Source organism: Cyanobacteria bacterium FACHB-DQ100 (assembly GCA_014695195.1).
Classification (GTDB): domain Bacteria; phylum Cyanobacteriota; class Cyanobacteriia; order Leptolyngbyales; family Leptolyngbyaceae; genus Leptolyngbya.
This window is the reverse complement of record JACJNW010000034.1, coordinates 170,864-228,534: the sequence shown is the minus strand read 5'-3', so window position 1 is coordinate 228,534 and position 57,671 is coordinate 170,864. Positions and strand designations below refer to the sequence as shown.

Sequence of the window (57,671 nt, the reverse complement as noted above, 5' to 3'; positions counted from 1 at the left end):
CAGGATATAGCGTGGTACGCGAGGTTCTCCATCTAGTTCGTTAAGCCTCTCAGTTTGTCAAAATCTTTAATATCCAAATTACAATCATGCAATCAACATCAATCTCTACAAGCGCACCAACTTCTCCGATTCGTTATGGTGCTTTAGGTCTAGGTCTGTTCTTCCTGCTGCTCGGTTTAGCTGGATTTGTGCCTGCTTTTGTGGCTCCCCCTGAACACTTTATTCCCAATCTGGGCTTCGGTTACCTCTTTGGATTGTTCCCGACCAACTATTTCCATAACGCAATTGGCATTCTGGTTGGAGTTTGGGGACTTGCTGCATTTACCAGCTTGACTGGCTCGATCGTATTCACTCGTCTCTTCGCGATCGTGTATGCAGCAGGTGCAATCTTAGGACTGCTTCCGTTTACCAACACTCTATTTGGTCTGACTCCTCTATTTGGTGCAAATGTCTTGCTGAATGCGATCGTTGCAGGAATTGCGTTCTACTATGGCTTCGTGAAATCCTCTGAAGTTAAAGCTGCAGCGATCAAGTAACATTCAGAATCTAAAACTTTAAGAAAGTAGCCCAGAAAAGGCTACTTTTTTTCGTTAAAATAAAGCTGCCCCTCAACTAAAAAGACTCAGCCGATGATCGAAGTGCTGCAAAACTGGCAGGAAGTTCAAACCGCAACACAAGCTTTGCAACAAGCAAGTTTACCCACTCACATTACAATTGAGAAGAATTGGGATCAGTGGTTACTCGCTCAACTTCTACAATCATCAGAAATTAATCAACAGTTTAAGATCATCGATCTGGGATGCGGTGATTGTTGCACCCTTGAGTTTCTCTCTACTCTTGGTTTTGAAGATTTGCATGGCATCGATTTCACCATCAAACCGAGTCAATCGAACTACAAGCTTTACCAAGGAGATTTGACAGACACCTCATTTCCAGACTGTTCCTATGATGTTGCTGTCAGTATTTCTGTGATTGAACATGGAGTCAATCTCGATGCGTTTTTCCAAGAAGCTTATCGATTGCTCAAGCCCAATGGGTTGTTATTCGTAACTGCGGACTATTGGCAAAGTAAAATTCCAGTTGATTCATCGATTCAACCTTTCGGACTGTCTTGGACAATCTTTTCAAAGACAGAAATTGAGCAAGCGATCGCACTTGCCCAATCTCACGGCTTTCTTCTCGAACAAAATCAAGAAATTCCAGCGTGTACTGAAACAACCGTCTTTTGGTACGAAAAGAACTATACGTTTATCGCACTCACATTCCGAAGACCTTAGTAGATCATTAACTCGCGAATGTCTTGCTGCTTAAACACCTGTTCAGCCTGACGAATCTCTTCTTCACTTCCCTCAACCGTGATCAGATAGTCGCCGCGTTGCAGGTGATCACCGTATCGTCCCGCCATCCCGCTCGGAACACCGTAATCAATCAAGGCTTTCTCCAAGTTATTCGCCGCAACTACAGCAACACCACTCGCCGCAACACTCGCCGCCAGCGCTGCTCCTAAACTTCCGGCTGTCAAAACAACACCGAGTCCTGGAAGTGCAAGTGCGGTCAATCCTAGGATAGAAAATCCTGTGGCACTCGCTGCCAGCGTATTTCCAACTACACCGGCTGAATTGACCACTTTTGTATCTCCCACGTGATCGCTGACTTCAACCCCGCTCACTTGCTCTGCGGGTTCCGCTTCTTTCGCAATCAAAGAGATTTTGTCGATCGCAAATCCAGATTCCTGCAAGGTGTGAATTGCTTTTTCTGCACTTTCCCGCTCTAGAAATACACCGATCGCTCGTTTTTGCTGTTGGCTAACCACCATTTTCTTTATTCCTACAAATAACAACGATAATCACACTGAAATTGTTTGTGATTCACACTTTGATCTTGGCAACCTTGATCTCGTGAGCCATCGTTCTAGGGGGGTAGCTACCAAGTGGACAGAATTTTGACGAAAATCATTCACTCGATCGAGGGCATTGCAGAGCCGTACTACATAAGAGACAACAATATAAGGGACGACAATCAGGCATTTTCAGAGGCGCGGGGCAAGCATCGCCTCTCGTGCTTTTAATTGGATCAATCTTGCACGATCGCGAATGTAACTAAGATTAGATTTAGTTTTAAGAAAGATTACTGTCAATCCACCGATTGATAGAGAAGCGGAGTAAGAGCTATCTCTTGAATTAAGTTTTATTTGAATACCATAAGTTAGATTACTTTTTAACTTGATCCTGAGAGAGACTGATACTGTTAAGACACTCATAAAGATAAAAGGACAGTTATATGCAGGCCTCTAAAAAGCACTTAGGTGAATCATTCGGGTTGGTTTTGTTACTGGCGATGTCCTGCGTTGGCATGATTACACTGATGTCCCAGATGCAGTAGTAAAACGCTCTGCCACTCAATCAACCTGTAAGATTGCACAGTTTTAATTCACTTAATCTAATATTTAGGAATTGGGTAGGAGCATTTTCGAGTTGCTCCTACCCTTCGCTTTTTGAGAATTCAAGCTTGAGTTCAACTCAGGATCTCTATATCTCTATAATGAGATGAACAGAGAATGATGTTGACTGACACATGGATAAACCACTCGATGCCGAGCAATCGATCGAAGTTGCGACCCGCATCAAAAGTAAAGCAAAAGCCAGTTTTGAGAACGCAGCGAAAGCAATTTCTACTGTTGAAGGAGCGCTGTACGTTCAAGGATTCATTGTGTTTGCCGGAGCGCCTCACAAGCCCGTTGAACATAGCTGGCTAGAGTTAGACGATCGTATCCTCGATCCAACCTTCCCGCACTTCAACCGCAAACCCGAACAACTCCACTACTACGCCGCCCAAAAACTCACTCCCAAGCGGCTTAGACAAGCGATCGAAGAAGCCAAAGAAGACTATCCCGAAGATGATCCCTTGCCCATCTACGGATCAACGCCTTATGAATACTATGGCGATGTCATGCTAGGTGGTAAAGAATATACACAAGCTTATGAAACTGCGAAGGCAAAGTGTAATGAATTAAATCCACCGAAGAGTCGCAATCAGCAAAACTAAAGTGAATCCATTTGCAACACTAGATCCAACCTTACGCAGCGCGATCGCGATTAGTTTGGGTGCGATTCCAGGTGCATTGAGCCGTTACTATCTCACGCTGCTGTTTGCGCGATGGTTTGGCATACAGTTCCCCTATGGCACCTTTTTTATCAATATCACAGGTGCAATGGTGATGGGCTTCTTTGTCACCTTCTTTCTAGAACGCAGCATCGGCACCCCAGAACTTCGCTTATTCTTTGCGGTTGGGTTTCTCGGCTCCTACACAACTTTTTCAACTTACGCGCTTGAAACTTCGGTCTTAGTGAAATCTGGAAATCCCAGTCTTGCGCTTTTGTACGGGTTAGGAAGTGCCGCGATCGGATGTTTAGGCTTAGAACTCGGCAGCTTCCTCGCTCGAAAATTAAGTTAAATCTGGATGGAAATCTCGCAGCATTTTCTTCAGTTCCATCCCGTGCAGTTCTTCCTGCCCGATCATACCGCGTACAAATTCTTCAAGATAAATGCTGGCATCTTCCACAACATCTAACAACTGTTTGTAGAGATTCAATGCTGCCGTTTCGTGGTTGAGGCTCTCAAGCAGAATGTCGTAAATCGAGTGCTTGTCCGTTTCTTCGATCGGCGCAATTTTCAAGCTTGGATGTCCTTCGAGTCCCGTGAGAATTTCTCCAACTTGTTGAGCGTGGAGCAGGGATTCACTCGCCTGTCCCTTGAGAAACTGCACGATCGGGATACGATTAGGCCCTGTAACCATGAGTGAATAGTGCGTGTATCGTACTACGCCTGCTAACTCAGCTTCCATGATGGAATTGAGCAAATGGGTTGTTTTTTCTAAATTGAGATCGCGCATGATTGGTTCGCTGATGACAGAAGACTAGGTTCTCATAAACTTCGATCAGTTTAACTGTCGATAATTACTCTCAATGATGCAACTTCGCAGTTCAAGACCGAGCCAAAGCAAACCTAGCCTCTGTAGGATAACGGCTCTACTACAAATAGGCAATTATTCTCATTAATATGCCTCCGATCGCCGAAACCCACACCCCAAGCTCTAAATCTCCTACTATTGTTTTGCGATCGCTTCAAAGGGTTCCGCCCCCAATGGGCTAGGTGTCCATCCGGTAATCGTTTTACGCTGTACGAGCAATGGATCAGAATGCACGATCGACAATCGCACTGCTTCACGATGAATGATCTCATCTACTTCTGCATAAAGCTTTGCTCTAGCTGAACGATCGCTAGTCGCTCTGGCTTGATTCAGAAGTTGGGTGACGCGATCGTTTTTCCATCCGCCCAAATCTGTCGTGCTACCCGGCCCAAAATGCGGATAGTAAAAGGTATCCGGATCACCATAATCGCCCGTCCAGCCCAACATAAACATCGGATAACCTGGATTTTTATTGCGATCGGCAAGATACGCCGCCCAATCTTTTGTTTTCAAATTGGCACGAATTCCAACCGCCTGCAGATCTGCGGCGAATGCTTCGGAGATCGGTTTTGGGGTCGGAAAGTAAGGACGCGCCACAGGCATATACCATAAATCAATTTCAAACCCATTCGGAAAGCCTGCTTGCTTCAGTAAATCTCTAGCTTTCTGAGGATTGTAATCATAGTCTTGCAGCTTCGGCGAAGTTGACCAGTCGAGCGCAGGTGGAACAAAGTGCGGGGTGGTTTGCGCTGACCCTTTCCAGAAAGCTTGCACGATCGCTGGCTTGTTAATCGCATGAGCGATCGCCTGTCTCACTCTCACATCCGACAATGGCTTAAAGCTTGGATTTAATGCCAGATAGCCCACATTAAACGAAGGACGATTCGCCACAGTTAAATTCTGATCTTGCTCAATTTCTGTCTTTTGATCGGGAGCCAGTTCGACCGTAAAGTCAATTTGTCCGGCTCTCACTTGCGCCAACCGCGCACCGGAATCTCCCACAAACCGCATCACCAGTTGATTCGATTTCGGTAACTCTGGCTTCCAATAGTTCGGATTTTTTTCTAAGGTAATGCGATCGCCACTCTGCCACCCTTTGAACACAAATGCCCCGGTTCCCACGGCTCCGCCTGCGGGAGTGCCATAATTTGCGCCTGCTTTTTGAATCGCGCTGGGACTAGCAATGCCGAAGTATGCCGCTGCGATCGCCGTTGGAAATGCGGCAAAGGGTTGCTTCAGCACAAACTGGAGGGTCGAATCATCCACAACCCGAACATCCTGTATCAGCGAATCCGGTTCGCCCTTGTAGCCCCCGAAAATCTGTCCCCAAATTTCGTAGCTCTTGCCGGCATTGCGAAACCCATTCGGATTGTTTTTATCCCACCAGCGATCGACATTAAATTTCACCGCATTGGCATTAAAGTCTGTCCCATCATGAAACTTTACGCCCTGACGCAGCTTGAATGTCCAGGTCTTGCCATCTTTGGAAGCACTCCAAGCGATGGCTAAACTGGGTTCTAGCTCAGTCGTTCCAGGCTTGAACTGAATCAATCGATTGTAAATTTGGTTATGAACAATCAAAGAATTCCCATCAGTCACATTGCCGGGTTCTAAGTTCGTTGGTTGTCCACTCGCAGCATAGACCAACACACCCGAATTAGCAGGAGTCGAATTTTGCGGGCTGCAATTCGTGACGACAACAGCCAAAGCAGACAACAACGCGATCAAGCCTGATCGCCAGATTTGAGGATTTACCATTGCATCTGAATCCATACAAGCTTCTGGATTTTATCAAGTGCAGCGATTAAAGCAAATTGACAAGCTTGTATTATGAATGTAGTATAAAAGTAATCTTAGAGGAATACGATACGAAATGAAATCGTCAAACTCGTTCAAACCTTTGAGCATCGCGCCTTAGAACGGTTGCAGTGGAAGCATTCCGCTCATTTCACCGTAGCATTGTGCTCTCTAATCCCCGATCCGTTAACCGTCATTGATCAAATTCGCTACGGAATCCAGCGTTATAATCAGGCTCATGGTATTGAATCAACTCCAACGCTAGCTATCACGAAACCATTACGCAATTTTGGATTTACCTGATTCAGATTTATCTTAATCGCATTAATGTTCATGATTCTTTACCGAAAGCGAATCAGTTAATGAATCTTTATCCCGACTGGTTCTGTTGTTTGCATCCTACAGCCGCGACCTGATCTTTTCGCCGGAAGCCCGTTCTCTCTGGATTGAACCCAACCTGAGATTTTTGAACTATGCAAGACTTTGACTTTAACTTTAATCAGTTCAATCAATTCAACCAAAATAAACAGAAAGGACAAAGTTTACTGGCGGCAGGTTGGCGACCGTTGAATCGCGATTTTGACTGGAGCTATTTTCTACAGCTAGCCCAAGAGGACTCAGAAGAATTAAACCGCCGAATGATGGGAGCCGTCAGCACGATCGCAGATGCTTTAGGACGCAGTCATCAAGCCTGGTGGTCAAACGCGATCAATTTATTTTCGTCCTACACTCGCGGCGAGATTGATCAAGTTTGGAACTATCTCACGCCTGATCCGCCTTATCCCGACTATCGCTATCGAGACACGCTCAGCGTAGAAACCCCGATTCGTCAGATTGTCAGCCGCAACAACATTCCGATCGACTACGTTCTCACGCGCTTACAAGAAACCACAATCCGCCAAACCCTCGCAATTCTGGGGCGACCGGATTTAATCATGCAAAGCTATCTGGATCGATCGTTTTATTTTCCTGTAGAGCGGTTTGAAAATTGGGATCGACTGGATATCGTCAGTAGCGCTTATGCTTACTGGTCAGCGCATGAAGTGTGGTTACAAATTGATTATGTCGATCGCGGACGACGCTACTGGACGCTGATGGCAAAAAACATGGCTCCGCTCATCCAAAAGTCTACTTATGGATTAGCCGTCATGCTGAGTGGCTATCAAAGCCGCGTCGGGCAAATTCACGCCCAGTTTGCAGTCCGGGACTTTCCGCCAGAGATTCAAGCCTTTGCGGACACCGTACAGCAAACGGTGATGAATCAACATCGATTAGCTGTATTGGTGCATGGTGATCCAGGAACCGGTAAAACTGCTTGGACGCAAGCGATCGCCAAAGAGGTTCTAGTTCCACTGGGTTATGTGATCTTCATTCTGGATCATGATGCGGTTGAAAACTTTGTGCCACCAAGCTATTTGGAACGGATTTGTCTGATCATCAATGAGGCAGATAACTTAGCACAGGATCGATCGACTGAGATTGCTCAATCGAACAATAAGACAGAACACATTCTCAGCTTGCTCGATGGAACGCTGTATCAGAGCGTCGTGAGTGTTGGCAACTTTGAGCTAGAGCAGAAGTTAGTCGTGCTAATGACTTGTAACACCACTGAGCGACTTGATCCGGCAATGTTACGAAAAGGTCGAGTTGATCTCATGTGCGAGTTTAATCACCGTTTCGTGTAAATCCAATGAATTAGCTTACCAGATTGATTTGTGGATGCGACAGATTCTCGCCCCCTAAATCCCCCAGAATGGGGGACTTTGAGTATGATCTGTCGCATTCTATGTTTAATTCGGTAGCTGTCTGATCTCTAACTGGAGAAGACAGCTTTTTTCAATTGCAGCACTTTAAAGCAATTTGCCTCATTGTTTACCGACGCAGAAACAGTTGTGTGATGTAGTAAGTATTGTTCTTTTTCCAAACTCCTACTCCAGTCTCAGCATAAATCGGACGCAGAATGTTCTCTCGATGCCCTGGACTATCCAGCCACCCCTCGACTGCTGCGGGTGCGGGCTGAGCCACATTTGTGCCTTTGAACAAATTCTCACCGACAGCAATATAAAAAATGCGATCGGCACGAACACGATCGGCGGGGGTCGTCCCGTCAGGACTGGTATGGCTGAAAAAATTCTTCTCTGCCATTTGCTTGCTGTATCGTCGAGCCACTGCTGCGAGTTGATCGTTGTTTTTCAATCCCGATAATCCATCTTGCTGCCGGACTTGATTAATTTGCTGATGGACTGCCGCCTCAATTCGTGCTGTGGTGGTCGATTGTGCTGGCGTTGGAGGAGTTGACGGCTGAGAGGAAGGAGGCTCAAGAATTGGAAAATCAGGAAATCGCTCTCTAATCTGTTTGCATCCCGTTGTCGCCAATATCAGCGCGGTACACCCGATGCCCATAAGCCAAGATACTCGACAATGCCGCGTTTTTCTTGTGGTGTATGTTAATTTGCAGGAGTTCGTCTTAAATTCGCTAGGTTGCATGATAGGTAAGAGGCGGTGCGATCTGCTTTTCTCTAATCTAGCAATCCGAATCCTGGAGCTTCCTGATTCTATCCATACACTAGGAGATGTCTATGCTGAAACGTACTGCCCTATTGGTCTTAATTGCATCCTTGTGTTGGTTTGGAGTGAGTGCAAGTGCAATGGCACTTCCGTTAAATCCTCCGATCGCAACTCTGTTTTCATTTTCAGGAACTCGTCCGACAACTTTAGGACTAAACAACGATCGCTTGGCAGAATGTCCAAGTACACCAAACTGTGTCAATAGCTTTAGCACCGATTCAACCCACGCGATCGCACCGATTTCCTATGCCGTTTCGCCTGAAGCAGCGATCGCTAAGTTGAAACAAACCATTGAATCCCTACCTCGTACAAAAATCATCAAAGCCACAGATAACTATATCTACGCAGAATTTACCTCTAAGATCATGGGCTTTGTGGATGATGTGGAATTTTACCTAGACAACCCTGCAAATGTGATTCAGGTGCGATCAGCTTCTCGCCTCGGAGAATCAGACCTCGGAGTGAATCGCCAGCGGATCGAGGCGATTCGCGCTCAGCTTAAAGCCATTGATTGATTAAGTCTGGCGCTTTCCAAAGCAAGTAAACGATAACAGCACAAATGGCAGTAATCAAGGCAGTCAGCCCATAAGCCACACACATCAACAATCCATCAGATTCGAGCATTGCCACCACTAAAAGCAATATCCCGATCGTTGGAAATGGATTGGTAAATGGAATCGGTGCAATGAGCAAAATGGCTAACCAAGTAATGCACAATCCATTGAACTGCCAGATATGCGGATTCGATGCAATTCGTCTGAGACGAGGACGCGTAATTTTTTCTAAGATACGCGTCACTCGTCGAATATTTTTTAGCAACTCCCGTGCAAAAAAAGTCGGGAATCGAAACTGCGCCAATTTCTTTGGCAACCAAGGCGATCGCTTCCCTAGTGCCATCTGCATCCCTAATAAAATGCACCCCGTTCCTGGAACTCCCGTCAATCCAGGCGGAACCGGAAACAAAAACGGAATCACCAAAAGCGCGATCACCAAGCAAAAACCACGTTCTGAAGTTTCAGCTAGAATCGCCGCGATCGTTAATGGCTCCTCAGACAGTCGCTTTAACAAAGATTCAATGTCTTGAGAAAAACGAAGGTGCATAGCGCAATCACTGATTCGATACAAAAATTCTGACGCAAATTTTTCGGATCGGGATCAGTGATGCCCCAAAATTATTGAATTTGCTGAACCGGAAGAGGTACTACACCAACGCTGGAACCGCTTTGAGAATGCTTTCAAACAGCGCTAATCCATCCACACAACCGAGAGCGCGATCGGAAGCGCGTTCCGGGTGCGGCATCATGCCCAACACATTGCCCTGACGATTACAAATGCCAGCGATGTGATTGAGTGAGCCATTAGAATTGCTTTCGGGTGTGAGATTGCCCGCCGGATCACAGTAGCGGAAGAGAATTTGATCGTGATCTTCGAGCGATTTCAACGTCTCCGCATCGGCGTAATAACTGCCTTCCCCGTGCGCGATCGGGAACTCGACGACTTGACCTTTCTGGTAATTCTGCGTCCACACCACATCATTCCGCTCCACCCGCAGAGGAACACGATCACAAATAAAATGCAAATCCCGATTTCGTACCAATGCACCCGGCAGCAATCCCGCTTCGGTTAGCACTTGAAACCCGTTACAAATGCCAAGAACTAACTTTCCAGCGTTAGCATGATCGATCGTCGATCGCATCACCGGAGAAAACCGAGCGATCGCTCCACAGCGGAGATAATCCCCATAGCTAAATCCACCCGGAACCACGACGACATCAATATCAGACAAATCACTTTCTTCATGCCAAATCATTCGAGTCGGCTGACCGAGTATCCCTTCTGTCACCCAGACAATATCGCGATCGCAGTTCGATCCCGGAAACACTAAAACCCCAAATTTCATCGCGATCCTCCTTAACTTTTAAAGTCCCCCACTCGTGGGGGATTTAGGGGGCACAAATCACTCAAAACGAAGCCAACCAACTTAAACCGCCGCCAGTGCTTGAAGCTCAATCCGATAATTCTCAATTACCGGATTCGCCAACAACTGATCACAAATCACATCCAACTGCTCTCGTGCTGCCGTTTCACTCTCGGCTGTCAGCGACAATTCCACATACTTCCCGATTCTGACTTGCTCCACGTTAGAGTAGCCCATGTGCGCCAATCCTGACTGCACCGCCGTCCCTGCGGGATCTAAGACCGAAGGACGAAGAGTAACATAGATCTGAGCTTGAAATTTTTGAGTCACAATCGCTGTCCTAATGGTGAAACGTTCTGAAAACCTATCTATTCTAAGACTGCGTTGATTCAAAACGGCATTGATCTCTACAATTTATCAACATGAAAACCCAGCGCACCCGTAGCCAAGACCGCATTCTCAATATTCTCAAGAGTCTCAACCGATCGATTTCTGCTCAAGATCTCTATGTCGAATTGCGGAGTCGCGATCAGGGAATGGGATTGGCAACGGTGTACCGAGCGTTAGAGGCTTTGAAGCTAGAAGGCATGGTGCAAGTGCGAACGCTCTCAAATGGTGAATCGCTTTATGGCTTAATCCAGGAAGATCGACATCATTTAACTTGTTTGCAGTGCGGTGAATCCGTGGCGATCGATGAATGTCCCGTTCATGCGTTAGAACAACAGTTGAATCAATCGCACCGCTTCAAAATTTACTATCACATGCTGGAATTTTTTGGCATGTGCGATCGTTGCCAAGCAAAAACCGAGGGACTTTGATCGAATTGTCACAGTCTACCTATTGTCACAGTCTAGGGATCTTTAAAGTTTAGAGGCGCGATCGCGAGTCCCCGAATTGTTCGCGTACCCCATTCAATAGCATGCGCTGTTCTGCACGTGCGATCGCTCGATGCGCCATATCTACAACCGATAAATTGACTGAGATCGCATCAACTCCCCACTCAATCCAGCGATCGATCAGCTCAGACGTGATCGGCGCTTGGGTTGAAATCGAGCAGGGGATCTGTAAGCGATGCGCCGATTGAATCAATTGAGCGATCGCATTCATTACCGCAGGATGAGTTTCATCAAATGCCTGTACCATCGCACTTTGGTCGCGATCGACTCCAAGAATTAGCTGAGTTAAATCGCTCGTCCCGATGCAAATTCCCTGAACACCTGCCTCGACATACTCCGGCAGCAGAAACAATACGGAAGGCACTTCTGCCATAATCCAAAGCTGAAATTGAGCATAACCCAACAATCCCGCTTGCTCGACTCGGCGACGACAAAAGACAAATTCTTCGACTGTTCGCACAAACGGCAGAATCAATCTCAAATTAGAGCAGCCTGCTTGTAACGCTTGTTCAAGCGCAGCAAGCTCAAGATCAAAGCGCTCCGGATGCCGAACATAACTCAGTGTCCCGCGCATTCCCAGCATGGGATTCGCTTCCGGTGGCGTAACTTGAAACTCGTGCGATCGCAAATCTAAACTGCGATAAAACACCGGACGAGGCGCAAACGATCGCGCAAATTGCTGAATCTGTTCAGCTAATCGGTCTTGATCAAGCGCCTCTAGCATTCCTCCTAGCATTAGCTCTGATCTTAATAATCCTATTCCATCAATATTGATGTTCTCTGCATCTGCGATTGAATCGACTTGACTGAGATTAATCATCAATTTTGTGGCAGTTGTATTCCAAGTCTGCTCTATTCGCGTTGATTTTGGTGAAGCTTGAACCGTTGGGTGAGTGAGTGTAACTGATCCAGTATTTCCATTAACGACGATCGTATCTCCCGTGTGAATTCGTTTTGTGGCTTCTTGCGCTCCTACGATCGCGGGAATCCCCATTTCTCGCGCCAAAATTGCCCCATGGCTAGTCATTCCACCCTGCTCCGAGACGATCGCAGCGGCGTATTTGAGCAAGGGAATCCAACTGGGCAAAATCATTGGAGTGACCAGCACAGAACCTGCTGGAACCGGGGTGTCTGGTAATTCTAGACCGCTCAGCACGAAGGCAGGGGCGATCGCTTGTCCGGGAGCCGCCCCCAGTCCGAAAACGATCGCCTGATCTGAATGCGACGGAATCGGATCTGGATAGACCGTCGGGGCAGGGTTTCGCGCCGTGGTGATGTAGAGGTGTGAGTCAAACAACTGCCACTCTAAAGCAATAGGGAATTGCAAGGTTTGAGCGAGAGTGCAGAGGGCTTCTTGCTGAGGGGGCTGCAAAACTGGCGCGACTTCGCTGAGGTGCGATCGTGCGAGTGGTTCCGTTCCAGCTTGAATGTGATAGGCGATCGTTTGTCGTCCTGCTTGCTTTAGTTGAATCTGATCTTCGGAGATCTGATAGAGTTCTGGCTGCACTTCGCCCCGTGCGATCGCAAAATTTAATCCGCGAGCTGCCGCAATTTCCCACTGGGGCGGCTGACCTTGCAGCGAACCGGATGCCGTGACGCTGGCGATCGGTTGAATTAGCACTGCGAAGTGGATTTGCTGGAGTTCAAGCTTTGCGCCTTGCCAATAAACCAGATTTTGCGCCCGAAATAGTTCTGCCCACAGTTGCTTGAGCGCGATCGCCAAGTCGTTCATCTCTAGAGTGCAAATTTGCGGCTCGATTAAATCACAGAGTTCTTGGCTAGAAAGTGGCGCATCGAGCGCGATCGACGGACGCAGAATCACAGCCGAGGGTGCGCCTAAATCGGGCAACTGTACAATTACCTGTGCAATTACCTGTGCAATTGCGCTCTCGATTTCTAACATCCAGTCTTCTGGAAGTTCGGCATGTTGAATCGTTGGGCGAATTTGCCGAGCGATCGTTTGAAGCTGCTGTGAGTCTTCGAGATTCAGACGCAAAGAGGAGTAAGGCAAATCGGCAAACAAGGGCTGCAACCAGTGAATTGTTTCGAGAAAGTGACGAAACCGGGTTGCCGCTAACACGACGCTCGGAAGCACTGGAAATCCTTTCTGAGCGATCGCACTCAGCTGTAGTGCTTGTTCGCCTACCTGTGTCTGATGTTGCGATTCAATGTGATCGAGCGAGAACAAAGTTTCCACAGCCAGCGATTTTTCCATTGATTCTTGATTGTATGAGACTTGCTTCGACAGTCCCGAATTGATCAGAATAAATGAATGTTTGCTGGAGGGCACTTTTAAAAGGATGGTTTTGGTCGCCTGCAATGCTCGATCGATTGTTGAATTTTGTTCTGCAAAGCCCTTGTCCTTTATGCGATCGCGCGACTTCTGAGCCACTTTGTCTCGATTGCCAGCGCTGCTTAGAGGGCGATCGTCTCACCCATCCTGCACAATTTTGGCAGCAGCAACCCCGATTATTCGCTTGGGGCAACTATAGCGATGCGCTCAAACGCACGATCGCGACATTGAAATACGATCAGCACCCTGAATTAGCCGCGCTGCTGGGTGAAAGGTTAGCGCGATCGTGGCTAGAAGCCTCGCTGAGCCGGGATAAATTAGCAATCGTTCCCATCCCGCTTCATGAGAAAAAACAGCAGCAGCGCGGATACAACCAGGCGGAATTAATCTCACGCGCTTTTTGCAGAGTCACCGGGAATTTGCACCAACCGTTGGGACTGCGGCGCATTCGAGCAACCGAAGCCCTCTTTAACTTATCGCCCAGAGAGCGAGAACGAATGCTAACCCAGGTGTTTGAAATTGGGAAGATCCAGCCCGATCGACCTGTATTACTCATTGACGATATTTATACCACTGGCGCAACTGCCCGCGCTGCAATTCAGGTGTTGCACCGCAATGGCATTCAAGTATTAGGCATTGCGGTTGTGGCAACACCAATCTCAGATTTACGATCGTTGCGGTAATTATTCACCAAATTTTCTGCTCGACTCGACTTCGCTCAGATGAAATCGACTTCCCCATTCCGCGAAGATCTTCGTGTAGTTGGTTTGCTGGCAGCAGCGGCAACCGGACTGTGAACGTTGCGCCTTTTTCCAGACCGGGACTGGTTGCCTCGATCGTTCCCTCATGTAATTCCACCAGATGCCGCACGATTGCCAATCCCAGCCCTAAGCCATTGTGCGATCGCGTCGTCGTACTGTCCGCTTGTCGGAAGCGATCAAAGACGTGGGGCAGAAATTCTGCATCGATCCCAATGCCCGTATCCGTCACAGTGATTCGCACCATGTTGGATTCTTCTGCTTGGGCTTGAATCGTAATTTTTCCTTCTTCGGGCGTAAACTTGACTGCATTGGTAAGCAAATTCCAAACGATCTGCTGGAGTCGGGTGGAATCTCCCCAAACGTTGCCAATATTGGGCGCAAATTCCGTAATCAGTTGGATCGATTTGGCTTCAACTTGAGGACGAACCCCATCGATCGCCGCTTGAATCACAGCCACAGGCTGGATCGATCGATGATTCAAGCGGAGCTTACCGCGAATAATCGTTGAGACATCCAAAATGTCTTCGATCAGTTGTGCTTGGGTTTCAGCATTGCGCTCGATCGTTTCGAGGGCGCGATCAACCATTTTTTGGTCGTATTGCTTGGTTCGCAGCAGTCGCACCCAGCCCAGCATCGAATTTAACGGGGTTCTGAGTTCGTGGGAAAGGACGGCGAGAAATTCATCTTTCATCCGGTTTGTGGCTTCCGCTTCTTGACGGGCAAGCTGTTCTCGCATCACCTGAGCGCGAGTCACCTCGGCTTCCTTACGTTCGGTAATGTCTTCGATCGTGCCCACATGACCGAGCGCTTCCCCGGATTGTGCCAGCATCGGGCAGGAGCGCACATGCACCCACTGAACGCGCTCACCGATTGTTTGAAAGCGCAACTCTTCAGAAAATTCCCCGCCATGCTCTAGGTAAACATTCCATTGCGACACGGCCCGATCGCGATCGTCGGGATGAATGCACTGTTGCCAACTCCGCTCCGCAACTCGATCGGAGGCAATCCCGCAAATGGCTTGAAATCGAGGATTGGTGTAAGTACAGCGTCCCGCTGAATCAATCACAAAAATTCCAGAGGGCGAGGAGGCAGACAGCGATCGAAACCGCTCTTCGCTGCGGCGCAGTTCGCGATTGATTGCGGTCAATTGGGCGGCTTGGTGCTGAATTGCGGCGGTCTTCTTGAACAAATCGACAAAGACCCCAACCTTAGAAACCAGAATCTCAGAGTTAATCGGTTTAATCAGGTAATCTACTGCACCGAGAGAATAGCCCTTGAATACACCTTGTTCGCTCGCATCAAAGGCGGTCAGGAAGATAATTGGGGTGTGCTGCGATCGTGCCCGACTGCGAACCAGATTTGCTGTCTCAAAGCCATCCATTCCCGGCATCTGAATATCCAGCAGAATCACGGCAAAATCCTGATTGAGCAAGCATCTTAGCGCTTCTTCTCCCGACGATGCCCTCACTAAGTTTTCTCCGAGCCTACCTAAAACCGCTTCTAACGCCAGCAGATTTTCAGGCTGATCATCGACGATTAGGATGTTGACGGAAGTATGCATGGGCATGAACGCGATTCTTACAAGGGTTAAAAAGCTGATTCAACAGGGGGAACACAAAGTAGTTAACAAGGGAGGAATCCGCTCCAACGGCAAAATACGATCGACCGCGCTCTTGGCGATCGCAGCTTCGGGCATAGAGGGACACTCAGCGCTGCGGGGGTCTTGCACGATCGTAAAGCCGCCTCGCGCTTTGATTTTTGCCAGTCCTTTTGCTCCATCTTGATTGGCTCCAGTTAAGACGACTCCGATCGTGTTGGATTGGTAGATTTCGGCTGCCGATTCAAATAAAACGTCGATCGAGGGTTTCGCGAAGGCAACAGGGGGATCAACAGAGAGTGAGAATCGCTCAGGATCGACCAGCAAATGATAGTCCGCGGGGGCAAGATAGATGCACCCAGCACGAATTGGTTCTTTGTCTTCGACTTCCAGAATCGGCAAGCGGCTCTCCTGCTGTAGCGTTCGACTCAGGCTGCTCCCAGAGCAGCGATCGCGATGCTGCGCGATTGCAATAGCTGCTGAGAATTCCCCTGGTAATGCTTTTAACATATTTCTTAAGGCAGATAATCCTCCCAAAGATGTACCTATGACGACGAGGGTGAACGCCACTAGCTCATCCTCCGATAGAGTTTTTCGGCTTTTGAGAGTTCTATGTAGCGATCGCACAGTGAAGTAAATCGCAGCGTTTCTTGTCGTCCGAGTGCCAGAATTCCAAACGAACAAAGACTTTGATAAAACAATTCGTGAACGCGATCTTGGAGCGTTCGATCGAAATAAATTAATACGTTTCGGCAGACAATAACGTTAAACTCGTTAAACGAACCGTCGGTGACAAGATTGTGCTGCGAAAATACAATGTTGTCTCGTAGAGATGAGCGAAAGATCGCGTTCTCGTAAGCGGCTGTATAGTATTCAGAAAATGATTTTTTTCCGCCTGCTTTGTGATATTGCTGCGTGTAGTCTTTCATCGCAGAAATTGGAAATATTCCGCTTCTTGCGGTTTGTAAAACTTTGTCGTTTGTATCGGTCGCATAAAGACGACAACGATGATAAATGCCTTCTTCTTGCAGCAAAATCGCCATCGAATAAACTTCTTCTCCGGTTGAACATCCAGCGTGCCAAATCCGAATAAACGGATAAGTTCTTAATGTTGGCAGCACTAGATTTCTAAAGGTGAGATAGAAGCTTGGATCGCGAAACATGGAGGTGACATTTACTGTTAAACTGAGGAGCAATCGATCGAGAGATGGGCGATCGTGTAACACTTGGTTTTGTAGTTCTGAGATCGTTTTAATACCTTCTGCCTGCATAAAATTTTGCACTCGGCGACTGCGCGAAGACGGCGCATAGTTACGAAAGTCGTAACCGTAATAGCGGTAAATTCCTTCAAACAGCAATTGAATTTCAATTGTTTCGAGCGTCGGTTGCACAGCCAGCATAATAAAAGGAATCAAACGTATTTCTGTTATGCCACGATCGCGTTTGCGTTGTAATCCTCCTAGCGCGTCAGTCTTAGGGCTTAAAATAAGCGCATTTGCGAAGATGGCGGTTCAATCTGATTCCAAGGTAGGGCTGGAACTGAAACCGAATGTTGTTCTAATAATTTCTGAAAAGAACGGGCATTTTGAGGCGATCGTTCTTCAATCGGGCAATGGACAAAGAAGTAGATTTCAGTTCCTTGCTGCAGCGCGCGATCGACCAACTTCACCCATTCTTCCAAGTACACTTGATTGATACTCGGATGGCTAATGTACCGAATTAAACTAAACGGTGCAGTGATATCGGGCTGTAGTGGAACCTGTGGCTTTTTGCGTTCACTTTGCAGTTGTGGATCATCTTCGCATTCATAAATTGGACGAGTATCCAACAGAACTCGACCGATATTTAGCTCTGTTAAAAGCTCATTTAACTGGGTGCGATACGGTTCTCTAAACCATTGTGCATGTCGCACTTCAAGCGCTAAGTTTGCACCTGTCCAACCCCGTAAAAAGGCTTCTAGATCCTTGAAGTTTGCCGGACTATAACTTGGAGGTAACTGAGCAAACAATACGCCTAAACGATCGTCCAATCTCTGCATCAATTCTAGAAATTGCAATGCTTCAGGTAATGACGGCGCGAGTTTTCCGCTATGCGTCAAAGTTTTCGGCAATTTTGGGCAGAACTTAAATCCGTTGGGTGTTTCCGATTTCCAACGATCGACCGTAGTGCGATCGGGAATCGAATAAAACGTGGTATTGCCTTCAACACAAGTAAACCGCCGACTATAAAGATTCAGAAAATCAGAGGGTTTACTTTTAGGTGGAAACAGATCCCCGACCCATTGTTTATACGCCCAAATCGCACAGCCCAAGCGAAACGTCATCGCAAACCATCCTTTAGAAAAACACTGTTTCATTCATCTGATAGAGTCCAAGTCCAACCAGGAATCTGATACTTAAATCGCACATTAGAAAAATTTCTAGGTTAAAAGATGTTTGGCGGAAATCAGATCAGAACAGCGGCGCTGCTCGGACTCTTGAGCGGACTTTTTGTTTTAGCCGGCTACTATCTTGTTGGGAACGAACAAGGTCTTATTCTAGGGCTAATCTTCGCTGCATTCAGCAGTTTAGGTTCATGGTACTACTCCGATCGCGTTGCCTTAGCTTCGTATGCAGCCCAACCAATCGAACGCGCTCAAGCTCCAGAACTGTTTGATATGGTGCAAAGACTCTGCGATCGAGCAGAAATTCCGCTGCCGCGCATCTATCTGGTTCCGACTCAATCCCCAAATGCGTTTGCAACCGGACGCGATCCGAATCATGCAGCCGTTGCCGTGACGCAAGGAATTATCGAACTGTTGACCCCGGAAGAGTTAGAAGGGGTACTCGCTCACGAATTAACCCACGTGAAGAACCGCGATACCTTGACTCAAGCGGTTGCAGGCACGATCGCGGGTGCAATTACCTTTCTCGGTCGGATACTGACTTTTGGGGCGCTGTATGGCCCGGTTTATCGCGACACTCGGCGTGGCACAAACCCGATCGGCTTATTATTCTTGATCGTTCTTGCACCGTTGTCGGCTGCTTTGATTCAGATGGCAATTTCTCGGACTCGTGAATTTGCTGCCGATGAAGGTTCTGCCCAACTGACCCAAAATCCGTCAGCACTGGCGAGTGCCTTAGAAAAACTGGAAACGATCGGTCATCAAATCCCGATGCACGGGAATCCGGCAATGTCGCCGCTGTTGATTGTGAATCCGCTCTCAACCGAAGGATTACAATCGCTATTTCGGACGCATCCCCCAACCGAAGAACGAATTCGCCGCTTGATGCACTACGCTCAAGAAGCAAAATCCCCCGCGATTGCATCCTAGTCCGCAGAGCGTTGAGGACTCTGTGCTAAAACAAGATTACCCTCAACGAAAAACAGTCATGACCCGACGCGATCCAAACGACCCCAATGGTATTGGAGATGAAATCAAAAGCCACATTCTCATCCTGGGCACACTCGTTGGGATTATGTGGATTGTCGAAGTAGTCGATATTGCTCTTGCTGGCAAACTCAACTATCTAGGAATTTATCCTCGCAATGCGATCGGCTTGCGAGGTATTTTATTAGCGCCGTTTCTGCATCGGGATTTCCGACATCTCATCAGCAATACGATTCCGCTTGTGGTGATGGGTTGGTTTGTGATGCTGCGCGGCGTTTCTGAATTCTTTAAGGTCAGCGCGATCGTCATGCTAGCGAGCGGGCTGGGAGTCTGGCTACTGGGCGCACCTGGATTACATATTGGAGCAAGCGGCGTAATCTTTGGCTACTTTGGATTTTTGCTGTCGCGGGCTTATTTTGAGCGGAGTGCTTTGTCGATCGCCATGTCCCTTGCCGTGGGATTACTGTACGGTGGCATTATTTGGGGTGTGCTGCCGGGGCAGTTGGGCATTTCCTGGGAAGGGCATCTATTTGGTTTTCTGAGTGGAATATTTGCTGCAAGGCAGATTTCTCTGCGTCGCTGGTAAGCGCGTGCGATCGCGCTTAGCTCGACAAATTTTATTCAGAAGAGCTGAGGGTGATTTCTGTGCTCATTCACGTAGCGTCTTACAACTTGCAAAAATTCGCGGAGAACCGACGAAGTATGATCGGGTCGCCATACTATTGCCGTCTCAACTAAAGGTGCCGTCTCAGCTAAAGGCATTGCTGACTCCAGAGGTTTGTAAACCACCCCAACTCGTTTCAGGCTTTGTAGTGAGGCTGGAACTAAGGCAATCCCCATCTCGGCTGAGATTAAGCCAATAATCGTCTGCATCTGAATGGCTTCCTGCATCACGTTCGGGCGAAAATTCGCTTGTTCGCAAAAACTGACAATTTGATCGTAAAGACCAGGACCAAGATGGCGTGGAAACAAAATAAACGACTCATCCGCAAGGGAGTGTAACGAAATGGCGGGTTCGGTTGCGAGTGGATGAGATTCTGGCAACGCGACAACCAGCGGCTCTTGCAAAATGTATTCCAGGCTCAAGTGATTATCTTTTAGCGGTGGATGACAAAACCCCACTTCAATTCGATGATTTTGCAAGGCTTCTTCTTGTTGCGTCGTCGTCAACTCCTGTAAGACCAGATTGACTTGGGGAAAACGCTGCCGAAACTGAAACAGAATCGCGGGCAGAATGTCGTACACTACAGAGCTGGTGAATCCGATCGTGAGTGTTCCGGTTTCGCCCCTGCCTGCTCGTTGTGTGTCGCAGACGGCTTGTTCTAGTTGAGCCAGAATCTGATACGTTGCCTGCAATAAAACTTGTCCTGCTTCGGTTAACTGAACTTGTCGCTTCGTGCGGCGGTGAAACAGTTCTACGCCTAATTCTGTTTCCAAGTGCTTGATCTGCTGACTCAAGGGAGGTTGAGCGATGTTTAATCGATCGGCGGCGCGATTGAAGTGGAGTTCTTCCGCAACCGCCACAAAGTAACGAAGGTGACGTAGTTCCATTGATTTGATATGTTTTTCGTCTTAAATCAATCAAAACATATATTGGACAGACACAAAGCGGCTCCCTATACTCCAAGATGAATGAGTTCCGCATATCGAAAAAGAGCGAGAATACTATGCCCGAAAACCTAAGAAGTCAAGCCATTACTCAAGGCGTTCAGCGATCGCCCAATCGCGCCATGCTGCGTGCGGTCGGATTCGGCGACAATGATTTTACGAAACCGATCGTTGGGGTTGCGAGCGCCCACAGTACGATTACGCCCTGCAACATGGGAATTGCACCGCTCGCCTCGGAAGCTGAAACCGGAATTCGTGCGGCAGGCGGAATGCCGCAAGTGTTTGGAACGATTACCGTGAGCGACGGGATTTCGATGGGTACGGAGGGAATGAAATATTCGCTCGTCTCGCGGGATGTGATCGCAGATTCGATCGAGACTGCCTGCAATGCTCAAAGCATGGATGGCGTGTTAGCGATCGGCGGCTGCGACAAAAACATGCCGGGAGCCATGATCGCAATGGCACGGATGAACATTCCAGCGATCTTTGTGTACGGTGGCACGATCAAACCCGGACATTTAGATGGACAAGATTTAACGGTTGTCAGCTCGTTTGAAGCGGTTGGACAATACAGCGCCGGTCGGATTGAAGAATCGATGCTGTATGCGGTCGAGCGCAGCGCTTGTCCGGGTGCAGGGTCTTGCGGCGGGATGTACACGGCGAATACGATGTCCTCTGCATTTGAAGCGATGGGCATGAGCTTGATGTATTCCTCCACAATGTCAGCCGTTGATCCTGAGAAAGCAGAAAATACGGCGCTGGCTGGCAAGGTGTTAGTCGAAGCGATCCGCAATCAAATTCTGCCGCGTGACATTATCACTCGTAAGTCGATCGAGAATGCAATCTCCGTGATTATGGCAGTCGGTGGATCGACGAATGCAGTGCTGCACTTTTTAGCGATCGCGCATTCGGCTGGCGTTCCCCTCACGATTGATGATTTTGAAGTGATTCGTGAGCGCGTTCCAGTTCTGTGCGATCTCAAACCTTCGGGTCGCTATGTGGCAACAGACTTGCACCGAGCAGGCGGAATTCCGCAGGTAATGAAGATGCTGTTAGCGCATGGATTACTTCACGGCGATTGCTTGACGATTACGGGGGAGACGATCGAGGAGCGATTGAGAGATATTCCCGAAGAACCCCGCGCCGATCAAGATGTGATTCGTCCGTGGAACAATCCGATGTATTCGACCGGGCACCTGGCAATCTTGAAGGGCAATCTGGCAACCGAAGGATCAGTCGCGAAAATTACCGGAGTCAAGAATCCGAAGATTACTGGGCCTGCGCGAGTGTTTGAATCCGAGGAAGCTTGTTTAGAAGCAATCTTGGCAAACAAGATCAATGCAGGCGATGTACTTGTGATTCGCTATGAAGGACCCAAAGGCGGGCCTGGAATGCGAGAAATGCTGGCTCCAACTTCAGCCATCATTGGAGCAGGACTCGGAGATTCCGTTGGACTGATCACCGATGGGCGCTTCTCTGGTGGAACCTACGGCATGGTTGTGGGTCACGTTGCACCGGAAGCTTTTGTCGGAGGGACGATCGCGCTTGTTCAAGAAGGCGATGAGATTACGATCGATGCCCACGCCCGATTGCTGCAACTGAATGTGCCTGAAGCCGAGTTGGAGAAACGTCGCGCCGCATGGCAACCCCCCGCACCGAGATATACCAGAGGCGTGTTAGCAAAATACGCTCGATTGGTGTCATCAAGCAGTTTAGGAGCCGTAACCGACTTGGGATTAGAGTAAGTTGACGTGAGTTCGACACAAGTGCTTAGCTGCGTTTGGATCTGCGGATAGCCCCCTAAATCCCCCACGAGTGGGGGACTTTGAACGGGTAGGAAACCTCTTAAACTTGGGGAACCAGCTCCTTTCTAAGTCCCCCAGAATGGGGGATTTAGGGGGCGAAGTAGCTCACATCGAAGCGAAAAAAAACTCATCGAACTGACGTTAAAGAAAGAATGGGCTCAATTCTTTCGATTCCAGTCCACGGTAATCGAGATTTACCTAAGGGAACATTGAAAAGTATTTTGAAAGATGCTGATCTAACGGAAGAAGATCTAGAGTAAGTCACATCTTTATGCAGCCGAATTCAGAATTTCTCACACCCGAAGAATGTATCGAAGTCGATAAAGCGCTGTTAACCTCAAAAGATAAGTTCTCAGCGCGAGTCGCAATTTATTCGTTACGATCGCTCAAAAAAATCGCTCAAGCGTCAGGACAAGCGATCGCAGATTTGCAACCTACACAGATCGAAGATTGGATCTATCAAGATGAAAGCTTACAGGGCGGGATTGATAACGAGTTTAAGAAGTTCTTCTCGAAGCTTGTCGTTGCTTCGATCAATCCCTTAATGCAGATTGCACAGACGAATGGAACACCGATCGAATCGCTGACGGTTCCGCAAGTGGTCGCTTGGTTTGAGGCAAAAGCCAAAGAAGCCCTGAAATCTCAACCTTAGAGAATTTCGATCGTTCCCTGCTGCCCATTAATCCGAACGCGCTGCCCGTCTTGCAGAATTTCGGTCGCGTTCGGAACATCCATCACTGCCGGGATACGATATTCTCGCGCCACGATCGCGCCATGTGAAAGCCGTCCCCCAACTTCGGCAATCAGTCCGCCGACTCTCGCTAGAACGGGCATCCAGCCTGAGTCCGTATAAGGAACGACGAGAATGGTTTCACGATCGACATTAATCGAACCATTGAGCGATCGCAGCACTCGGATTGTTCCCTCGACTTGTCCCGCGCTGGCTCCGATGCCTTGTAATTGGTCTGAGGCTTGCCAAGTGGGGAGTTGGGGAGCGGGGGGATCGTCGCCATAAACGAGTTGGGGAATTGGGGAGAGTTGGCGATCGTGCTCGAATTGCGATCGACGCTGCTCGATCAGTTGGGAAAATTGAGCTTGGAAGTCTGGGTTTGAACCCGTGGATTGCTGGATTTCCGCATAGGTCAGAAAGAAGATGTCACCTGATTCGGAGAGAATGCCGGACTTGAGCCAAAGTTGTTCGATCTCCACAAATCGCCAGCGCAGTTCTGCGAGTAAACGACTGTAAATTTCAGTGACTTTTCCCTTTAGGGCAATGCGTCGCTGAACGCCCTTGTTTTTAATCTGCGGGGTTGCAGGGGCGGGAGCCGGACTTAAGCAAAATTGTTGGAAGAGTTCGCGCACAGGTTGCGGTTGTTCACGCCAAGTTGGGACAGCGATATCGGTTCCGACTTCGCTTAAGTAACCGTATTGGTCGAGGAGTTGATCAAACTGCTTCAGAATGGCTTGTCCCTGATCCGTTTGAGCAAGTTGAACGAACAGATCTTCTTGACTCTCGGAATTTTCTAACACGGATCGCGCAGAAGCCGCCAAATCAGAGAGCGATCGTAGTGCTGCAACTTCCGGAGTGTCTCGGTTATCTAGGTCTTCATCGCGGACTCGAAAGACTGCTTTTCTGAGTGCCGCACTCAAAGGAGCAAGAATGCTGTAATAGGTCGCTCGCTCTAATAGTTCAAGAATTTGCTGAATTTCTTGAGTAATCTGCTGGATCTCTTGAGTGTCAAGCTCAATGTTTTGTGTTCCGGACTGAAATTCTTGTGTTCCAGATCGAAATTCTTGTGTTCCAGATCGAAATTCTTGTGTTCCAGACCGAAATCCTTGTGTTCCGATCGCAAACGTTTCTGCCGAGAACGAGAAATTTCTCAGTTTAAGCAGCATCGGTCTAAAGTAAAGCTGCTCGTCTCGTGCAAAATCCTGCTCCAATCGCATTTCACGCTGAAGCAATCGCAGCAATCCGGGCAAATTTGCGATCGTCGATCGCGTCGGCGGCTTGCTGAACTTCGCCCCTCTGGTTAAAAACTCCAAACTCTCAGCAGGCAATCCCATCCGCCGGAAAATCTGCCCTAACAATGTGGCATTGAAGTAGGCGTGTGAATAGTGTAAGGTTGCCGTTTCAGTAAAATCCAAGCCTGAAGCACGATCGCCAAGCACGATCGTAAAAATCTTTCCCCAAACGCCACAAGTCAGCGGACGATTAATCGACCAGGTTAAGGGACGAATTGCACCGGGAATCACTTCTGCGGCAATTTTGCGTGTCCAGATTGGGGCAAGGGTTGTAATCGATCTCGATTGCAGCACCCACAACGTTTCCCCGTCAAAACTCCACTCAATATCCTGCGGCACTCCATGAAAATGCTCTTCTAAATGCCGCGCTAGGTATGCCACTTGCTGAATTAATCGCCCTGGAACCGTTCCTTTTCCTTCGATTTCGAGCGTCGCATCCTCTGGTAGTCTCCAATCCGCCCCGACTTCTCGCACATTCACCTGATAACTTTCGGGTGTCTCTTGTCCTGAAACCACACGATCGGCAGTCCCCGGTAACGCTTCAATCAATACGCTGTCACCCTGCCGCGTAATCGGATCACGACTAAACGCCACCCCCGAAAACACCCCCCGGACTTGCTGCTGCACCAGCACCACCATCGACGCATCCGAAATTTCTCGATCGCGCCGATACTTCACCGCAGATTCCTGCTCATACGATTCCAAACACCGCAAAATCGCTGGTAAAAGCAAGTCTCGATGCGTAATGTTTGCGATCGATTCATACTGCCCTGCGGCGGAAGCTGATTCAGAATCTTCTCCAATTGCCGACGATCGCACAATCAACGGATTCTCCCGCGAGGGTTGCAATGCTTGAATCAATGGTTTCGGATCATCTCCGGGCAACAAGATGCAAGCATCCGGAACCGGATAGCCCGATCGCTTCAATTCCGAAAGCGTTGCCGCCTTTTGTCCAACTTTCTCCGCTTTCAAGATTTGATCGAGTGTCAGGAGCGATCGATCCTCCCTTAGAAATTGAAACATCGCCTGTGATCCTCTCTGCGCTTGGTCTGGTTTAAGGTTTAAGTCGTCTGGAATCTGGTTATAAATCCACCACAAAAAAGCTGCAAGTGAGATCGCGCTTCCAATCAACGGAGTCTCCGACGGATGCCGCAAGGCTGTGATCAACGGAAACAAAATCAGAACGCCAAACTTGCCCGATCGCCGTTCTCGCAGAATCGTAAACCCAATTCCCCCGATCAAAAATACAAGAAACGAGGTGATCGGATCATGCACCGCATAGCCCCACACCACATTCGTTGTGCCTGCTCCTTTGCCGATAAAATACCGTCCGTAAACCAGCGCAATCAGCGAAATCACTTCCCACTCTGGACGATCGGGAAAAAACGATCGGGCTAACAATACCGCTGCAATTCCCTTAAACGCCTCAGACAATACGGCTAAAATCCCGACAATCTTCCCCCCGTGATAAAACGCGGCTGAAACACTGAGATTTCCTGTCCCCAATTCGGACAGTCGTTTCCGAGCCAGAGCGCGGGTGATCCAACTAATCAGCGGCAACCCTCCCAGAATCGGACACAGAACAAAAATCAGCAGCGAACCCCAAACAGGCATCAACGTCATAGCGCGTTACTTCGAGTCGATCGTTTCCTTGATGTTCGCCCAAAACTTCCAAACTTCCTGCATTACCGCAGAATGAATTCGCAAATCGGGATGAGACACACCAGACAGACAGACAAATTCTGCACCGTGAATGACCGCCGATTCAACGGTAACAACGCCATCGTGTCCGTCACCACAATCGCTTGCCACCACTAAAGTTGGAATTTCTGCGGCAATCCTCTGTGCGATCGCGCTTCGATTAATCCCTAAATCTCTCGCAATTCCAATCCCCCAACCAAACGGATCGACCTTGCGGGCAATATGCGATCCTCCAATCGGCGCACCCAGCAGCACCAACGAATGCACCCGCGGCCACCATTCGGGATGTCGATCGAGCAATTCCACCCATAACACCCCTCCCATCGAAGTGGCAATAATCCGAATCGGCACATCAGGATATTTACTTAACGTATCGCTCACCACCGCTTGAACACTCTGAATCAGCGGTTCTAAATAAAACAAAGTCCTAACCCAGTGCAGTTCGGGTGCAACGATCAGAGTATCTTTCAGATCCAGTGCGTGAGCCAATCGAGCGATCGTCTGACTCCCTGAGAGATCCGTCATGCCATGTTGAGCAAACAGGATGGTTTGGGGCTGAACAGTCATGTTTTCAGACCAACAAGAACTTTCTTCACCTTAGTAGATAAACGGGCGTTGCTGCTATAAACACGGATGCTGGATTTGGACGGATGCAAGGCAACAAAAATTTCCTAAGCAGCTATCAGCAGAAATTTATCGATGTCTAAGCTAGATAGCTTAAGCCAGATCAGTATGCTGTCAGTGATCCAACGGAACTTTTCCGGACTGTGCTGATAACTACAAGCAGCATGGGCACATTTCAATTGTAGATCTGTTCCCTTTGATAGATGTATTACAGCCTTCTGCTGAGTCTAGCAACTTAGAAATTTTGAGCCTGTGCAGTTTTAGATGATTGCGATCGTGCTGAACTTTCGCGGCTGATCCTCTGACTCACTCTCTACTAGCTTCTTCGCTCGATCGCGCCCTCACAAATTCATGGTCGGGTCAAGCTTCATGCGCTCTCTTCAGTTCTTCTCCTGCCGCCCCGTATGAAAACAACCCCTTACCAGCTTTTAGCAGCAACGCTTCTAATCGGCAGTAGCCTTTCTGGGATCAAAGTCGCCCTCGCGCAGACTGTTGCTGACACCGAAATCAGTAACACTGCCACGGCAACCTATTCGGATGGCACAACCACCTACAACGCAACGTCTAACACTGTAACTGTCAGGGTTGCTGAAGTCCCAGGAATCATCATCTCAGCCGACACTCCGAGCAATCTCACTCCGAATGCAGGAGATACGCTCTATGTGGATTTCACCATCACAAACGTTGGGAACGATCCCACGCAGTTTTTCATACCGGGCACAGCTACTCTTTCCGATAGCACTAACTTCTCACTGAATGGGTCTTTGCAAATTGTTGCAGTCAACGGTTCAGATATCACGCCGGTCGCTGTCCCTGCAGGCGGTGGTGCAACTGGAACCTTACTAAGCGCAATCTCAGGAGGAGGCTCGATTCCACCCAACGGGGGCAGTGGTGCAACTGGAACCGTCACCGTTCGCGTTCCGATTCAAGTGAATGGAACGGCTCCCGCAAGCGCAACGACAACGGTTTCTCTAGGTAACACCGCAACGCCAAATGCTCAAAACGTCGATCACACGGGCAATGTAAACAATACGCTTGATGTCTACACCGTAGATAATCCAGACAGCGTCTCTGGTGAGACCGAGGGCGCTCTGACTCAAGTCAACGAAGCGATGGCAACCAGTATTTCGATCACTGTCAATGCTCGCTTGCAAGCCTTCGCCACCCTGCTCAAAGCGGCTTCAAGCTACAGCAACAACAACACACCCTCAGACCTCACAGACGATGCATTAACCTATTCACTAGCGCTCCGGGTGGAAAATCCCACTTCTCCGCCTACGGGTCTAGTTGCTTCGGATCTCCATCCCACAGCGATTAACTTAGATGGCGGAACTGCAAATCAAAACCGCATCTTAGTATCGGATGCAATTCCAACCGCAACCGCGCTGAGTACAGCCACGCCCACCACACCCGACAATACCTGGCAAGTCGTCTACACAACTAGCGCCCTTTCAATTCCCGCCCACCAAGCCAACTGGGTCACAATTCGTCCAAGCTCCGGCACGATTACACGGGTTGGCTTTATCCGATCAACCGCGATCGCCAAAGGTACAACCGTTACAAGCTTCTCATTCTCGGTCAATCCGATCTCTGGCTTTACGGGTGGACGCATTACCAACATTGCTCAAGTGTTTGGTCAATCACAGCCCGGAACTATCGCACCCGGAACTTCCACTCAACTGGTGTACGACGAATCCGGTGATCAATCCCCCAACAACCAGCTAGAAGGCGGCAACCCCGATCCAAACACCGGTGGCGCGACTGCAACCGGACGGGGAATTGGGGATGGAGTCGCAAATCCGGCAAATGATGGCATTGATCCAGGTACCGGAACCACTCCAACCGATACTGCAACCACTAACCAAGGAGATCTCAACGATACAGACGGAGGTGAAGTTACGCTCTATACGATCGCAGTCGCGCCGCTCAATGGCCCGAACGGTCGCCCTGATGCCATCAATACCACCAACAACGACGACTTTACCAACCGATCGATTGTGTTACCTGCGGGTCTCCCTCCAGGATTACCGCTAAACGATAGTCAAACGCCAGCGACAACATTTACCAACACCGTTCGGAACACAAGCGGCAGTCCAGCGACCATCTCCTTGATTCCAATTCCGCCAACTGCGCCAGATAGTCTAGCTACGGGAACGATCGTCACAATTACGGTTGGCTCAGATGTCGCAGCGTATGAATACAACGGCACAAGCTTTGCCTATCAATCAGGCACTAATACTAGCGCCACCAATCCGGTGAAGCTCACAACTGTTGCGGCAGGAGGAACGGCTAACTATACAGTGACGATCGATCTTCCCGGCGAAATCTCCCAGACCACCGGCTACTCCGTTCCAATCTTGGCGTTCATTGATGAGAACAATAACGGTAGCTCATCGAATGAGCCTGGAAACATTACAATCAATCGCCTCTACACCGGATATGTAGAACTTGAAAAAGATGCCCGCATTCTCGCTGGTGCAACCGAGCTTGTGGGATATACAACCGATGAAGCGGCACTGAGCGCAGCCGCGAGGCCCGGACGCATCATCGAATATCGCATTCGCTATCGCAATATCTCGACCCTAGCCCCGAACAATTCCGGTAGTGTTGACCTCCCCGCTAACAACCTGGTGATCACTGAAGATGGTGCAACTGCGCCGAACAATTGGTTCACCTCCACAAGAGACACCGTTGGCGGAACCCTTCCAGGCTCGGCAACTGCAACAAGCGGAGCCATCAGCGGCACTGCCAACAGCGGAGACATTCAAATCTATGTCAATACTCTCACCATCCTTGCACCTCAAGGATCTGGGGAGTTTATTTTCCGCCGTGAAATCAGATAGTTCATCAGGAGTGAAGCATGAAACGGAATTTTGTTTGGGTAGGACTAGGAATTGTGGCAACGGTAGCAATGTTTCCGATCGACGGAACATTCGCTGCGGCAAGATTGCTCGATCGTGGGTTAGCGATTGCTCAAAACTTGAACCAACCGAAAGTTGAACTGCGGCTGATTGCAAAACAAAAGCTAATGCGGAAAGATGCTCACGGCAAAGAGCAAGTGGCTTGGAATGAGTTAACCAAAGATACGATCGTGCAAAAAGGCACAATTCTGAGATTTCAAGTCGTGGCAAAAAACACAGGTGATCGTGCGGCTGAGAAATTAGTAATCACACAACCCGTGCCGAAAGGAACAATTTATGCAATCGGCACTGCGATCCCAAGCGGGACTGAAATCAGCTACAGCATTGATGGCGGTAAAACCTTTAGCGCAAATCCGCTAGTACAGATGACTTTACCCGATGGCAGAACTGAGATGCAGCCCGCACCTCCCGAAGCCTATAGCCATGTGCGCTGGACTTATGCAAAATCGATCGCACCCAAGAAGGGTCTAGAGATGACCTACGACGTAAGCGTTCGGTAGATATTTAGGACTTTGATTGCTTTGGTCAATCAAAGTCCGCTTCCCTGAAAATCCTACGCATTCAAGACTGTGAACTCATCGACCCTCCCGAAAGTGCAGCAGTTTTCCCGCGCGCTCAAAACGCTCAAAACGCTCAAAACATTGAGTGCCGCGATGTTACTTTGCGCTGTGAGTGCTTTCGCGACTCCTGCACAAGCTCAAACAAAGACCTCGACGATTACCAACCGCGCAACTTTTACTTACAACGATCCAGCAGGCAATTCATTTAGCAGTGTGACCAATCGGCTTCAGCAGGGCTTAATTGATCCTCTAGGGCGGATTACAGGCTGTGCAGGGGAAGCATTGTCAAGCTATTCAGGGTTTAGTGTGAGTGTGTATGCAGCAGATGCGTCTGGAGTTGAACTTGGCTCACTGGTGTCGCTAACAAAAACTGAACTTCCAGACATTCCGAACAATGGCGTTTCTGCTGGACTTGATCCAAACCGTCAAAATAGCAATCCGTTCTTTCTGAGTGCTAACAGTGATGGTCGATATAACTTTCTGCTCGATGATGCACGGGGACAGTTAGCGATCGGCAGGCAATACATTCTGGTGATTAACCCGCCTCAAGGCTCGATTTACAGTCAGCGTCGAGTGCGATTAACGATTACAGGTCGCAATGGACGGCAGGTGTCTTACACTGCGGTTTCGCTCGATGGTAGACCCTTGAGTACAACCACAGGAGTCAACTCCATTGATGGACAGTTAACGATTCAAGATGCAGAGCAAGTGGGATTGTCGCTGGCTGCGATCGACTTAGATGCCACTCTCTGTCAGGCGCAAGCCATTCAACTTGTCAAAACGGCTGATCGAGCGACTGCAGTATCCGGAGACACGGTACTGTATCGACTATCTGTTCGCAGTTTAGCGAGTGCTTCTGTTAGTAATCTTACGATCACAGATGTATTACCGCTTGGCTTCCGATTCCGGGAGAACAGTGCAAAAGCGGAATTTCAAAACACGATTGTTCCGGTTGCTGCGATCGAGAACGGTTCTACGATTACCTTTACGCTGCCGAACATTACCTTACCTCCCAGCACCGGCACACAGGCTCCAGTTCTCAATCTGGTGTATGCAGCAACATTAACCCCAGATGCCATTCGTGGCTCAGGGCAGAATCGCGCTCTAGTTCAAGCGACACGATCGGACAATCAGGACATTGTGAGAGATGGCCCCGCGCTACATCGGCTCCGGGTTCGCAACGGCATCTTAACTGACTGCGGAACGATTATGGGTCGGGTGTTTGAAGATAAAAACTTTGATGGGGAACAACAGCCCGGAGAGCCTGGAATTCCAAATGCAGTAATTTTTCTGGATGATGGCAATCGCATCACCACAGATGTCAATGGATTGTTCTCCGTTGCGAATGTGCTAGCGGGCAATCGCATCGGCGTTTTAGATCTGACGAGCATTCCAGGTTATACCCTTGCGCCGAATCCAAGATTTGTTGAACGCAATAGCCAATCTCGCTTAGTTCGGCTTGCTCTGGGTGGATTGGTGCGAATGAATTTCGCGGTTACGCCAGCGCAACGGGAGGCGAGAAAATGAAAATCCGATCGGGTTACGCTTTCTGTCTGATTCCCTTGCTGGCGATCGTGTTCAAAGTTCCGCAAGCTGATGCCACTCCTGCTTCAGTTCAAACCCAGTCTCAACCAGCGCTAAAATTTGTTTCTCCTGCGGTTAACAATGTTCTCGACTTGCCGTCTGCAACGGTTGTGTTGCAATACCCGAAGGATGCAAAAGTTGAACTGTTTGCCAATGGTGAGCGAGTGAGCGATCGCTTGATTGGACGCACAGAAACGAGCAGCACTACGATTACACAAGCTTGGTATGGAGTTGCACTCAAAGACGGCAAGAACACCTTAACCGCTCAAACGATCGTTAATGGCGGAAAAGGTGCAACGGCTACAATCGACATACAGGTTCGGGGCGAGGCAGCTAGACTCACTGTGAGTTCCGTTGAATCGCGTATTCCCGCAGATGGTCGATCGACCGCAACGATCGAAGGTCAGGTGTTAGATGCTCAAGGCAATCTCTCAAATCGAGAAACGACTGTTACCTTATCAGTAACCGCAGGCGAATTTATAGGTACAGATGCCGACAAAGAGCAGCCTGGATTTCAGGTGAAAGCACAGCAGGGAAGATTTACCACAACTTTGAGAGCGGGACTTGAACCGAGAGCCGTGACAATTCAGGCGCGGGCAAATGCGTTAGAAGCTTTCTCGCAGCTAAATTTTGAAACCGATCTCAGACCCTCGATCGCAACGGGTGTGATTGATTTGCGCTTTGGCAGACGTGGAACAGACTACTTTGGCAGGCTGAGAGATTTTAATCCCGAAGATCGAAACAATCCTTACCGAGTGGATGCACAAGCGGTAGTGTTTGCCACAGGTCGGATCGGAACCTGGTTGTTTACCGGAGCGTTTAACAATAGTAGAACGCTGAATGAAACCTGCGATTCAACGGCAAGGTTATATCGCGATATTCAACCCTGCGATCAGAACTATCCGGTTTATGGCGATAGTTCTTCGACGACTGCAATTACACCCTCACGCGATAGTTTATTCCTCAGATTTGAGCGCACTTCTCCCGTTTCAGGAGCAGGGATAGACTATGCAATGTGGGGAGATTTCAATACCGAGGAATTTGCGCGACGATCGCAAACCTTCACCGCAACAACACGCCAGCTCCACGGCTTCAAAACGAACTACAACATCGGCAATCTTCAGATCACAGGAATTTTTGCCGACAACTTAGAAGGCTTTCAGCGAGATACAATTCCACCCGATGGCACAAGCGGTTTCTACTTTCTATCGCGCCGATTGTTGCTCGAAGGTAGTGAGAATGTTTTTCTCGAAACTGAAGAACTGAATCGACCGGGAACAGTGATCGATCGACAAGCCCTAAGCCGGGGTGCAGATTATGAGATTGACTACGATCGTGGCTCACTATTATTCCGTCAGCCAATTTTAAGAACCGACATTGGTGTAAACGGTGAAACACTGGTTCGCCGGATTGTTGTAACCTATCAGTACCAACAGCGTGGATCGAATAACAATCTTTACGCAGGACGATTACAGTACAACTTTGCGCGAGGACTCGATCGTGAAAGCTGGGTCGGTGCAACCTATCTGCAAGAAAATCAAGGGGTACGTCAATTTGAATTATTTGGAGCCGATGCACTACTAAGATTCGGAACATCTACACAACTGATTGCCGAATATGCTCATTCCGAAAATTCATTAGACTTAGGTAGTTCAGTTCGCGGTTCAGCCTATCGCCTTGAACTCAACAGCCAAATTGCTCAGGGTATCTTTGGGCAAGCCTACTATCGTAAAACTGATGCAGGCTTTAACAACAATGCAACAACGAGCTTCACACCCGGACAAACTCGCTATGGCGCACAAGTTTCTGCCACCGTTTCTCCGACTACCAATGTTAGAGTGCAATACGACAAAGAAGACAATACTGGAATTGCCCCCCGTCCTCTCACGCTGATCGATGAATTGTTGGCTCCTCGCACAGCTCCGATTCCTGGATCGCGAGTAGACAATTCTCTGACAACTATTACAGCAGGGATAGAGCAACGCTTCGGAACTGCAAGCTTTAGCTTAGATTGGCTGTATCGCGATCGCCAAGATCGCCTAACTCCTGCAATCTTCTCTGGAAGCTCTGAACAATTGCGATCGCGGCTCACGTTTCCTCTGACTGAAACCTTAGCCTTCCTGGCTCAGAACGAAACAACTTTATCCTCGGGAATTGATCCAGTCTTTAACGATCGCACTTTACTCGGCTTAAACTGGCAAGCACTCCCAGGAGTTAGAGTCCAGCTTGCTCAACAGTTCTATCATCGCAGACAGTTTGCCGGTCAATCGCTGACCAATCTCAACGTGTTAGGTGAACACAAGCTATTTCGGGACACTACCTTAACCGGACGTTACACGCTGTTGGGCGGGGCAAATGGCACGAACATTCAAGCGGCGCTCGGACTGAATCAAATTCTCAGAATCTCTCCTGGGCTGAGGGCAAATCTTGCATACGAGCGCGTGTTTAGTACGATTTCCAGTCGCAGTGCCGCAGGAACTATCTTCGCACAACCGTTTGCAGTCGGACAAAGTGCTGCAAGCTTAGGCTTAGAAAGTGGAGATAACTATAGTATTGGGCTGGAATATTCGGATGAGTCCCGCTTTCAGGCGAGTGCCCGCTTTGAGCGTCGAACTTCCTCAGCAGGTGCAAATACTGTGATTTCAGCAGGTGCCGCCGGAAAAATTAGCCCTGCGCTCACTGCACTGTTTCAGTATCAACAAGCCAATGCCGCGAATCAAGCTTTAGTGGGACTCGATGATACAAAGACGTTAAGACTAGGACTGGCATATCGAGACCCGAACGACGATCGCTTTAATGCTTTACTCCGCTACGAATACCGCAAAAATCCCTCAACAATTCCCGATACGATTCTGTTTGGGAGCGGCACAGGCACAACCGAAAACCTGTTTGCACTTGAAGCGATCTACGCTCCGAACTGGCGTTGGGAATTCTACGGAAAGTTTGCCCTGAGAGAGAGCACTTCGTATCTAGCGAGTGATTTAGCTGGAACCAGCACTGTTACCTTGGCGCAAGGTCGGATGGTTTACCGATTGGGCTATCGCTGGGATGTCGCTGCTGAGGGACGTTGGATCGGACAATCGACCACAGGCTTTAACGAACTCGGTTGGGCACTCGAAGCAGGATATTATCTCACGCCAGATCTGAGGCTTTCAGCAGGTTATAGCTTCGGACGGGCAAACGATCGCGATTTTACGGGTTCGCGATCGACCAGTGGGCTGTATGTTGGCGTAACCCTGAAAGTGAACGAACTGTTCAACGGCTTCGGGTTGCAACGGTTCCCCAAACCGCAAACGCCGCCCGAACAAAAAACCGTAATGCAATCTGACGCAAAAGCCCCCTCTCAGTCTCACTAGATTACTGTTATGTCTTGCTTACTTCAACTGCTTCTAATGCTCAGAAAGCCTTCTCAACATCTTGGAAGGATAGGAACTCTTATCGCTTGTCTTTGGCTTACTGGAACGCAAGTAGCACAAGCAGAAGGCAGCCGCACACTTTATCCTTCGGGTGCAACCGGGAATCGATCAAACTTAGAGTGGCGAATGGACTCGCTCTATGGTGGGCTGTTAACACGGCGCACATTACTGAAAGTCTATGCGGTTCAAGGCGAAAATATCTTGCTTGGCTCAAGTAACACTAGGAGTAGCGCTGAAATTCTAGTATTCAACCCTGGTCGTGTTACAGGTCAGAGCGGCAGTGAAACAGTTCCAGCTTCTTCGTCGGCTGACTTTCGATGTTCTGCTCAACGCACGAACTTAGGTAATCCAGCGCGAGGACGCATTACAGACCGCACCATGGAGTTAGCAGGTCCTCAATCGATTTCTGGAACAGGGAACACTAGCGGCTATGTTCCTTGTTATTACACCGCTCCAAGAACCGGGGTTTATGATGTTGTTTTTTTTGGTCCAAATACAACCCAGGGCAACCCGGATGGATCAATCAACAACTTCAGTACCGACAATAATAGTCAAGGAAACAGTGTTGCGGCTTGGGATGTTACGGTGAGAAGCAATGACATCAATTCCACGCAGGATTTCCCTGGACGATTATTTACTTACTACTTGACACTATTTACCGGAGGAAACCGACGCTTCCTCAATTTCTCAATTTATCCCGTTACCAATGATGGCTATCAATACAGGATTACCTTACGGGGACTTGATCCAGATGGATTTGTCGTTTACGGTAACCAGGTTGGTTTCTTTGACAGCGATGGTAAGACACCGCTCTATCGTGATGTCATTGGAGGAGATGAAAACTTAGCTGACCTAGAGAGTGGGGTTAGTCTTGCTCGTCCTCAGTTTGCGACATTTCTTAATCTGCCGAATCAAGCCGCTTTATCAGCAGTGACTCGTTACGATATTAATGGAAACCAACTTCTAGGTAGCATTCCGTTAATTCCTGTCCGACCTAGTGTCAGTGATCTGAAATTTCTCGGCAAATTCAATCAAAATACGAGCGTTGTCAATCAGGGCGGAACCTTCACCTTTAACAGTTCGATCGCAGGCAACTATCAATTAGTGATTAGCCGTGATGGAATTGATTTTGATCCGACGAATCCCAATAATCGGGCGCTACGTGGAGTTATGTTTAATTTGGGGATACAATCTGTAGACTGGAATGGGCAAGATAATAGCGGCGTTGCTTTTCCAGTCGGAACTTATCCTGCTCGAATTCGAGTCCATGCAGGTGAGTATCATTTTCCGCTATTAGATGCTGAAAACAATGTCAATGGTGGTCCTACAATCGAGTTGCTGAACGAGACGAATCCGCTTGGAAGATACCAAGCTTTCTACGACGATCGCGGCTATCGAACACTCGCAGGCACAACCGTTGGCACCGTGGGTCAAGTTCTTTGCGCTGCTACGGGAACAACAAGACCTTCTCCCCCCGCCAGCAACGCGATCACCGGGTTTGATAGTCGAGGAAGCGAGCGCAGCTTTGGTGTCTCAACAAACACACCTCAGCCCAATCAGAGATGTGGAGGTTCGTTTGGAAACACCAAGGGCTTAGATATCTGGACTTATTTTCCCAGTAACACAGAAACCGCGCCTGTCAGAATCATCGACAATCCCTCTGCAAATTTACGATTGGTGAAACGTATTACTGCGCTGAATAACATTGCTTACACGGATGTGATTGATGATCCAGCAGACTCAAGCGATGATAGTTCTCGCAACTGGACAATGAACTATATTGTAGGTCGCACTGGGAAAGGCATTACTGCGGCAGATTCCGTTCCGGTTAAACCCGGTGATAGCTTAGAGTACACGATTTACTTTCTCTCAGATGGAAGTAGTGCTGCTCAGAATGTGACGATCTGCGACTTGATTCCACCGAACACAACGTTTATTCCGAATACCTTTAATACCAGCACACCGAAGGATAGCCCCACATCTGCAGGCAACTTTGGGATGCAACTAACGATCGACAGCGCCACGGTCTATCTCAGTAATGCCGATGATGTACCCGATCGAGGGCAGTTCTTTGCACCGGGAACTGCTGCTCCTTGTGGTGCAAACGGAGCATCGGTGATTGTTCCAAATGGGGCAATCATGCTGAAATTAAACAATCTTCCCCATGCCACCACAAAGGGCACTCCGAATTCGTTTGGCTTTATTCGGTTTCGAGCGAGAGTGAATTAAGCCCACATCACCGATGACCAGGTTGACCAGACAAAGATGCCAACGGCTGCGATCGCTAACACAACTTCGATTAAGTTTCCGATCAGTGCGCCAAAGCCGATCGCGAGACTCACTTTTCCCGCCGTTTTAAGGCGTTCTGAGGCTGGGAGATTGCGGCGATAAAGATACTCACCGATAAATCCACCCAATAGACCGCCGACGAGGATTCCAGCAATGGGGCCGCCAAGCGGCAACGCAGGCAACAACCCAAAAAAGCCGATCGCCATGCCCGCAAGCATTCCATACTGGCTCCACTTACTCGCTCCTGCTTGTTTGGCTCCCCAGTAAGAGCCGAGCCATTCTACAACAGCACTGAGAATCAGCGCCACGAAGATCAATCCGAGCGGCAGTAGCGGAATGGCAAACTTTGTCACCACACACCACACTAAAATTGCTGCCAGAATTAAGCTAGGCCCCGGCACTCCGGGTAACACTGCTCCCGCAACTCCAACTAGCATTACCGCGACTAATACCCAGTACAAAATCATTAGATTCATAGTGTTTCTCCTATCTGCGGCGAACCGTTTGAGCAAAGCGATCGCGCCCGTCTTCTAAGTTCGGCGGAATGCCTTGAGGAAAGGACTTTTGAATCGCCGCTTTCAAGGTCTGTAAGCGATTGCCGGGATCGGGATGAGAACTGAGAAACTCTGGTTTTCGTCCCCCCGAACTCTGCGCCAAAATTTGCATGAGTTCGAGAATGCCGCGCGGGTCGTAGCCTGCTTGAAGCATGAATTTTAGTCCGAGTCGATCGCTTTCCGCCTCATCCCGGCGACCGTAGCGGAGGTTAACAAGCTGATTTGCGGCTTGAGCGATCGCGGCGGCTCCCTGTCCGCCATCTTCTCCACCACTTGCCGCAACTCCGATCGCGTTCACCAGAGAAACACCAAGCTGCTGTTTGGCGAGATGCTCGGCTCCGTGTCGCCCAACTACGTGACCGACTTCATGCCCTAATACGGCAGCTAGCTGCGCTTCTGAGCTCATTCGTCCTAGAAGTGCTGCGGTAATGAAGATTTGTCCACCTGGAAGCGCAAAGGCATTGACTGTCTGGGAATCGCGCAGCAGATGGAACTCAAACGGGTAGGGCGCTTTAGCAGCCTCCGATCGCTGAACCACCCGTTCACCAACTGCATCGATGTAGTCTTGCAGCGATTGCTCAGGGAAAAGTCCGCCGTGCCGAGCTGCCATTTGCTGACGGCTTTGCAGTCCGAGCGCGATTTCTTGTCGGGGCGACAGTTGAACGCGCTGGTTTTCGCCCGTAACGGGATTGACATTCGTTGCCCCGAAGTAGCTAAAGAGACTCCCAACCGCAAACACCAGCCCTAAGATTAACCGAATTAAAACACTCACAATAGTCGTTAAAAAGATGCGATCGATGTATTTTGAAATGCTCTAATGAAATAGATCAATCAGCCTAGAGATACAGTTCCTTGTCGACTTTGGGCGCTATTAAACACATTAGATGGATTTTACGACTTGCATGGTTGCAATTACAGGTGCATCCCCAAATCAGACTATTTTTGGTACTGTTTTTGGTTGCTAGTGGTTGGTGTAGCGGCGCTTGTGCTGTTCACGGGATTTATGATTGTGGTAATCAGCTTTGCTGCCGTGAAAGCCAGCCGAGGACAGTCGTACCGCTATCTGTTCAGGATGCAGTTTTTGCAGTGATTGTGATTCACTTCAGACGCAGGGTGGAATTGAATCTGTCTTACAGGAGAAGCAGTGACGATCGCAGCAGCTTAGAATGCGACTCAGCTTTTATCTAAAGAGGTTAAATGATGCCTATCGTTTTATCGGCATTGCAGCGAGGGTTGCGCCGAACGATCGCAGTCGTGTCGCTCGTTGCATTGTTTACTGTATCTAACTTTGTATTTCTAAACTTACCGAGCTACGCTGCACCCCCGTCTTCGTCCTCTTCGATTAGTGCCGAAGAGCAGATCGATCGGGCGTTTGAAGAAACTGAGGCAGCAGGGATTCAAGAAGAGATCTATCAACAACGTCTGCAAGAAGGACAAGACCCTGAGAAGATGCCCGGACCGTTTAAACGGATTGTGGATGCGGAAGGAAAGGAAGTTCCTGAAACCAGCTTGATTGAGACTTCAGTGAGCAAAGTACGGGAACTGACCCAGAAAGTTACGGGCAAATAAACCATTTTTTATATCGAGGACACAATCGTGGACATTTCTAAAATTAGAGCAGATTTAGCAATTTATGCTGAAGGCCCTGGCGGTTTGGATGGCGCATCAGATGTGCACATCGGAACTGTAGATCAAGTTGAGGGCGGAAAGTATATCAAAATGAAAAAGCTTGATTCTCCCGATCGACAGCATCATTGGTTTCCTGTCACTTGGGTTCGGGCAGTCGATGAAAGTGCTGTGTTTTTGAACAAACGGATCGATGAAGTGCTTAAAGAGTTGATGAATGAGGCTCCGGCGGAAGTCTAGTTTTTCAGAGCGGCCCGATCGTTTGATCGGAGCCGCTCTTTGTTTCAATTGCTAACTTCTTGCGGATGTTTTAATTTCCAGGTTTTGTCCTGCGAGAATTCCAGAATGGCTTGATGATATTTTGCTAATGTCGATCGATGTCCCACACTGAGGAAAGTTGTCCCAACTCGCTCTAAATGCTCGTATAATCGCTCCTCGTTTGCTTGATCTAAAGCGCTGGTGGCTTCATCGAGAATGGCATAATCTGGCTTATTCAACAGCAATCGAGCAAAGGTAAGGCGCTGTTGTTCTCCCAGCGATAAGACATCTGACCACTCTTGTTTTGCTCCAAAGCCCCCGAAGCGATCGGCTAAATCCGCTAAATTAACTTGCTCTAATATCTGTTGTAGCTGAGCATCTTCGATTTCAAGGTCGGAGTTTGGATAAAGCAACTGATCGCGCAAGGTTCCCAACACCATGTAAGGACGTTGCGGTAAAAATAGAACCTGATTTAAATTGGGACGCACGATCGTTCCAGTCCCAGCGTTCCATAAGCCTGCGATCGCTCTTAATAAAGAACTTTTACCGCAGCCACTTGCACCCATGACTAAAAGCCCTTGCTGTTTGGGAAGCTCGATTGATAAGTTTTCAACTAATGTCCGTTGTCGGTTTGGAGTTTGAAGGGTTAGGTGTTCGATCGTGATGCGATCGTCTTCGGTGGTTTGAATGATTGCTTGTTCATCTACAGCATCTTTTTGTTCTAAAAATTCTGCAAAGCTGGATAGACGATTAATTCCAGCCCCAAAGGTTGTTAACGCTTGGAATCTTGCAACAACAACATTGAGCGAGAAGAACACTCGAACAAACGCGCCTTGAGCTTCAGTCACTTTACCCACTTCCATCTCTCCCGCAAAGATTGCAGGAGCAACGACTAAAGCAGGCAGAATAAACGGAATAAACTCATACGCATTCGTCAACACATTCAGATTGAGTTCCCAAATCAGCAGCCGTTTCACATTTTCAAATACTTCAAGAAACCGCGCTTTGACCTGGTTCGATTCTTGTTCTTCGCCCCGATAGAACGCGATCGCTTCAGCATTCTCGCGAATCCGCACCAAGCTAAATCGAAAATCTGCTTCTTTTTTCAGTTGCTCAAAATTCAGCCGCACCAAAGGCTTACCAAAGACAACGGTGGTTACAAGCGTTCCTGCCAGCGCATACAACACTAGAAAAATCACTAGCGGTTTAGAAATGCCCCAAAGCACCCCGCTAAAGGCAATCACCGAGAGAACCGATTCAACTAGAACCAACAAAAAGGCAAGCGACTCTTGCGTAAAGCTCCGAACATCTTCAGCGATTCGCTGATCGGGGTTATCAATTTCAGGTTTTGCGGTCAGTTCATAATAAGCCCGATCGTTAAAGTAACTATCCACAAAGCGCGTCGTTAGCCAACGTCGCCACTGTAAGCTGAGACGATCGCGTAGATAGCGATAGCCTGCAAGCAATGGCGCATAAATTACCAGAACAGCAATAAACACAAACACGGTTTGCCAGAATCGCGATTCATCACGGGCAGAAAGCGCGGAAATTAACACGCCTCGCTTGTTGTTCAGAATCACGCTCAAACCCGTGTACGCCAGCAAAAATAGCACCACACTCAGCAACAAGCCTCTTGCCTGCCACTTTTCGTTCCCTTGCCAGTAGGGTTTCGCGATCGTCCAGAATTGTCGAAAACCGCTCAAGTTCAATCGATCCATGTATGCTGTCCTAGAAACGCTGCAATTGATTTATTGATTTACAGCGTAAGCGGAACCCTGCAACTTGAAACCTTCTTGCAAGATGATTTATGACTTCAGCCGACTGTAGCAAGCGGTCATCGATCGCAGCTTTTCCGCCAGTTCATCGGTGAGCAGTTCAGAGCTTGGATATCGCCAGCGCCAATTGCCTGCATATTGGCTCGGATCATTCATGCGCGATCGTCCATCCAGTCCTAGAATGTCTTGCAGCGCTGGAATTGCCCAAACCGACACAGACGCAAACGCCATCCGGACTAATGCCCAATGAATGTTTGTCTCATCCGGAGTATAGCCAATGTACTGCGCGAAGAATTCTTTTTCGTGCGGTGTTGCTGTGTTCCACCAGCCGATCGCAGTATCGTTATCGTGTGTCCCAGGATAAACGATGCTGTTTTGAACATAGTGATGCGGTAGATGTGTGTTGTTTGCATCATCACTAAAAGCGAACTGTAGAATCTTCATGCCGGGGAAATTGAAGCGATCGCGTAGCTCCTCAACTTCGGGGGTAATAATCCCAAGGTCTTCCGCCAGAATTGGCAATTCGCCTAAACGCGCTCCCAAGGTTTCAAAAAACTCGGCTCCCGGTGCTTCGATCCATTCTCCATTGATCGCCGTTTCTTCACCGGCGGGAACTTGCCAATACGCTTGGAAGCCTCGGAAATGGTCAACTCGAACAATATCAACATACTGCAAAGTGGTTTGAAAGCGCTGAATCCACCACTCATATTTGCTTTTCTGGAGTTGATCCCAGTCATAAACGGGATTTCCCCAAAGCTGCCCAGTGGCGCTGAAATAATCTGGTGGAACACCTGCAATAAAGGTCGGCTCAAACGTGTCTCGATCGAGCTTGAAAATCTCTGGATGCGCCCAGACGTCGGCGCTGTTATGGCAAACATAGATCGAAATATCACCAATAATCTGAATGTTCTTAGCATTGGCATAGTGCCGCAACTTCATCCACTGTTCAAAGAACTTGAATTGTAGAAATTGATGAAACTGGATGGCTGGCTGCAAGGCTTCAGTTGCCGATTTAAGAGCATCAGGATCGCGTTTTGCTAGTCCTCGATCCCAGTGATGCCAATCTTTTCCAGGGTTGGCTTCAAGTAATGCCATAAACAATGCAAAATCATCTAGCCACTGGGATTGCTGCTGGCAAAAGTCCTTGAAATCAGGCTGTGGCTTGAAGCGATCGAACGCTAACTTCAGCAGTTTGGTCTTGTAAGGAATCACGCGATCGAACTCAACTCGCTCCCGTCCCCCTTCAATCGGGATCACTTCTTCGGGCTTCAGTAATCCTTCTTCGGCAAGCTGTTCCAAGCTAATCATCAATGGATTACCCGCAAACACGCTGAAATTCATGGTGTAGGGTGAATGTTCGTAGCCGGTCGGAGCCAGCGGCAAAATTTGCCACAGCGTTTGACCACTTTTGGCGAGAAAATCTACAAACTCATATGCAGATCGCCCTAAATCCCCAATGCCAAAGTCACTCGGTAAACTCGTCGGATGCAGAAGAATTCCGCTCGATCGCTGAAACATCACCCATTCTCCACGCTTGCCATCGCTGAACTTTACTAAACTCTGTGAGCAAAATCATAATTCTATGGACGGAAATTGAATCACCAAAGCAATTTGTGAAGAATCAGTCTTAGGAGGATGACGAAAATTCCTAAAACCTCCTAGCGTAATACCGTAATTTCAGCAATTCTAACGGCGACGATGATGCAATCTTCAACGCTCAACTACGATCCTCAATGGTACAAAGATGCCATTATTTACGAAGTTCCAGTTCGTGCTTTCGCAGATAGCAACGCCGATGGCATCGGGGATTTTCGCGGCTTGACTGAGAAGTTGGATTATTTGCAAAATCTGGGTGTAACGGCACTTTGGGTGCTGCCCTTTTTCCCGTCTCCGTTGCGCGATGATGGCTATGATATTTCAGACTATACCAGCGTCAATCCGATCTATGGGACGATCGAAGACTTTAAGGACTTTCTAGAAGCCGCTCATGCCCGTGGAATTCGCGTCATCATCGAGCTAATCATTAATCACACTTCTGATCAGCATCCCTGGTTTCAACGCGCTCGACGTGCCCCAGAAGGCTCTGTCGAACGAGATTTCTATGTCTGGAGCAACACGCCTGAAAAATACCAAGAAGCACGAATTATCTTTCAGGACTTCGAGGTTTCTAACTGGACATGGGATGCAGTGGCTAAATCTTACTTTTGGCATCGCTTCTACTCACATCAACCCGATTTGAACTATGACAATCCGGCAGTCCAAGAAGCCGTGTTTGAGGTCTTAGACTTCTGGTTAAAGATGGGGGTCGATGGCTTGCGAATGGATGCAGTGCCCTATCTGTATGAGCGAGAAGGAACAAACTGCGAGAACTTACCAGAAACCCATGAGTTTCTGAAGAAACTACGTCAGCGCGTGGAAAAAGACTATCCCGAATGTATGCTGCTGGCTGAGGCAAACCAATGGCCCGAAGATGCTGCGGCTTATTATGGGGATGGCGATGAGTGTCATATGAACTTTCACTTTCCATTAATGCCGCGATTGTTTATGTCGGTGCGAATGGAAGATAGTTTTCCCATCAGTGATATCTTGCAGCAAACACCAACCATTCCAGAAAACTGTCAGTGGGGTATTTTCCTGCGAAATCACGATGAACTGACTCTAGAAATGGTTACAGATGAAGACCGAGACTATATGTATCGCGTCTATGCTCAAGACAAAGACATGCGAGTCAATCTAGGCATTCGACGACGATTGGCACCGCTACTTGGAAACGATCGCCGACAAATCGAACTGTTAAACAGTCTATTGCTCTCCTTGCCGGGAACCCCGGTGCTGTACTACGGTGATGAGATTGGCATGGGCGACAATGTGTATGTAGGCGATCGTAATGGCGTTAGAACGCCGATGCAGTGGAGTGACGATCGCAATGCTGGATTTAGCCGCGCCAATCCCCACAAACTTTACTTACCGCTGATTGTAGATTCTGAGTACAACTATACAACCGTGAATGTTGAAGCTCAGCGATCGAACCCGAATTCGTTGTTAAACGCAATGCGGCGCTTGATTGCAACTCGAAAACGGTTTCATGCTTTTGGACAGGGAGAATTTCAGCTATTACACCCGGAAAATCGTAAAGTTTTAGCATTTACCCGCGCCTTCAAAGATGAGTGCATCCTAGTCGTTGCGAACTTATCTCGCTTTGTGCAAACCGTTGAGCTTGATCTCTCTGCTTTTTCTGGTTTTGTTCCGGTTGAGGTCTTTGGCAGAACACAGTTTCCAGCCATTGAGGATGCACCTTATTTTCTCAGCTTAGGAGGCTATGCGTTTTACTGGTTTAGCCTCAAACCCCAAGAAGTTGAAACGATCGTACCTTCAGAATTACCCACATTGCGATTAGTTGGAAACTGGCAAAGCGCGTTGACACAATCCACGAGTAAAGCTGCCTTGGAAACAATTCTGGTTAATCATCTAATGCAGCATCGCTGGTTCCGAGCAAGAACCCGCCCAGTGCAATCGGCTCAGATTGTCGAGTCGATCACGATTCCGTACCAAACTCATGAAGCTCAGATGGTTTGGCTACAAGTAAACTACCTTCAAGGGCAGCCTGAAACCTACATTGTGATTGTGGCTCATGCAGATAGTAATCGAGCTTCGTCTTTGCCGGCTGAATCAATCATTGCTCAAGTTGAAGGAGACGGGGTATTGTTTGCAGCGATCGCTGATCCAGCATTCCTAGTTGGATTGCTCGAACGGTTCTCAGATGGCGATCGCTATCCCGGTCAATCTGGACAACTGAGCGTGAGCGCGATCAGACAGTTTCCAATGCTGGAAGCTTCCTTGCTCAAAGGTGAGCATAACAATACATCGATCATCTACGGTGAATCGGTAAAAACCAGTGCAGAAGCTGCTTATATTCTCAAATTGTTCCGCATTGTTGAAGAAGGCATTAACCCGGATGTTGAGATGCGGCAGTTTTTACAGTCGCGATTTACTCAAATTCCTGCCATTGTTGGCACACTCACTTATCAATCCCCTAGCAAGCCACCTTCAACGATCGCAGTTCTGCAAGAGTTTATCTCGGATGCGCGGAATGGTTGGGACTATACATTAGATAGTCTTCGTACCTATTTTGATGCAGTTACCTCCTGTGAGAATGGAGCTTGTACGCTACAAGAAAGCATTCCAGAAGCCGCCCAGACTGCGCTTGGAGCCTATCTTGTCAATATTCAACGCTTGGGACAACGAACGGCTGAATTGCACATCGCTTTAGCTTCTGATTCTGAAAACCCCGACTTTAAGCCAGAACCATTTACCTCTTTGTATCAGCGATCGATTTACCAGTATGCTCGTAATCTCGCTGGCCAGGTCTTTCTCGCATTGAGAAATGAGCTATACCAAATGCCAAACCCCCAACTCGCGCAGAAAGTTTTGGGACAATACGAGCCTTGTCTAGACCAATTCCGCAGCGTTCTGAATCTAAAAATTACGGCAATGCGGACTCGATATCACGGAGACTATCATCTCGGACAGGTGCTTTACACCGGAAAAGATTTTCTGGTGATTGATTTTGAAGGCAATACTTCGCGGAGTTTGAACGATCGCCGCATGAAGCGTTCTCCTTTACGCGATGTTGCCGGAATGCTGCACTCATTTTATTTTGCAAGCTCGATCGCGCTAAACAATGAAATTAGCAATGCAGAATTTGCGCCGGATCAATTGGAGAACATGAAGCAATGGGCAGAAGCCTGGAAACAATGGGTCAGCACCACTTTTTTGGATGCTTATCTTGAGGTCGCACAGCAGGATGGTTTCCTACCGCAGAATTCTGACGAACTGCAACGATTGTTAAATCACTACTTACTAGAAAAAGCAATCTTTGATCTAGGAAAAGCATTGACCCAATACTCTTCTCAGCTTGACATTGCTATGCTGAGAATTCTCGAACTCTGCTCGGTCTAATACCAAATCAAACTGCAATGTGACGACAGTTCAGTTTCTTCTTTAGCAATTTGAATTGACGTGAGTCTCCAACAAAGATGCGCCCTTCCCACAGGCACGCCTTCGTTGGAGACTCACGTTAAATTGATATCAGGTCGTCGCGTCTAGGGAAGCACTTCTTAGTCGAGAAAACCTCGATCGAGAACTAGCAGAAGAGCTTAGATTCTACGAAACCTTTAAAGGAATCGAATTCACCCGCGAATAGGCAACTTTTCTCGGAGCCAAAATTACGCCGTCATTCATAATCGACTCCGCCAACGATCGCCGATACAAATCACTCAACTGCACCGCAACGCCCGTCCAGCTAAAGTTCTGTTGCACCCGTTCCGATGCTCGTTTGCGTAACTTTCTCGCCCACAATTCATCATCCAAAATTCGCCCGATCGCCATTGCAAACGCGGCGGTATCTTGAGGCGGCACTAACAATCCCGTTTCTCCTGGAACCACTGTAAATTTCAAACCGCCCACATCCGAAGCCACCACAGGCGTTCCACACGCCATCGCTTCGATCGCCACCAATCCAAACGGCTCATAATGGCTCGGAATCACGCAGACATCCGCCGACGTGTAATAAAGCGGTAAGCGATCGTGCCCGACTCTTCCGGCAAAAATTACATTCCCTGCAATTCCCAATTCATTCACCAATTGCTCAATCCGTTGGCGCTCCTGCCCATCAGATTGATCAGAAGCACTACCTCCCACAATCACCAAGCGTAAATTCGTAGGATCAACAGCGTTTCGGTAAATTAACTCAAACGATCGCACCAGCGTTTCAATTCCCTTACGCGGATCGAATCGTCCCACATACAATACAACTTCATCCGTCGGCTTCAGTCCTAACTCCTGACGCGCTTGCAGTTTTGGGATCGTATGAAATCTGCCCAAATCGGTGCCACAAGGAATCACTTCAATCCGACCCTCTTGCGATACCCACGATCGCAGCATCTCTTCTTCTTGAGGACTTGTTGCCACAATACAACGCGCCTGCTCTAGAATCTGTTTCTCCACAGCCAAACGAGTGTCGGCGATCGCAGGACGATTCGGAACCGCCTGATACTTCACAGCACCCAGCGAATGATAAGTGTGAATCAATTCAACCTTGTGGGTCTTTTGCACCTCTAATCCTACCCAAGCCGACATCCAGTAGTTCGTGTGGATGAGCGGATAATGATGCTTTGCTTGGTACTGAAGAAACGATTCCACAAACTCCGGCATCCACTCAAACAACTGATCACGCGGCACAAACTTCTCCGCGCCTGCCTTCAATCGAATCGTGCGGCAATGGGGAGTATGCTGCACGATCGTCTCATCGTTCGGATTTGCTTTGCGGGTGAACAGATCCACCTGCCAACCCAAGCGAGAAAGCGCTTCTCCAACTTGGCGCACATACACATTTTGACCCCCCGCTTCTTCCCGACCCACTTCAGCCGCCGGATCACCATGTTCAGAAATCAACGCGATCGGCTGTCTCGGACTCTGCAATCGACTTTGAACCGGAGCAAACTTTTCATTGATTATAACCATTACTTCTACCTCCACAAATTTGAACAATGGTGAAGGATAAACCGTGCTTACCCTTCATCCTTCTGCGTTACGTTCTCTCCGTGGCTCAATTGAGTTGACCGACTAATTGCTCACTTGCAGGAAACATAGTCTCACCGAGCAACTGCCGATATACAGCTTCGTATCCATCGGTCATGCGCTGTACGCTAAAGTTCTCGATCACATGCTGACGACACATGGCACGATCGATTTCTGCAAGACGATCCAAAGCAGCAACACAGTCGTCGATCGTTTCACATAAAAATCCAGTCTTGCCATCTTGAACCACTTCTGGAACTGAGCCGAGGCGCATCCCAACCACGGGTGTTCCTGCCGCCATCGCCTCGACCATGACTAAACCAAACGGTTCTTTCCACGTAATTGGGAATAGCGTTGCCATTGCTTGCCCCATTAGCGTATTTTTCTCCACATGGTTCGCCTCGCCCAGATACTGAATTTGCTCACCATCGATCTGGGGCGCTAACACTTCCTCATAAAACTGACGATCGACAACATCGATCTTACCTGCCATCTTTAACGGGAGTCCTGTGCGTTTAGCAATCGCGATCGCGTGATCCGGCCCCTTTTCTGGTGAGAGCCGACCGAGAAACGCGAGATAGGGGGGATCATTCGGCTTGGCGTAAAACTTGTAGCTATCCACATCAATGCCGTTATACACCGTTGCAACACAGTTCAGACCCAAGCGCGGATCTCGCTGTGCATCAGAAATACTGACATAGGACTGCGATCGGGCATACGAGAACAGCTTTTCGTTATCCGGAGTAAACACGCCATGTAGCGTATGAACGGTTGGCGTTGTCGCAAATTGTGCAAAGGGCAAAGCCGCAAATCCCATGTGAGAATGAATAATATCAAACTCGTGCGAACGCTCATACACCTGAGCAAGTTGCAGGGACTCATACACTTGGTATTCCTTCACGGTTGGGTCAGTCCGAATCGCACGGGGATGTACTGATTCCAACTCCGCTAAGGTTAGGGAGTCACCCGTTGCGAATAATGTAACTTCATGACCTCGACGGACTAATTCATCGGTTAATAAGCTCACAACTAATTCAATGCCACCATACGCCGGGGGCGGAACGCGCTCCCACAATGGGGTAACTTGGGCAATTCGCATAAAAACCTCCTACAAGGTCAAACAGCTTGGTCGCCTCACATTTGTCAGAGACTCTCGATCATTTGCTTCCTAGGAGAGCTAAGTCAGATTTAGTCTAAAATTCAAATTCTGCCAAGGCGGTGATTCCGACTTGACAGGGTGAAAAACACCACTATCACTGCTGAAATACTACGTAAATACTACGAGGCGATTTCAGCAAAAATACTTAACTAAACAGAAAGTGTTCGGGTGGTTAATCGATGCCTGAGCATCGATTCTGATTGAAGCGACAGTTCATCTCTATGTGACACTATAGCAGGATTAGAGCCGCATCTGCTACGCAGCCTTCCTTCCGTGTTCGGATATTACGAATCTCGACACCCGACGATCGCGCGCTCGCCAGAACTCTACGCCCTTCCTTAATGACATCTAAAGTAATTCATGTCGCTTTTTCTACAAAGTTTGAGAGATATAAAATTTTGTATCGGGGCTTACTTGCTAAAAAAGTTTCACTCAAATCTGTAGACATATTCTTGAATTTGTAGGTTATCGCAAAAAAGGGGGTAGCGATCTACAGAATTAGGAATTTGTCCAATTCATTAAAAAAGACGGAGCTTTAACGGCTCCGTCTCAGCCATAGCGATCCTACTAGAGTTGTGAGCGCTAAAAAAGTAGGGAGGAGGGGGCTGAAAAGGAACGGCACTCCACCTTCACAGCTGATTTAGGATCGCTATAGGTCGCTAGGAATCCAACCTCAACCGTTTCCAGGGCTGTTCGCAGAGATTAGCACCTCTCCCTTGAGCATCCGCTGTGCCGCATCAAGCAGCGCTTCTTCTAAGTATGGCTTGGTAAAGTAACCACTTGCGCCCAGAGAAGCTGCCATTTGGCGATGTCGATCGGCACCCCGCGAGGTCAGCATTGCGATCGGGAGATTCGACAAGTTCGGGTCTTTCTGAATTCGCGATAGCAATTCCAGTCCGTCCATACGGGGCATCTCAATGTCACAGAACACAATGTCACAGGGCAGACCCGATCTCAGTTTTTCCCAAGCTTCCTGACCGTCGCGGGCTTGCTCCACCCGATAACCGACTTTATTGAAGGTCATCGATAGCAATTCGCGGACTGTAATCGAATCGTCTACGATGAGTACCATTGGCTCGGTCTTCACTGCCGCCGTCTCAACGACAGGTTGAGCCGTTCCTTGCTCCCAGATTGGGCCTGCATCGCGACGAATTCGACCCAGTGACAGGTCAATCAGCTCCAATACATCCGCGATCGGCATAATCCGCCCATCTCCTAGCACCGTCGCACCTGCAACACCGATCGGTTTTGGCACGGGGCCTTCAAGCTGCTTGATGACGATTTCTTGTTCGCCTAAGACTTGATCGACTTGTAGCGCTAGATAATTTCCTGCGCTTCGTAGAATCACGATCGAAACCAAGTCGTCTTCCTGATTGCCCCCGTAAACCGTTCCTCGACTGAGATGACGGTTATAGCTCAGCAATTCTCTCAATGGGCGCACAGGCAGCACTGTATCACGCCAAGTAATACAAGCTTGTCCCTCTGCATCGGTATGAAGTCGCTCTTTCGGAAGGTCGAGCATATCTTCAACGCCATCCATTGGGAAGGCAATGCGGGCACGATCGCTAATACAGCACAGCGCTTTAGAAATACTCAGCGTTAAAGGCAGCCGAATCGTAAACGTGGTTCCTTTGTTGTGGGCTGAATCGATGCTAATCGTGCCTCGAATCTCGCTGAGACTTGTCCGCACCACATCCATGCCCACACCACGCCCCGAAAAATCATCAGCTTGATCTTTCGTACTAAATCCAGGATGGAACAGCAAATCGTAAATATCGAGACGAGTTGCATTCTTTGCTTCTGCTGCCGTGATCAACCCTTTCTCAATCGCTTTCGATCGCACCCGTTCCACATCAATCCCTGCTCCATCGTCCGAGACCGAAATCACGGTTTGGTTGCCTTGGTGAAACGCTCGAATTGTGATTCGACCTGTGGGTGCTTTTCCTGTGGTGTAGCGGACTTCTGGATTTTCGATTCCATGTGTGATCGCATTGTTTACTAGATGCGTCATCGGATCGTATAAATGCTCCAGAATCATCTTGTCGATCAGCGTGTCGCGCCCTTCGATCACCAGTTCTGCTTGTTTGCCGCACTTCATTGCAATATCGCGAACTGCACGCGGCAAGCGATCGGCGGTTTGAGCAAACGGCACCATTCGCGATCGCGTCAATCCTTCTTGCAGTTGCGTTGTCACCTGTCGGAACATCCGCGTCACTTGATCCGCTTCATCGACAATAAATTCGATATCCGATGAAGACTCCCGCACTCGCACAATCAACTCGATCATTTCTTGAGACAGCGAGTGGAATCCGGTAAAGCGATCCATTTCTAACGGGTCATACTCGACTCCGAGCGAGTTGCCGTTTGCGCTCCGGTCTGAACCCCCAAACGCAACGCGGCGATTTTGACGACTTGCCAGCAACGAGCTTTCGAGCAGCGATCGCTCGTATAAATCCTGCATTCGCTGACCGACATCACTCAACTGCTGCACCTGATACAGCAAATTATCGAGCGACTGCCGCAACCGCTCTTGGTCTTGCTCTAGGCTATTACGGTTGACTACCAGTTCCCCGACTAAGTTGCTCAGATTGTCGAGTTGCTTGATCGGAACCCGCATTGTTTGTTCGTTGAATCCTCTTGCCACACGGGTTGAGCGGCGACCGGGTGGAGTGGCAGTACGGCTTGCAGCAGAGCCGCCCATCGTCATGTCGGCTTCCTCCAGCATCTTCTCTAAGTCGCCGAATTCTGCCTCTGCTTCGTGGGCTGCGGCAAAGTTGAGCGAGGCTGGGTCTGAAGCATCCCCAAGGAGCGATTCCAGGTCATCGAACTGATCGATCGCAGCGCTGGTAGGGGTGGCCTCCTCCAGTAGAGACTCTAACTCATCTAGATTGCCGGATGTTTCATCTAGTTCTGAAGCAGGTAAGTTGAGAAGATCATCGAGACTATCTGCTTCGGCTGTCGTTGGGTCGAATTGGAGGGCGGCAAATCCTGCTCCTAATCCAGCGATCGTGGCTGCTCCGAGTCCTGCATCAAGAAGCGGATTGGTGTCGCTAGTGGGTTCGCTTGGCAACTCAACCTCTGCAAGTAAAGAGTCAAGCTCATCTAGGCTAGTATCACTAGAATTTGCGAAATCACGATTCTCATCTCCTAGATCTACTAAATCTAGATTAACTTCATCGAAGAAGCCGCTTTGATCAATATCCAGTGTTTCTTCGGTCAAGGGTTCTGCGCCCAACTGATCGAAGTCAAGGTTGGATAAATCATCGAGAATAAGCGATGTGTCTTCTGTTAATTCTGAATTAGGCTCTAAGCCGCTTAGCTGTGGCTCTACATCCGGTGCGCTCAATAAGTTGTTCTGCAAGACTCCTAACTCTTGCTCCAACAAGTCTGGTTCGCCTAATGACTCAACCTCAGCAAAATCATCAAGGTTGAATGATTCTAACAAAGGCTCCTCGATCGACAAATCGGTTGAAGGTTCAGCGGAAAAATCCAGCAAATCAGCGATCGGGTCTTCCAAACTTAACGAAGAATCGCTGATAGACTCAGCCCCCATGAGAGCATCAAAGCTGAGTGACTCTTCTAGCGAGGCTTCCTCGATCGACAGGCCGGTTGAGGACTCAGAAAAATCCAGCAAATCAGCGATCGGGTCTTCCAAGCTTAACGAAGAATCGCTGGTAGACTCAGCCCCCATGAGAGCATCAAAGTTGAGTGACTCTTCTAGCGAGGCTTCCTCGATCGACAAATCGGTTGAAGGTTCAGCGGAAAAATCCAGCAAATCAGCGATCGGGTCTTCCAAACTTAACGAAGAATCGCTGATAGACTCAGCCCCCATGAGAGCATCAAAGTTGAGTGACTCTTCTAGCGAGGCTTCCTCGATCGACAGGTCGGTTGAGGACTCAGAAAAATCCAGCAAATCAGCGATCGGATCTTCCAAACTTAACGAAGAATCGCTGATAGACTCAGCCCCCATGAGAGCATCAAAGTTGAGTGACTCTTCTAGCGAGGCTTCCTCGATCGACAGGTCGGTTGAGGACTCAGAAAAATCCAGCAAATCAGCAAGCGAATCTTCCAAATTCAGTGAAGCACCGTTCCCGGAGTTGGCTTCAGTATCAAGCAGAGATTCAGGTGTTGAAAAATTCAGTAAATCTGCAAAAGAATCTTCATCTTCTAAGCTTCCTAAAGATTCTGAGTTGATAGCTCCCTGACCATTTAGCGTGTTCTCTTCGTCCGTACCAAGTTCGCTAAATTCGCTGAGGCTAAGTTCGATTTCTTCGTCAAACTCGTTCCATCCGTTTAATGTCGCTTCTGCTTCAGCCTTTGGCTGATCTAAGAGATGGTCAAGTTCAAAATCCGTAGAAGAAATCTCAGATTCATTAATATCGAAAGTCGAATTCTCAATCGGAGCGTCGTCCGTAATCTCTCCAGAAAATAATGAGTTGAGGATTTCATCTTCTTGGGCATCCAAATCTAGACCTGATTGCTCTAAGTCTTGTGCCGCAAACCCCGAATTTTCTGTACCATCAGCATTGAATAAATCCGCACCCTCCACAGAAGGTTGCATTTCCGTTGACTCAAACAAACCCTCAAATTGTACGGAATTAGCACCTGCTTCTAGATTCAGGTTATCCCACGGATCAGGAACCAGTTCTGATAAACCGTTGAGCTGTGTTGCCTCGGTGAGTTCGCTTCCTAATGATCCAGCGGAATCATTGTCTAAACCCAATAAATCAAAGCTGTCGAAACTTAGATCTTCAGGAGCGCTAGTTTCAAACATTCGATCGAGATTCGCTGAGTTTAATGTCTCGATCGACTCTGAAGGGTTTGCTTGATTTAGTGCCGATGGAAAATCCAGGTCTGAGTTGTCTAGCCCAGCAAATAGCTCACTCAAATCTTCCAAGGAATTGTCGCTTTCTACATCAAGCTGATTGGCAGAATCATCTTCAGCCTCTTGCGACAACCCCAGTTCATCAAAATCTAAGTCGGATGCAGTCGTCTCCGTTACGACAACCGCCTTGTCGAGTGGAGCAGCACTCCCTTCAAACTCTGTTAAATTCTCAGAAAAATCTAGTAGCTCTTCGATCTCAGCCTCAGAGGTTAAGTTTGGCGCATCGAGTCCGTCCAAAAGCTCATCTTCAAATAAATCTGCTAAATCATCAATCTGGGCGTTTGCCTGAGTTTCACGCTCTTCAGAAGATTCAGATAGAAAATTTGTAAAATCATCTACCTCTGCATCTAATTCCGCACTCGATATATCAGAAAGCGCTGCAATATCAAGCACTTCCTCCTGCTCCCAAGTCGCCTCTAACCCTGGTAGCTCATCCTCAAATAAATCCGCAAGGCTGTTCAATTCCTCCATGCCCACATCAGGACCCTTTTGATTGAGGAAATCAGTTGCTCCTGGTGCTTGTTCTAAATCGGGTAGATCAAACAGTCCATCCAGACTTAACCGATCTGGTGAGAGCGCATCCGACTCGTCCAAATCAAATAAGCGATCAAAATCTGAAGCCTCTGCTGCGGAGTCGTCTGCTGCAAACTCTAAAATTGAAAAATCAAGGTCGTCTGAGGAACCGCCCTCTGCGATCGCAAAGAAGTCTGCTAAGTCTAACTCCATCTCAGCCGCGCTAGTGGGCGCAGGAACCATCGCCTGTAGCTTCTGGCTAGCAGTAATTTCCTGAGCGCGTCCCGCTAAAACCAGTTCTTGAGCTTGCTTAATCTCAGGAATTAACACCTGTGCAAGATCACGATACGAATTCACAGGATTCGCGATCGCCCGACTTGCCATCTCAATTAATTGACTCCATTGCGTCACTCCGAACGCCTCGCCTAGCCCCCGTAAACCCTCACAGATGCCCTGTAGCCGTTCCCGCGCATCCAGCATTGTCTCAGCTTGCCGAAATGTTTGCAGCATCTCACGCAGTTGTGCGGGCACATCATTCTGGAAGATCACCACAAGCGTAGGATCTCCCACGGGAGATTGAGTAAAGGTCGAGCTAGAACGAACTGCCTGTTGTAGCTGAACCAGGTGCTGCTCGACCTCGGAAAATACAGGCTCTAGCTGGGTTAAAGACGCTTGTGCGGTTGCCTCGTCTAGTCCAGCAGGAGTCTGTAGCTGCTCTAAATAGCCTTTGAGCGCATCATACACTCTTAACAAAAGCGTCTCCAGCTTGTGGTCTGGCTGAATGTTGGGAGCCTCTTTAAGTACCTTGAAATAATCTTCTAAGCGGTGAGACGTTCTCTGTATGCTGTGAAAACCCAACATTGCAGCCCCACCCTTAACCGAGTGAGCTGCCCGGAAGACTTCGTTCACCAGTTCTGGATCTGCCATCATGCCTCGCAGATTCAGCAAACCCTGCTCGATCGTATTGAGGTGGTCTTTTGCCTCCTCAATGAAATAGCCCATGATTCGCTGCTGTTGTTCCGGCTGCATCGCACTGTTCCTTTGCTGTAGATGAGTAATCTCCGTCGAGCCTGGTTCAAGTTGAACGCGGAAGTCTCTGGGATGAAGATGACCCAGTGGGGATCGGTTGAGTCATCGAGGTGGGTTAACCCGGAGTGATTTTGATTGGCTTCACTGTAGCCGAAGTTCCTGGGTCGGGCGCATAAAGTTGAGCGCTTATTTACGCTCTGCGGTTTCCACGCGGAACCGTTCTACTGAGGTGAGCAAGTCGCGGGCAACACCGACGAGGTTTTGCAGTGAACCAGACACCCGCTGCGCTTCTTGCGAAGTTTCTTGTGCGGTGAGTTCCACCGATTGCATGACCTGAGCGACGTTGCGCGAAGTTTCGGTCTGCTCCACTGTATCGGCAGTAATCGATCGCACTAACGTATCAATCACGCTCGACACCTGAATAATATCTTCGAGCGATCGTTTGGCTTGCTCTGCCAGTCGAGTCCCCTCAATCACCTGCTGGGTTCCTTCTTCCATCGCGGTCATTACGGAGCCAGTTTCACCTTGAATCTGTAGAACGATTTGCTCAATCTCTTTGGAGGCTTTAGCGGCGCGGTCTGCCAGTTGTCGGACTTCATCGGCGACGATCGCAAATCCTCTTCCTGCTTCCCCTGCCCGCGCCGCTTCAATACTCGCGTTCAGTGCAAGCAAGTTGGTGCGGGAAGCAATCTGAGAAATCAGCGCTACGATCTTAGAAATTTCTTGCGAGGATTCCGCCAATCGTTTCACTTTGCGAGTCGTTTCTGCGACGGTTTCCCGAATTTCGAGAATCCCTGCAACCGTTCGTTCTACGGCTTCGCCACCTTTCAGTGCGGTAGCAGATGCGGTTTTTGCGACTTCTTCCGCTTCACGAGCACTTTCTGCCACACGCTGAATTGAATTCGTCATCACCTGCACCGAGTTCAGCGTCACCGCCAGTTCTTCGGCTTGTCTAAGGGCATCAGAGGACAGACTGCGAGCAAACATCTCGTTTTCGGTCGAACCTTTGCTTACTTGGCGCGCTGCTTGCTTCACCTGCTGAACGATTTCGCGCAGGTTTTGAATCGTGAGGTTGAAAGAGTCGGCAACGGCTCCCAGCACGTCTGCGGTGACTTCTGCTTGCACCGTCAAATCTCCCCGCGCTGCGCCTTCTACATCGTCAAGCAGTCGAATCACTTGGCGCTGCAAATCTTCTTTTGCCTGCTCTTGCTCTTCTGCTTTACGCTGTGCTTCGCTTGTGGTTGTGGAGATGATGCGCGTCATCTGATTGAATTCGGCTGCAAGATGACCGAGTTCATCTTCGGCAAAGACCGAGGCGCGGGCGCTAAAGTGACCTTGAGACACCGCTTGAAACTGCGCTCTGAGGTCGTTGGCCGATCGTTTCATATGACGCGCCGTGAGTTGCCCGACAGCAAGCGCCGCACCGCCACCGCAGACTCCCCCTGCTAACGCCATGATGATCCCCGTTGTCCGTAGTTGCGAGACGACAGCCCCATTATTCTGCTGTGCAGCTTGATTAGATGAGACAAAGCTCACAACCGCCACCGCGATCGCTGAGACAATTCCTGCGGCTCCAGCCGCGATCGCCTGCTT

The 57,671-nt window shown here is 48.7% G+C and carries 45 protein-coding genes and 1 pseudogene (2 of these 46 running past the window's edge); 23 read left to right on the top strand and 23 right to left on the bottom strand.

Annotated elements, in window-relative coordinates:
• The 3 genes from H6F51_19875 to H6F51_19865 all read left to right on the top strand — a co-directional run.
• A protein-coding gene (locus tag H6F51_19875; GenBank protein MBD1824731.1) for a high light inducible protein crosses the window boundary here: on the top strand, window positions 1-44 show its final stretch. Its footprint begins 163 nt before the window's first position; the window shows 44 of its 207 coding nt (coding positions 164-207); the start codon falls outside the window, past its left edge; the stop codon is at window positions 42-44.
• Between the two features lie 42 nt (window positions 45-86).
• Entirely contained in the window at window positions 87-536 is a 450-nt protein-coding gene (locus H6F51_19870; GenBank protein ID MBD1824730.1) for a DUF4383 domain-containing protein, read from the top strand.
• Between the two features lie 93 nt (window positions 537-629).
• Window positions 630-1,277 (top strand): class I SAM-dependent methyltransferase, encoded by a 648-nt coding sequence (locus H6F51_19865; GenBank protein ID MBD1824729.1) that lies wholly within the window; start codon window positions 630-632, stop codon window positions 1,275-1,277.
• Here H6F51_19865 and H6F51_19860 read toward each other — a convergent pair.
• Window positions 1,274-1,816, bottom strand: coding sequence for a hypothetical protein (locus H6F51_19860; protein MBD1824728.1), 543 nt, complete (start codon window positions 1,814-1,816; stop codon window positions 1,274-1,276). The two genes, H6F51_19865 and H6F51_19860, sit on opposite strands and share 4 nt — an antisense overlap.
• Window positions 1,817-2,574: 758 nt before the next feature.
• Between H6F51_19860 and H6F51_19855 the strand changes: the two genes are divergently transcribed.
• Entirely contained in the window at window positions 2,575-3,045 is a 471-nt protein-coding gene (locus H6F51_19855) for a hypothetical protein (GenBank protein ID MBD1824727.1), read from the top strand.
• A complete protein-coding gene (gene crcB / locus H6F51_19850) occupies window positions 3,014-3,454 on the top strand; it encodes a fluoride efflux transporter CrcB (GenBank protein ID MBD1824726.1) in 441 nt (146 codons plus the stop codon). The genes H6F51_19855 and crcB overlap by 32 nt, the downstream gene beginning before the upstream one ends.
• Here the strand turns inward: crcB and H6F51_19845 are convergent.
• Together H6F51_19845 and H6F51_19840 are read right to left on the bottom strand one after the other, a co-directional pair.
• Window positions 3,446-3,892 (bottom strand): bacterioferritin, encoded by a 447-nt coding sequence (locus H6F51_19845; GenBank protein ID MBD1824725.1) that lies wholly within the window; start codon window positions 3,890-3,892, stop codon window positions 3,446-3,448. The genes crcB and H6F51_19845 overlap by 9 nt on opposite strands.
• A 213-nt stretch (window positions 3,893-4,105) precedes the next feature.
• Window positions 4,106-5,728 (bottom strand): ABC transporter substrate-binding protein, encoded by a 1,623-nt coding sequence (locus H6F51_19840; GenBank protein ID MBD1824724.1) that lies wholly within the window; start codon window positions 5,726-5,728, stop codon window positions 4,106-4,108.
• A 512-nt stretch (window positions 5,729-6,240) separates the two neighbouring features.
• Here H6F51_19840 and H6F51_19835 point away from each other — a divergent pair.
• The gene (locus tag H6F51_19835; GenBank protein ID MBD1824723.1) at window positions 6,241-7,452 is read left to right on the top strand and encodes an AAA family ATPase; all 1,212 of its coding nucleotides are present in this window, start codon (window positions 6,241-6,243) and stop codon (window positions 7,450-7,452) included.
• 187 nt (window positions 7,453-7,639) lie between these two features.
• Here the strand turns inward: H6F51_19835 and H6F51_19830 are convergent, their stop codons facing one another.
• Window positions 7,640-8,170 (bottom strand): CAP domain-containing protein, encoded by a 531-nt coding sequence (locus H6F51_19830; protein ID MBD1824722.1) that lies wholly within the window; start codon window positions 8,168-8,170, stop codon window positions 7,640-7,642.
• A 176-nt stretch (window positions 8,171-8,346) separates the two neighbouring features.
• Between H6F51_19830 and H6F51_19825 the strand changes: the two genes are divergently transcribed.
• Window positions 8,347-8,850 carry a DUF1499 domain-containing protein gene (locus H6F51_19825; protein ID MBD1824721.1) on the top strand — a complete coding sequence of 168 codons (504 nt, stop codon included), beginning with the start codon at window positions 8,347-8,349 and terminating at the stop codon, window positions 8,848-8,850.
• Here the strand turns inward: H6F51_19825 and H6F51_19820 are convergent.
• The 3 genes from H6F51_19820 to purS all read right to left on the bottom strand — a co-directional run bounded on the left by H6F51_19820 (window position 8,834) and on the right by purS (window position 10,583).
• Window positions 8,834-9,436 carry an exopolysaccharide biosynthesis protein gene (locus H6F51_19820; protein ID MBD1824720.1) on the bottom strand — a complete coding sequence of 201 codons (603 nt, stop codon included), beginning with the start codon at window positions 9,434-9,436 and terminating at the stop codon, window positions 8,834-8,836. The genes H6F51_19825 and H6F51_19820 overlap by 17 nt on opposite strands.
• Window positions 9,437-9,536: 100 nt before the next feature.
• Window positions 9,537-10,235, bottom strand: coding sequence for a phosphoribosylformylglycinamidine synthase subunit PurQ (purQ, locus tag H6F51_19815; protein ID MBD1824719.1), 699 nt, complete (start codon window positions 10,233-10,235; stop codon window positions 9,537-9,539).
• A gap of 81 nt (window positions 10,236-10,316) precedes the next feature.
• Window positions 10,317-10,583, bottom strand: a complete 267-nt coding sequence (purS, locus tag H6F51_19810; GenBank protein ID MBD1824718.1) for a phosphoribosylformylglycinamidine synthase subunit PurS — start codon at window positions 10,581-10,583, stop codon at window positions 10,317-10,319.
• A 92-nt stretch (window positions 10,584-10,675) separates the two neighbouring features.
• On the opposite strand from purS, the gene H6F51_19805 reads away from it, so the two are divergent.
• Window positions 10,676-11,071, top strand: coding sequence for a transcriptional repressor (locus tag H6F51_19805; protein ID MBD1824717.1), 396 nt, complete (start codon window positions 10,676-10,678; stop codon window positions 11,069-11,071).
• Window positions 11,072-11,120: 49 nt separating this feature from the next.
• Here the strand turns inward: H6F51_19805 and H6F51_19800 are convergent, their stop codons facing one another.
• Window positions 11,121-13,364, bottom strand: a complete 2,244-nt coding sequence (locus H6F51_19800; GenBank protein ID MBD1824716.1) for a phosphoenolpyruvate synthase — start codon at window positions 13,362-13,364, stop codon at window positions 11,121-11,123.
• 104 nt (window positions 13,365-13,468) lie between these two features.
• Between H6F51_19800 and H6F51_19795 the strand changes: the two genes are divergently transcribed.
• Entirely contained in the window at window positions 13,469-14,125 is a 657-nt protein-coding gene (locus H6F51_19795; GenBank protein MBD1824715.1) for a ComF family protein, read from the top strand.
• Window positions 14,126-14,129: 4 nt separating this feature from the next.
• Here H6F51_19795 and H6F51_19790 read toward each other — a convergent pair whose 3' ends face one another.
• The 4 genes from H6F51_19790 to H6F51_19775 form a co-directional block, all read right to left on the bottom strand.
• Window positions 14,130-15,770 carry a response regulator gene (locus tag H6F51_19790; protein ID MBD1824714.1) on the bottom strand — a complete coding sequence of 547 codons (1,641 nt, stop codon included), beginning with the start codon at window positions 15,768-15,770 and terminating at the stop codon, window positions 14,130-14,132.
• A gap of 33 nt (window positions 15,771-15,803) precedes the next feature.
• Complete coding sequence (locus tag H6F51_19785; protein ID MBD1824713.1) at window positions 15,804-16,370, bottom strand: chemotaxis protein CheB; 567 nt, start codon at window positions 16,368-16,370, stop codon at window positions 15,804-15,806.
• Window positions 16,370-17,200 carry a protein-glutamate O-methyltransferase CheR gene (locus H6F51_19780; GenBank protein ID MBD1824712.1) on the bottom strand — a complete coding sequence of 277 codons (831 nt, stop codon included), beginning with the start codon at window positions 17,198-17,200 and terminating at the stop codon, window positions 16,370-16,372. Before H6F51_19780 ends, H6F51_19785 begins: the two co-directional genes overlap by 1 nt.
• 80 nt (window positions 17,201-17,280) lie before the next feature.
• Entirely contained in the window at window positions 17,281-18,123 is an 843-nt protein-coding gene (locus H6F51_19775; GenBank protein MBD1824711.1) for a DUF72 domain-containing protein, read from the bottom strand.
• 108 nt (window positions 18,124-18,231) lie between these two features.
• Here H6F51_19775 and H6F51_19770 point away from each other — a divergent pair, with 108 nt between their 5' ends.
• Both H6F51_19770 and H6F51_19765 read left to right on the top strand, forming a co-directional pair.
• Window positions 18,232-19,113 carry a M48 family metalloprotease gene (locus H6F51_19770; GenBank protein MBD1824710.1) on the top strand — a complete coding sequence of 294 codons (882 nt, stop codon included), beginning with the start codon at window positions 18,232-18,234 and terminating at the stop codon, window positions 19,111-19,113.
• Window positions 19,114-19,171: 58 nt separating this feature from the next.
• On the top strand, window positions 19,172-19,756 hold the full coding sequence (locus H6F51_19765) for a rhomboid family intramembrane serine protease (GenBank protein ID MBD1824709.1): 585 nt from the start codon (window positions 19,172-19,174) through the stop codon (window positions 19,754-19,756).
• Window positions 19,757-19,791: 35 nt separating this feature from the next.
• Here H6F51_19765 and H6F51_19760 read toward each other — a convergent pair whose 3' ends face one another.
• On the bottom strand, window positions 19,792-20,721 hold the full coding sequence (locus H6F51_19760) for a LysR family transcriptional regulator (protein MBD1824708.1): 930 nt from the start codon (window positions 20,719-20,721) through the stop codon (window positions 19,792-19,794).
• 116 nt (window positions 20,722-20,837) lie between these two features.
• On the opposite strand from H6F51_19760, the gene ilvD reads away from it, so the two are divergent.
• The 3 genes from ilvD (at window position 20,838) to H6F51_19745 (ending at window position 23,235) form a co-directional block, all read left to right on the top strand.
• The gene (gene ilvD, locus H6F51_19755; protein ID MBD1824707.1) at window positions 20,838-22,523 is read left to right on the top strand and encodes a dihydroxy-acid dehydratase; all 1,686 of its coding nucleotides are present in this window, start codon (window positions 20,838-20,840) and stop codon (window positions 22,521-22,523) included.
• Window positions 22,524-22,735: 212 nt separating this feature from the next.
• Window positions 22,736-22,843: a type II toxin-antitoxin system HicA family toxin gene (locus tag H6F51_19750; protein ID MBD1824706.1), complete on the top strand. Its 108-nt coding sequence runs from the start codon at window positions 22,736-22,738 to the stop codon at window positions 22,841-22,843.
• Between the two features lie 11 nt (window positions 22,844-22,854).
• Window positions 22,855-23,235 carry a hypothetical protein gene (locus H6F51_19745; protein MBD1824705.1) on the top strand — a complete coding sequence of 127 codons (381 nt, stop codon included), beginning with the start codon at window positions 22,855-22,857 and terminating at the stop codon, window positions 23,233-23,235.
• A gap of 1,262 nt (window positions 23,236-24,497) precedes the next feature.
• Here H6F51_19745 and H6F51_19740 read toward each other — a convergent pair.
• Together H6F51_19740 and H6F51_19735 are read right to left on the bottom strand one after the other, a co-directional pair.
• Window positions 24,498-26,228 (bottom strand): annotated as a pseudogene (locus H6F51_19740) (glycerol-3-phosphate acyltransferase).
• Between the two features lie 6 nt (window positions 26,229-26,234).
• Window positions 26,235-26,873, bottom strand: coding sequence for an alpha/beta hydrolase (locus tag H6F51_19735; protein MBD1824704.1), 639 nt, complete (start codon window positions 26,871-26,873; stop codon window positions 26,235-26,237).
• Window positions 26,874-27,334: 461 nt separating this feature from the next.
• Here H6F51_19735 and H6F51_19730 point away from each other — a divergent pair, with 461 nt between their 5' ends.
• From H6F51_19730 to H6F51_19710, 5 genes are all read left to right on the top strand, one after another.
• Entirely contained in the window at window positions 27,335-29,773 is a 2,439-nt protein-coding gene (locus tag H6F51_19730; protein MBD1824703.1) for a hypothetical protein, read from the top strand.
• Between the two features lie 17 nt (window positions 29,774-29,790).
• On the top strand, window positions 29,791-30,351 hold the full coding sequence (locus H6F51_19725; GenBank protein ID MBD1824702.1) for a hypothetical protein: 561 nt from the start codon (window positions 29,791-29,793) through the stop codon (window positions 30,349-30,351).
• Between the two features lie 153 nt (window positions 30,352-30,504).
• Window positions 30,505-31,938 carry a DUF11 domain-containing protein gene (locus H6F51_19720; GenBank protein MBD1824701.1) on the top strand — a complete coding sequence of 478 codons (1,434 nt, stop codon included), beginning with the start codon at window positions 30,505-30,507 and terminating at the stop codon, window positions 31,936-31,938.
• Window positions 31,935-35,351, top strand: coding sequence for a TonB-dependent receptor (locus H6F51_19715; protein ID MBD1824700.1), 3,417 nt, complete (start codon window positions 31,935-31,937; stop codon window positions 35,349-35,351). The genes H6F51_19720 and H6F51_19715 overlap by 4 nt, the downstream gene beginning before the upstream one ends.
• 438 nt (window positions 35,352-35,789) lie before the next feature.
• On the top strand, window positions 35,790-37,640 hold the full coding sequence (locus tag H6F51_19710) for a DUF11 domain-containing protein (protein MBD1824699.1): 1,851 nt from the start codon (window positions 35,790-35,792) through the stop codon (window positions 37,638-37,640).
• Here the strand turns inward: H6F51_19710 and H6F51_19705 are convergent.
• Both H6F51_19705 and H6F51_19700 read right to left on the bottom strand, forming a co-directional pair.
• Complete coding sequence (locus tag H6F51_19705) at window positions 37,637-38,176, bottom strand: DUF456 family protein (GenBank protein MBD1824698.1); 540 nt, start codon at window positions 38,174-38,176, stop codon at window positions 37,637-37,639. The two genes, H6F51_19710 and H6F51_19705, sit on opposite strands and share 4 nt — an antisense overlap.
• A gap of 10 nt (window positions 38,177-38,186) precedes the next feature.
• Window positions 38,187-39,029 carry a M48 family metalloprotease gene (locus H6F51_19700; protein MBD1824697.1) on the bottom strand — a complete coding sequence of 281 codons (843 nt, stop codon included), beginning with the start codon at window positions 39,027-39,029 and terminating at the stop codon, window positions 38,187-38,189.
• Between the two features lie 189 nt (window positions 39,030-39,218).
• Here H6F51_19700 and H6F51_19695 point away from each other — a divergent pair, with 189 nt between their 5' ends.
• From H6F51_19695 to H6F51_19685, 3 genes are all read left to right on the top strand, one after another.
• Window positions 39,219-39,344: a DUF4870 domain-containing protein gene (locus H6F51_19695; protein MBD1824696.1), complete on the top strand. Its 126-nt coding sequence runs from the start codon at window positions 39,219-39,221 to the stop codon at window positions 39,342-39,344.
• Window positions 39,345-39,454: 110 nt separating this feature from the next.
• A complete protein-coding gene (locus tag H6F51_19690; GenBank protein ID MBD1824695.1) occupies window positions 39,455-39,823 on the top strand; it encodes a hypothetical protein in 369 nt (122 codons plus the stop codon).
• A 27-nt stretch (window positions 39,824-39,850) separates the two neighbouring features.
• Complete coding sequence (locus H6F51_19685) at window positions 39,851-40,120, top strand: DUF2171 domain-containing protein (protein MBD1824694.1); 270 nt, start codon at window positions 39,851-39,853, stop codon at window positions 40,118-40,120.
• A gap of 44 nt (window positions 40,121-40,164) precedes the next feature.
• On the opposite strand, the gene H6F51_19680 is transcribed toward H6F51_19685, so the two are convergent.
• On the bottom strand, window positions 40,165-41,856 hold the full coding sequence (locus tag H6F51_19680) for an ABC transporter ATP-binding protein/permease (GenBank protein ID MBD1824693.1): 1,692 nt from the start codon (window positions 41,854-41,856) through the stop codon (window positions 40,165-40,167).
• An 87-nt stretch (window positions 41,857-41,943) separates the two neighbouring features.
• Window positions 41,944-43,434, bottom strand: a complete 1,491-nt coding sequence (gene malQ, locus H6F51_19675; protein MBD1824692.1) for a 4-alpha-glucanotransferase — start codon at window positions 43,432-43,434, stop codon at window positions 41,944-41,946.
• A gap of 180 nt (window positions 43,435-43,614) precedes the next feature.
• Here malQ and treS point away from each other — a divergent pair, with 180 nt between their 5' ends.
• Window positions 43,615-46,872: a maltose alpha-D-glucosyltransferase gene (gene treS / locus H6F51_19670; GenBank protein ID MBD1824691.1), complete on the top strand. Its 3,258-nt coding sequence runs from the start codon at window positions 43,615-43,617 to the stop codon at window positions 46,870-46,872.
• Window positions 46,873-47,076: 204 nt separating this feature from the next.
• Here the strand turns inward: treS and H6F51_19665 are convergent, their stop codons facing one another.
• The 4 genes from H6F51_19665 to H6F51_19650 all read right to left on the bottom strand — a co-directional run.
• Window positions 47,077-48,435, bottom strand: coding sequence for a glycosyltransferase family 1 protein (locus H6F51_19665; GenBank protein ID MBD1824690.1), 1,359 nt, complete (start codon window positions 48,433-48,435; stop codon window positions 47,077-47,079).
• An 85-nt stretch (window positions 48,436-48,520) separates the two neighbouring features.
• A complete protein-coding gene (locus tag H6F51_19660; GenBank protein MBD1824689.1) occupies window positions 48,521-49,591 on the bottom strand; it encodes a glycosyltransferase family 4 protein in 1,071 nt (356 codons plus the stop codon).
• 733 nt (window positions 49,592-50,324) lie between these two features.
• On the bottom strand, window positions 50,325-56,078 hold the full coding sequence (locus H6F51_19655) for a response regulator (protein MBD1824688.1): 5,754 nt from the start codon (window positions 56,076-56,078) through the stop codon (window positions 50,325-50,327).
• Between the two features lie 186 nt (window positions 56,079-56,264).
• Window positions 56,265-57,671, bottom strand: the 3' portion of a protein-coding gene (locus tag H6F51_19650; GenBank protein MBD1824687.1) for a HAMP domain-containing protein. It continues 1,242 nt past the right edge of the window; only the last 1,407 of its 2,649 coding nucleotides appear in the window; its start codon lies off the right edge, out of view — the gene reads right to left on this strand; it ends in the stop codon at window positions 56,265-56,267.

Bases quoted from the DNA above. Each gene is read 5' to 3' on its own strand.
- H6F51_19730 (MBD1824703.1), top strand. From the start codon at position 27,335: ATGAAAACAACCCCTTACCAGCTTTTAGCAGCAACGCTTCTAATCGGC.
- H6F51_19795 (MBD1824715.1), top strand. From the start codon at position 13,469: ATGCTCGATCGATTGTTGAATTTTGTTCTGCAAAGCCCTTGTCCTTTA.
- H6F51_19775 (MBD1824711.1), bottom strand. From the start codon at position 18,123: ATGACGTTTCGCTTGGGCTGTGCGATTTGGGCGTATAAACAATGGGTC.
- H6F51_19860 (MBD1824728.1), bottom strand. From the start codon at position 1,816: ATGGTGGTTAGCCAACAGCAAAAACGAGCGATCGGTGTATTTCTAGAG.
- ilvD (MBD1824707.1), top strand. From the start codon at position 20,838: ATGCCCGAAAACCTAAGAAGTCAAGCCATTACTCAAGGCGTTCAGCGA.
- H6F51_19710 (MBD1824699.1), top strand. From the start codon at position 35,790: ATGGAGTTAGCAGGTCCTCAATCGATTTCTGGAACAGGGAACACTAGC.
- H6F51_19855 (MBD1824727.1), top strand. From the start codon at position 2,575: ATGGATAAACCACTCGATGCCGAGCAATCGATCGAAGTTGCGACCCGC.
- H6F51_19705 (MBD1824698.1), bottom strand. From the start codon at position 38,176: ATGAATCTAATGATTTTGTACTGGGTATTAGTCGCGGTAATGCTAGTT.
- H6F51_19655 (MBD1824688.1), bottom strand. From the start codon at position 56,078: ATGCAGCCGGAACAACAGCAGCGAATCATGGGCTATTTCATTGAGGAG.
- H6F51_19750 (MBD1824706.1), top strand. From the start codon at position 22,736: ATGGGCTCAATTCTTTCGATTCCAGTCCACGGTAATCGAGATTTACCT.
- H6F51_19790 (MBD1824714.1), bottom strand. From the start codon at position 15,770: ATGCCCATGCATACTTCCGTCAACATCCTAATCGTCGATGATCAGCCT.
- H6F51_19680 (MBD1824693.1), bottom strand. From the start codon at position 41,856: ATGGATCGATTGAACTTGAGCGGTTTTCGACAATTCTGGACGATCGCG.
- H6F51_19745 (MBD1824705.1), top strand. From the start codon at position 22,855: ATGCAGCCGAATTCAGAATTTCTCACACCCGAAGAATGTATCGAAGTC.
- H6F51_19660 (MBD1824689.1), bottom strand. From the start codon at position 49,591: ATGCGAATTGCCCAAGTTACCCCATTGTGGGAGCGCGTTCCGCCCCCG.
- H6F51_19865 (MBD1824729.1), top strand. From the start codon at position 630: ATGATCGAAGTGCTGCAAAACTGGCAGGAAGTTCAAACCGCAACACAA.
- H6F51_19735 (MBD1824704.1), bottom strand. From the start codon at position 26,873: ATGACTGTTCAGCCCCAAACCATCCTGTTTGCTCAACATGGCATGACG.
- H6F51_19715 (MBD1824700.1), top strand. From the start codon at position 31,935: ATGAAAATCCGATCGGGTTACGCTTTCTGTCTGATTCCCTTGCTGGCG.
- H6F51_19820 (MBD1824720.1), bottom strand. From the start codon at position 9,436: ATGCACCTTCGTTTTTCTCAAGACATTGAATCTTTGTTAAAGCGACTG.
- H6F51_19720 (MBD1824701.1), top strand. From the start codon at position 30,505: ATGTTACTTTGCGCTGTGAGTGCTTTCGCGACTCCTGCACAAGCTCAA.
- treS (MBD1824691.1), top strand. From the start codon at position 43,615: ATGCAATCTTCAACGCTCAACTACGATCCTCAATGGTACAAAGATGCC.
- H6F51_19665 (MBD1824690.1), bottom strand. From the start codon at position 48,435: ATGGTTATAATCAATGAAAAGTTTGCTCCGGTTCAAAGTCGATTGCAG.
- H6F51_19870 (MBD1824730.1), top strand. From the start codon at position 87: ATGCAATCAACATCAATCTCTACAAGCGCACCAACTTCTCCGATTCGT.
- H6F51_19825 (MBD1824721.1), top strand. From the start codon at position 8,347: ATGCTGAAACGTACTGCCCTATTGGTCTTAATTGCATCCTTGTGTTGG.
- H6F51_19830 (MBD1824722.1), bottom strand. From the start codon at position 8,170: ATGGGCATCGGGTGTACCGCGCTGATATTGGCGACAACGGGATGCAAA.
- purQ (MBD1824719.1), bottom strand. From the start codon at position 10,235: ATGAAATTTGGGGTTTTAGTGTTTCCGGGATCGAACTGCGATCGCGAT.
- H6F51_19780 (MBD1824712.1), bottom strand. From the start codon at position 17,200: ATGCTGGCTGTGCAACCGACGCTCGAAACAATTGAAATTCAATTGCTG.
- H6F51_19760 (MBD1824708.1), bottom strand. From the start codon at position 20,721: ATGGAACTACGTCACCTTCGTTACTTTGTGGCGGTTGCGGAAGAACTC.
- H6F51_19725 (MBD1824702.1), top strand. From the start codon at position 29,791: ATGAAACGGAATTTTGTTTGGGTAGGACTAGGAATTGTGGCAACGGTA.
- H6F51_19805 (MBD1824717.1), top strand. From the start codon at position 10,676: ATGAAAACCCAGCGCACCCGTAGCCAAGACCGCATTCTCAATATTCTC.
- H6F51_19840 (MBD1824724.1), bottom strand. From the start codon at position 5,728: ATGGTAAATCCTCAAATCTGGCGATCAGGCTTGATCGCGTTGTTGTCT.
- H6F51_19765 (MBD1824709.1), top strand. From the start codon at position 19,172: ATGACCCGACGCGATCCAAACGACCCCAATGGTATTGGAGATGAAATC.
- H6F51_19835 (MBD1824723.1), top strand. From the start codon at position 6,241: ATGCAAGACTTTGACTTTAACTTTAATCAGTTCAATCAATTCAACCAA.
- H6F51_19800 (MBD1824716.1), bottom strand. From the start codon at position 13,364: ATGGAAAAATCGCTGGCTGTGGAAACTTTGTTCTCGCTCGATCACATT.
- H6F51_19845 (MBD1824725.1), bottom strand. From the start codon at position 3,892: ATGCGCGATCTCAATTTAGAAAAAACAACCCATTTGCTCAATTCCATC.
- H6F51_19770 (MBD1824710.1), top strand. From the start codon at position 18,232: ATGTTTGGCGGAAATCAGATCAGAACAGCGGCGCTGCTCGGACTCTTG.
- H6F51_19690 (MBD1824695.1), top strand. From the start codon at position 39,455: ATGCCTATCGTTTTATCGGCATTGCAGCGAGGGTTGCGCCGAACGATC.